We start from the raw sequence: 57,671 nt of genomic DNA on the forward strand, positions 1-57,671 counted from the left end.
CACCAACCGGTCCCAGAAGCCGAATCAACCATTCATGCTTGAAAATGCAGAACTGTTCCGTCAGGTGAAGCTGCGCACCTCTGAAGCAGCCATTAAGGCTATTCGTGCCCATATGAACGATGGGAATCGAGTCGTCGCACTGTCGGTCATTGCCAAGTATGAGCGAGTAATTGCCAAATTGCGCACCTGGAACCAGGGTAAAACGGAAGATCCGTTTAATCAGGAGAAATTGGAGTTGCAAATGGTGGCCATTCAGGAGCAGCGCAATACGGTTCAGCAACTCTATGAGAACGGCGAAATCACACGTGATGTGGCTGCCAAACTGCGCCGGTTTATTAACGACGTTGAAGCTACTGCGCTGAAAAATACCTAATCCGATAAATCCAATATTTTATATATGCTAAGCGGTTTGATATAATATGGACAAGAAAGACGTCACAACTAAATTGTACTTATTCGATCAGTGAAGGAGAGATGAGACATGGCAGAACAACAAATTCGGTTGGGCAAGACGGATCTGATCGTGAATCCCATTGGATTGGGTGCGAATGCAGTAGGCGGACATAATATCTATCCGGACATGCTGAATGATGAGACGGGAAAGGAAGTGGTTCGTACAGCTTTGAAACAAGGCATTAACTTTGTGGATACGGCATACATCTATGGACCTGAGCATTCCGAACGACTGATCGGTGAAGTATTGAAGGAAACCGGTCAGCGTCAGAATACCATCATTGCAACCAAGGCAGCTCATAAATTAGTGGATGGTAGGATTGTCATGGATAACTCACCTGCTTTTCTGAAAACATCCGTGGATGAGGCGTTGAAACGTCTGCAAACCGATTACATTGATCTGTTCTACATCCACTTTCCGGATGAACATACGCCTAAGGATGAAGCGGTTGATACGTTAAAACAATTGAAAGACGCTGGCAAAATTCGTGCCATTGGTGTATCCAACTTCTCCATCGATCAGTTGCGTGAAGCCAACAAGGACGGGCATGTAGACGTACTGCAATCTGAATATAATCTGTTCAAAAGAGATGCCGAGAAAGAGCTGTTGCCGTATACGGCTGAGCATGACATTTCTTTTGTGCCTTACTTCCCTCTGGCAGCGGGACTGCTGGGTGGTAAATATAATCGCAATACAACTTTTCAGGATGGACGGGCGAAGAACCCGTTGTTTACAGGTGAAGCTTTTATTGGAAATCTGGATAAAGTTGAGCAACTCCGCAGCATAGCACAATCCAAGGATGTTGAGGTCGCTCATCTGGTTCTGGCCTGGTACCTGACTCAGCCTTCCATTGATGCATTGATTCCGGGTGCCAAGCGACCAGAGCAGGTCATTAACAATCTGCAAACATTAAATGTGGAATTAACTGCTGAGGAAATTGCAGTCGTGGATCAGATCTTTCGTTAATGAGTTCGGGTGAATCGGGAAATGCTAACAGGGAGTTTACGTATGAAGACAAAGTGAGGACACCACATGAACCTGAAGGCAGCCCGAGTCATCGGAATGTTCACGCTAATTATTTTGCTGGGTAGCAGTTCTGCCTATGCAAAGCCTGTACAGAAGAACCGTCAGTATTATGAGGAACGAGGAGAGATTGTGTGGGAAGTTCCCACACAGGATAAACTCATCGCCCTTACCTTTGATGATGGACCAGATCCGATTCAGACTCCGCAGATCCTGGCTTTGTTACAGCAGTATCATGCCAAAGGAACTTTTTTTGTACTTGGCAAATGGGCAGATAAATTTCCTGAACTGATTAAGCAGGAACAGCTCGAAGGGCATGAAATCGCCAACCATACGTATGCGCACACGTATGCAGTTCGATCAACTAATGCGGACAAGTACATGAAGGATATGAACGAAGCAGAAAGTTCCATCATTCAAGCAGGCGCGGAGCGTCCCCTGTTGTTCAGGCCACCGGGCGGCTATTACAATGACATGGTCATCCAGGCTGCCAAACAAAAAGGGTATACCATTGTACTCTGGTCTTGGCATCAGGATACACGGGACTGGGCTTCTCCAGGTGTATCGGCCATTGTTAAAAAAGTACTGAATAACGCGCGTAATGGGGATATTGTACTCTTCCACGATAAAGTGGAAGGCAAGTCCCATACGGTAGCTGCGCTCAAAACAATCTTGCCGAAGTTACAGCAGCAGGGATATCGGTTCGTGACGGTGTCTGAGCTGCTTGCTGTGAAGGCACGCGAAGCTGCGAAGGATGGAACTTCGCCTTCGTCTATTCTGAAGCATGTGCAGCCCTGAACATGGCCAATCCAAATAGAAACCGTAGGTCTCAGATGAAGAGACCTGCGGTTTCTTTATCTTGGTCTTCAAATCAACCATGGAATCAGCCTTTAGGAGGTTATTGACGTGTCCCTTTTGTTTTGAAACCAAAACGTCTACAATAGATGGAGCTTTGTGTTTAAGGGTATATAGTATACACGGTATGGATCACGACATAGAGGAGAGAGAACATAATGAATGGACAACAACGTGTAAATATTAAACCAGGTCTGGAAGTGGACATTGTGCTGAAGCAGGACCAAGCTACAGGAAAGCTGACACGTGGCATTGTGAAGGATCTGTTAACCAAGTCACCTACGCATCCACACGGAATTAAAGTACGACTGACGAGCGGTCAAGTGGGACGTGTGAAACAGGTCATTACAGGAGGCACGAACTAACTGTGGCCCAAGGCGGGGAGATGAGTACTACCGCAGAAGTAATGGCACATCTGGCTTCGGGTAATGCACGTCAGCAGGACGCCTATCATGTGTTGCAGAGCAGTGGATTGCTCGATATATTAGCTGACTATCACCCATATCCAGCAGGAACGGTACCGATTGATATTGATCTTCCGGGCAGTGATCTGGATCTGCTGTGTTATGCAGAGGATCTGGATATGTTTGAAGCCGAGATATACGATCGAATCGGAGCCGTTGCTGAATTTCAATGTGTACGTGGTGGGGATCTTCCAGACCAACGTCCTTATGTGACTTGTAATTTGCAAGTGGGACATTGGCCTGTGGAGATTTTTGCCCAATCCGTGCCAGTTAACAGGCAGAATGCATACCTACATATGATCGTAGAGTGGAGATTGTTGCAACTGTGGGGAGACGCGGGACACCGTGAGATCCGCAGACTGAAACAGGCAGGGTGGAAGACGGAGCCTGCATTTGCTTCTGTTCTTGGATTACAGGGAGATCCATATGTGGACATGCTGCATCTGGCCGAGATGCAGCGAGAAGATCTCTGGAACTGGGCACGTTCACGCACGTCTTTTTAAACGGTTTAGCATAACTTTTGGTCAGATTAGAAAGATGGCTACAATTGTTGTTACCGTAAGTCCCAGCAGTACAGGCTTCAGGTTGCGTCTTGCAAGTTCAAAAGGATTGACGCCGCAGATTGCAGCAGCAGGAATCAATGCCCATGGAATCAAGGTTCCACCACCCACCCATATAGCTGCAACCTGACCTAATGCTGTCAGCACAGGTGCGGAATCTGCCGATCCTGCAAACATGGACGCAATCGAGCCAACCAGGGATATCCCCGAGAACCCCGAACCATCCATTCCAGTAACTGCTCCGGTCACCGTCATTGTAATGGCGCCCACCGTATCATTTAATGGCACCAGCCCAGCAAGTGCGACCCCCAGGTCATTCACGATCCCGTGTGAACCTTCAGGAAGAGGGGTGATGAACAACTCCGTAATCGCAGCATCTCCCAGATAAAAAAATGCAGCTATAGGAATAACCGGTCCAAACACCTTGAAACCAAACTGAAATCCTTCTATTAAATAATTGGTCGTTTCCTCTGGTCCGGCATGACGATGTGCGGCAAGGGTGACAGCGATCAATATAACCACAGCGGTTCCGCCAATCAGAGCTGTTGCGTCGCCGCCTTGCAACTTCAATACAAACATCAGAATCACATCAACTGCGAATAACAGAGGGATAAGCAGAGCGAATGCTTTTTGCAAACGGAGTGAAATTGCTTGACGTTCAACAGACAAATTGCCTGGTTGAGAAGTAGACACAGCCTCTGATGAGGAAGAAGGTTCCGTGCTCATGGTACCTGATATAACGTTTGGGGAATGAGCAGGTGAACCTGATTTCATCTCTTTGCGCAGCATCCAGAAGGCTGTAAGTGTAGATACCGTTCCCATGACGATGACCAGAGGTATGCTGGCCGTCATGACGGAAGTAACCGGTATACCCGCCGCATCAGCTGTAAGTTTGGGAGCCCCCTGAATAATGTAATCCCCCGACAGTGCAATCCCATGTCCGAACAGGTTCATGGCAATAGCAGCTCCAATCGGAGGAAGACCTACACGCACGGCTACAGGAAGCAGTACTGCACCGACGAGTGCTACGGCTGGGGATGGCCAGAAAAATAGTGATACTACCATCATGATCAATCCGATACCCCAATACGCGACCTGAGGAGAACGGATAAACCGGGTGACGGGTGTTACCATGACCTCATTAATGCCTGTTCTGATCAGAACACGGCTCATTGCCACAATAATCGAGATGATGAAGATCGTACTCAGCAATTCTTTTGTTGCATAGATAAAACTGCTGAAGATCCCAGCAACTGACCCGCTTAAGGTTTCGGTTGCCAGAAGTCCAATGGTCATAATACCCGCAACACAGATGATCGTGGTGTCCCTGCGCCGGATCATTACGGCGATGATCAAGACGATAAATGCCAGATAGACATAGTGTAACGCAGTGAGTTGAATATTCATCGAACAGGCCTCCCTACATCCTGGTGACTAACCCGAGGAGTGATATATCGTATGCATGTCAAGATCGGGCGTTCATGGAGTCCGGGGCTTGCCGCAGCATTTATTTTTAGGGAGAAGCTTCTGAGCTATAAATGAAGGATTTATTTTACAACTGGAGAATTTATTACAACATGGAGCGTGTTACTTTTGAAATTGGAGCGGATGAAAGTCACCAGAATTGATATGTGAAGGTCACGGGACCCCATAGACAATGGCAAGCAGGGGTGATTACAATAAACATGCCATCATAAGGAAGAAAATAGAAAAACTATGTTGAAATAAAGTGTGTGTTCAAAAAGTCTGGTTCAGTACAGCGGACTTTTTGAACTACCTCTAAGAGGGCGGGAATCCATAATCCATGAGTTTAATCCGTTCACTTCGTTTTAAATTTATAGTGGGTCTTACATTGATCATGCTGCCATTATTCATGCTGCTTTATTATAACAATGTCTACGCCATGAAAGTTGTACGTGACAAAGTATCCCTCACCAATATGAATCATCTCGCCAAGAGTGTGGAGCAGAATGAACGTGTGTTACAGGAGACGAATCGGTATTTATATAGTCTGGGCGAGCGGGACCCGGATATTATCTCTCTGTTTTTTCTGAAATACGGCAGCGGTGATTATATCATTGCAAAGCAACGGATTATGAACAAATTCATGACAGATATCGGTTTTTATAATCTAATCGATTCTTTTTTTCTATACGATGCCGTGAATGATGATCTTCTGCTCGCCACTTCAGGCAATTATGATGTCAAAAAGTCGGTTGTGCAGGAGAGTATGCCAGTCCAGATGCAGCAATTGGAAGGGGATATCCAGAAGCCGGAATGGAGCATCGTGCGTGGCGGGACGTGGAATGCGCTGGTGAAAACGGTGCGAATCAACCAACAGTTCTATGCAGGTGCACTTGTCGATATGAATGCACTGAATCATACACAACAATTCACTGAATCCGGAGATCGGGGAGGTGCAGTCATTGTTGGAACAGATGGTGGGGCACTATCGGATTCCACATTGAATACTGCACAGATTCAGCTGGCTGCAGCACATCTTCCCGGCTTGAAGAATCCGTATCAGGTGATCTCTGAAGTTGTGAATAAGGGAGAAGCACGTCAATATTTGATGTTGGGTACTGCCTCGGCCATGTCCCAGATGAATTATATCGTGCTGCTGCCTGAGGAAGACATGATGCGTAACCTCCCGTTTTTCCAGCAGATCATTCGTCTGCTCCCCATTGGTGCGGCAGTAATTCTGGTTACTGCACTGATCTTTTTGCGGCATCTGTTATTCCGCCCGATGAATGCGTTAATTCGAGGCATGAGAAGGGTGAGTCGTGGAGATCTCGATGTGAAGCTGGACCCGCCATCTTCCTCTGAGCTTGAATTTATGACACGAAGTTTCAATCAAATGACCAGTGAAATCAGGCATCTGAAGATTGATGTGTATGAGGAACAGCTGCGGACGCGGGAGGCCGAGTTCAAACAACTGCAGATGCAGATCAATCCTCACTTTTACCTGAATTCACTCAATATTATTCATAGTCTGGCTTCCTTGCAAAAGCATGAGTTGGTGCAGCAGATGGCGGGTCATCTGGCCGATTATTTTCGATTCAGTCTGCGTGCAGGCAAACGTATTATTCGTCTGGATGAAGAGCTGGAGCACATTCGTCATTACTTAGAAATTCAAAAGCTGAGGTTTCCAAGCAGATTCGATTTTGAACTGGATGTTGAGCCGAATCTGGGACATTATGTGATTCCGCCATTAACCATTCAGCCTTTTGTGGAGAATGCCATTATTCATGGATTTCAGCGCCGGACACAAGCCTTTGTCATTCGGATCGTGGCGCGCCTCGATGAGAAGTCGTCCGGTCAGGTCGATGGGACGGTGCTTCAACTGATGATTGTGGACAACGGCGTCGGATTTGATGAGGAATTGTTGGGGCGTCTGCAACATGGACAATACGCTGAAGACCCGAATGGACAGCATATCGGGATATGGAACGTGGCTCATCGGCTATTAGTGAAGTATGGTGATCAAGCCAGTTTGCAGTTTGGCAATGAGGTGGATCATGGCGCCAAAGTCATCATTGATTTACCCGCTCAGACCGAAGAGGAAGAAGGGGGAGCCTATGCGGAACCTGTTGATCGTGGATGATGAAGTGTATGCATTACAAGCAATGGTTGAAGGAGTCGATTGGCAAGCAGCAGGCATTGACCAGGTATACAGTGCTGGTGATGCCGAAGAGGCAAGAAAGATTTTAAGGGCAGATGCTATTGATATCATGATCTGTGATATCGAGATGCCTGGTGAAACAGGGCTTGACCTGCAAAGTTGGGTGTTGAAACATGATCCAGGTATACTGACCATTTTCCTGACAGGGCATGCTTTATTCGATTATGCTCAGACAGCAATTAAGCTAAACAGCTTTGATTATGTGTTGAAGCCGGCTCCAGCGGATCAATTGATTAAGGTAGTAACCCAGGCGGTGGAGAAGATCAAGGATGGAGAGCAGCGTACCCGTACCAACGAAGTTTATGAGACCGTATACAAACGCTGGAAAACCCATAAACCGCTGCTGACAGAACGCTTCTGGAAAGATGCCATCTCTCAGCGTATCACGTTAACCGAACAACGGCTACAAGAGCTCGCAGAATTGTATGGTGCCGAGATTGACCCGCAAGCTCGTGTGTTACCCATTGTGATCTCGGTAGAGGAATGGGTGCGTGACTTTGATTTGCGTGACGAAGAGGTATTGGAATATGCCCTTCGTAATGCAGCCAAGGAGATGCTGCTTGGCGACAAGCCCGGTGAGGTATTTCAGGATCAAAGTGGATTAAATATTGTCCTTGCTTACGAGCAAGACAGTATCATTCCGAGTGCGAGCGAAGTGGCACAACGTTGTCAGGGGTATATTCAGGAATGTGGTACGTATTTCTACTGCCGGTTGTCCTGTTATGTTGGAGCCCCGGTTGCTGTAACTGAGCTGCAAGGCATGTTAAATGAACTGATGGATATGGAGCGGCGCAATATTAAGGAGCTTGAAGAAGTGTTTGTCTATGATGAGCGGGGAAGAGATCAGGAAGATCGCTTTTTGCCTATTCCATGGTTTTCGGAATTATCTATTCTTTTTGAGACGGGTAAAGTAGGGGATTTGCGAGAACGTGTGGATGAGATTTTTGAGTTGCTTGCTGCCCAGGAGGGTTTGTCTCCTGAAATGCTGCATCTCTACTATCATGCCATGCTGCATGTGGTCTATCCGTTGCTTCATCAGAAAAACGTGTCCATACGCAGTCTGTATCCGGGTGAACGGGAGCCGGAAGAGGGTATGGTGACAAGGTCGTTGCCGCAGTTGAAGCAGTGGACGTCTGATCTGATTGATCGTGTTATCCCGGTGTTGTACCCGGACGATCATAGCCCCATGACCATTGTGGATCAGTTGTGCGTTTATATTGAAACTCATATTGGTGAAGAACTTATGCGAGAGGAGCTTGCAGCTTTTGCCGGATTCAATCCCGCTTATCTATCGCGTCTGTTTCGGAAAGAGAAGGGGATGTCCCTATCTGAGTTTATCCTGCAGGGCAGAGTAGCCAAAGCGAAGACATTGTTGTCCCAGTCCACCGTCAAAGTGACGGATATCGCTGGCAAGGTGGGGTACTATAATTACTCGCATTTCACCAAAATGTTCAAAAAGTGCACGGGTATAACGCCACAGGAGTTCCGAAAACAGTCACGTACCGTATAGTTCAGGGCGCAGCATGCTGCGCCTTTTGATTTGTTTATTTTGGCACTAAAGTCATAATTTGATAAGTCAACAGGTCACCACAGCAGATAGAGGTCTTACTCGCCCCGCCGTATACTTGAACCACAGGAGCCGCAACGGAGCTTCATCCTGAGGAAGAATTCAAGAGGAGTGAGGGAGAACAAGTTATGAAGACACAACCCCAGGCGGGTAAGGGAGTACGGATATCGGAAATACCGGGAGAAACAGTCCGAAAGCGCAAGTCGGTGTGGCACAATCTTGGCAAATTCAAGGTGCTGTATCTCATGTTCTTGCCAGGTGTCCTGTTTCTGCTGGTGAACAACTATATGCCGATGTTCGGCGTTCTGATCGCATTCAAAAATGTAAACTATGCTGATGGTATTTGGGGTAGCCCATGGAGTGGATGGGACAATTTTAAATATTTGTTCTCAACCAGTGATGCATGGGAAATTACCCGAAATACACTCGCGTATAACACGGTGTTTATTGCACTAAATCTCTTAGTAGGTGTCGGGCTTGCTATTCTGCTCAATGAAGTGAAGAACAAGGCAATGTCCAAGTTATATCAATCACTTATGTTATTGCCGTATTTCCTGTCCATGATTGTGGTCAGTTATCTGGTACTGGCTTTTCTGGGCAAGGATTCAGGCTTCATGAACTCAACGGTTCTGCAGATGTTTGGCGGTCAGCCGATCGATTGGTATTCAGAGCCGAAGTATTGGCCGTATATTTTGCCACTGGTGAACACATGGAAGAATATTGGATATTATGCTGTCATTTATCTGGCAGCTGTCGTGGGTATCGATGAAGAATATTATGAAGCAGCTGTGCTCGATGGAGCAACCAAATGGCATCAGATACGCTTCATTACCATTCCGTTTCTCGTGCCATTAATCGTCATTATGACGTTATTGCAAATTGGTCGTATATTCTATGCAGACTTCAGTCTGTTCTATCAGGTTCCATTGGAATCGGGAGCGCTGTTCCCTGTAACGAATGTACTGGATACCTACGTATATCGTACGTTCCTTATCGGTGGAGATATCGGGATGTCATCAGCAGCCGGTCTATATCAGGCAATCGTTGGATTTGTGCTGGTTCTTGTATCCAATACCATCGTAAGGCGAATTGATAAAGATAATGCATTATTTTGAGAGGAGGCAAGTCAGCTGTGAAATCACGTGATCCACTAGCCGTATCGAAGCGTTCCGCATCCGTTATTCATGCGATGTTTCTATTCTATGCCATTGCCTGTATCGTGCCGATCCTGCTTGTCTTCGCCATCTCATTTTCGGACGAGACAACAGTAATTGCCAATGGATATAAGCTTATTCCAGAAAAATTCAGCCTGACGGCTTATGAGTTTCTGTTCAGAGATATGGATCAGATCATTCACTCGTATGGTATATCCTTTATTGTTACCGTTGTAGGAACCATTACAAGTGTTGCGTTGACCGCATTATATGCGTATCCGCTCTCACGGAGAGATCTGCCTTACCGGGGCTGGTTCGCCTTTTTCATCTTCTTCACAATGTTGTTCAATGGGGGTCTGGTACCTTGGTACCTGGTCTATGTCAACGTATTGGATCTGAAAAACTCCCTACTGGCACTCATTATGCCGCTACTGCTATCCCCATTCTTTGTACTGGTCATGCGTACATTCTTCGCGAACTCCATTCCGGTGTCCATTCTGGAATCGGCTCGGATTGATGGTGCGGGAGAATTGAGAACGTTTGCACGTATCGTGCTTCCGCTCTCTCTTCCCGTAATGGCAACCGTCGCGTTGTTCAGTACATTGAATTACTGGAATGACTGGTACCTTAGCATGATTTTTATATCAGATAACCGGACGATCAGCCTTCAGTACCTTATGTACCGGACGCTGCTCGATATTCAATATTTAACAACCAACTCCAACGTCTCTTCACAGATTTCGTCGCAGGGTGGATTGCTGAATCTGCCTAACAAAACTCTGCAAATGGCGATGGCTGTGGTCGGTATTGGTCCAATTGTACTGGCATATCCGTTCTTCCAGCGTTATTTCATCAAAGGTCTTACGGTTGGCGCTGTGAAGGGATAACTCTGAACCGGTTAGCGGAGTGGGCAAGGTAAATGAAGATGGACTGAAAGGGCATATACAGAAGTAGTTATCGGTTTAATTGTGAATTGGGGAATTCGGTTGTATGGTTCAACACATGACAGGAGGGGTTTAATTGGTTAGATCATTAAAGGTATGGTCACGCATGATGGCAACGGTGATGACGCTGAGCCTGGTGCTGGCAGCTTGCTCATCAGACAAAGGTGGAACAACAACACCTGGCGCAGAAGGCGGAGGAGCAAGTGAAGGTGGGGGCAAACCCTATGAAGTGACACTGTTCTACCCAGGGACACCACAGAAGGATGTCGCTCTGGTGGAAGCTGAGATCAACAAAAAGATGGAACCAAAGATCGGGGCCACGCTTAAGATCAATGCGATTGACTGGGGACAGTGGGATAACAAGCTGAATCTCATGATTTCTTCAGGTGAAAAATCAGACATTATCTTCACAGCAGCTTGGCAGAACTACACGGTGAATGTAGCTAAAGGCGCATTCTTGCCGTTGAATGATCTGCTTGATGCACATGGTCAGGATATCAAGAAAAACCTGGACCCTGCCTTTCTGGAAGGTTCTCAGGTGGACGGCGTGAATTACGGCGTTCCTACGAATAAGGAACTCGCGGCCACACGTGGTGTGTTGGTACGTAAAGATCTGGCTGACAAGTATAAACTGGACCTGACAGCTGTTAAGACATGGGCTGATCTGGAGCCACTTCTCAAAACAATCAAGGAAAACGAGCCAGCCATTACACCGTTCTATATGTCCAATACCAATGGTAACGGGCTATTGGAGAATCTGGATTGGGATTATCTCGGTGATGCCTCCGTACCTGGAGTGATCTCCAAAACAGCAGGAGGAACAACCGTTCTGAATGAAGTGGAGACCCCTGAATTCAAAGAAGCGGCTGAACTCGCTCGCAAGTGGTATCAAGCGGGATATATCAACAGTGATGCTGCTACGTCCAATGTGTTCCCGAAAGACCAGGCGAAGGCTGGAAAAGCGTTTCTCTGGACGGATGGCATGAAGCCAGGCAAGGATAAAGAAGAAGAAGGGTATGTGGGTTTCCCGCTCACTCAGATTGAGATGACACAGCCAACAATCACGACGGGTGATGCATCTGGAGCGATGCTTGCAATCTCCCGTTCTTCCGAGCAACCGGAGAAAGCGATGCAGGTCATTAACCTGCTGCATTCCGACAAGGAAATTAACAACTTGCTGAACTTCGGAATTGAAGGTACACATTATGTGAAAAAAGACGGACAGGATAATATCATTGCTCTCCCTGATGGCGTAGATGCCAACAGTCGTACCTACAATCCAGGTGCACAATGGCAACTGGGTAACCAGTTCCTGAACTTCCTCTGGGATAATGAAGATCCCCAGAAATGGGAGAAGTTCAAAGAGTTTAACGCCAAAGGTGTGAAGTCGCCAGCACTGGGCTTTACGTTCAACAGCCAATCTGTCAAAAATGAAATTGCTGCGGTCAACAACGTGAACAAACAGTTCAAGCCGGGTATGACATCGGGCGCCGTTGATCCAAATGAGATGATTCCGAAATATCTGGAGAAATTGAAAGCAGCGGGAATTGATAAAATTATTGCAGCCAAACAGGAACAACTCGATACATTCTTGTCTAAGCAATAAATGATCGTCAGCCATGCCAGAGAGACCTGTGTTACTACAGCTCTTGTCAGCGGTGAAAATGGAGGACGTTTTCGGTGAACAACCGAAGACGTTCTTTTTATTGTTGTTTTTTGATTTGGATTGTTAATCATAAATAGGAAAAATATGATATAATAAGGTGGTTGATTAGGGGGTGTTCGTGTGTCGAGAACCAGACTTGTGTTCTCAGGGGCTTTATTGCTATTTGCTATCATCTTTACATTTAACCATCATCTTGGTTTTTCTATTGGGGATACCATGCTGTCAGCAATAGGTATATCACCGTATACTACGTCTTATTTAAGTGGTGTACATATCACACTTTTCCTCGGATTGGGGATTTTCGCCTGCGGCTTCTACCTTACACGCAAAGAAATCGGGAAATCATTCCCCGGTCTTGCAAAAGGGTTATGGATCGTAGTTATCGCTATTATTCTCAGTTATTCGTACATGACGGATAAATTCATGTATGTAGCCAAGTGGGGAGCTACAGGCATTGATGCGGTATCCTATGTACAGAATGCAAGCTCTTGTACCTTTAACGTGCTGAAAACGGGTGAGACCCGAGCCACCTGTGACCTGACACTCAAAAATTACGGCAGAGATTCCGTATCCGCCGTGTTATTGCCTGATCTCGCACGCAGTTATAAGTTTAAGGACGATCCACTGTTGGAAGCCTTGCAGTCTGTCCAGTTAAGGCCGGTACATGTTGAGATTGAACCCCATGGAACGTTTACAGGCAAGTTGGAGTTTTACGGGAAAGCGGAATCCCCTCTGTTCGTCAATGGGAAGCTTATGGATATTGTGCTGGATGTAGGCGTGGATGGAGCGAATACGGTATTTGATTATGATATTCCATAGTTGATATTTTTATAGTAAAAAAGAATAATTACATAAACAGAAGTGGAATAAGGTTTGAGTAGAATAGAAAGATCAAAGGCATATACTGAAATTAGAGAGAGCTGGCTAATCGCTGGCTCTTTTTGTGCGTGGAAGTTGCAATTAGTGCAGAAATGTTGGTTTTATCTCCTTCCCCCTTGAATTGGTAACGCTTACGCTAGATAATGAATCGGTTTGTCTCAAAAAAATAGTTTGTCTTTAGCGCTTACATCATTACAATTAATGTCACGACAAATTTAGACAAGGTGAGATGAAAAGATGTCATATCGGACAAACCTGTTTTCCAAAATGGTCATTCTTATTCTGATTATGCTGATTCCTGTAGTGCTTCTGTACTGGTACTCCAATCACAAAACAACAGCTGTTCTCAGAGACGAGTTGAATCGATCGAATAGTAACCAGCTTGAATTTTTCCAAAATCAAGTGAACACACACATCGAACTGTTATCCTCATGGCCAAATCTGCTCATACATGATCCTGATATTGCCAGCTTCCGCCGAATCTATGCGGACAGTAATTACTTTGACCTAGATGCGATCAACCTGGTCAAACGTATTCAGAATAAGCTGAGTATTCAGGAAAGCTCATCCAATTGGGCCACGAAATTATATCTGTACTCCCCTTCGCTAGGCAGGGTAGTTTCCGAAAGGGACGCACGTTCTTACGATAAACAAGCGTTAAGGGAGAATATCAGTTCCGGCTGGGATGTACGCAAAATTCAGGATGGGGAAGAAGATCGGTTCATGTTTAGCTGGATTACAGTATCTCCGTACGGCATTAAAGACCCAGCTAATAATGCGGAAACGATTATCAAACTGGAGTTTGATAGTGACAACATTCGGGATATGCTCGACAAATTCAAAGACGATGGCAGGCATGATCCCTTCTATTTCCGAGAAGAGTCGGGGGTTATCTATAATCGGACTTCAGACCATTCATTAACGAATCAATTGATGGAAGAACTGTCCGCCCATAAACTTCAGGACGTTGATAATCGTACAGTAGTGATCGGGAATGAACCTTACATGGTTAACACCGTGAAATCCAGTACAACAGGCTGGTATTTGGTGGACTACATGCCCCTGTCAGATATTCTGAAGCCCATTCATCAATCCAATATGTTGTTCTATTCTTCCATGATTTGTTTGTTGTTAATGAGTTTTGGTGTGGCGTACTTGTTCTATGTTCAGGTACAGGTACCAGTGAAACAACTCATTCGCGGGTTCCAGCGGTTGAAGCAGGAAGATTATTCAGTGAGGATTAAGCCAAAAGGCCGCAATGAATTCAGTTTTCTGTCCGAACGTTTCAACTTGATGGTGGAGCAGATCCAGCAGTTGTTTGAACACGTTTACCTGGAACAGATTCATGTGCGTGAAGCCCGGTTGAAGCAGCTGCAGTCGCAGATTAACCCGCACTTTTTCTACAATTGTTTCTCCTTCATCACAAGTATGGCGAAGCTGAAGCGTATGGACGCTGTTGTAGCGATGTCGCATAATCTATCGCGATATTATCGGTATACGACAAGACAGGAGCGGGACGTGGTACCGTTGACAGAAGAGATTGAATTTGTCAGCTGTTATCTGGAGATCCAACGGATGCGTATGGACCGCATTCATTACAAGATTGATCTGACTGATGAGATGTTAAGACAGGAGGTACCGCCACTCATCGTGCAACCACTAGTGGAGAATGCGGTGATTCACGGTATCGAGGCGGACGCGGAAGCCGGAGAAATAAGAGTATCCGGGGAAAAACAGGGCGGTGTCATGGTTCTTGTGGTAGAAGATGATGGGCAAGGCATGACGCAGGAGGCACGTGAGGCGCTTCTGAATAAGCTCAGGGGAACGATGGATCAGGAGATGGGCTGTGGCCTGTGGAATGTGAATCAGAGACTCCAGCTTCGATATGGGGAGCAGGCAGGGCTTGATATAACGGAATCGGAACTTGGTGGATTACGAGTTACGCTGTCATGGCCTGCCGAGCAGGAGTTTCTTCTGGAGAATGAAGGATAAGCACTTGGAATGTGCAGCGTATGATGAACGATGGAATCTATTGGCAGAATGAACGAAATAGGGAGTGAATCACTTGATTGATATATTACTGGTAGATGATGAGACATACGTAACAGAAAGTCTGGAACTTACGATCCCCTGGGGAGAACTTGGGGTAACGACCGTGCTGCGTGCCGCATCCGGTAAGGAAGCGCTGGAGATTATGGAGGAAAATGCAGTAGACATCGTAGTTACCGATATTCGAATGCCTGGTATGTCGGGATTGGATCTCATTGCAGAGGTAAGCAAACGCTGGTCTCATATCCGCTGTATCTTGCTGACCGGTCACAGTGATTTTACTTATGCGAAGAAAGCTATTCAATTGCAGGCAGCGGATTATATCCTGAAACCCGTAAACGATGATGAATTTATGAGTTCCGTGTCGGCAGCCATCACGTCTCTTCGCGATGAATGGGATGAATTCGATAAATATCACCGGCTCTTATACAGCCGGAAGTCTGACTATAAAATTTTACGGGAAAATCTCATGCATGATCTGCTGCTGGGACGTGAAATCACGGCGAGGGCACTTCGGGAACAACTGCAACAGTATGAGATTCATATTGATCCGGAACAATCGGCTGTGATGATGCTGATTCGCCTAACAGGACGTTTCTCATCAATGGACCAGCAGTCTCTGGATCTGATGGATTTTGCGGTAGGTAATATTGCTGAGGAAGTACTCGGAGAGCAATTTAACGTGTGGTTTGGTCGCGGACCCCATGAGTGTCTGGTTATGTTCTTGCAGAATCAAGATCAGATCGAATCTCCGCAGATGGACTTGGAGACGTTGAGAATCTCCGCTGAAACATTCCGTGAGCATGTCATTCGATATTTACAGGGAGATCTGTCCATGGTAGTTACCCCGTCATTTCCCTTTAATGAGTTGACAGCAGCTTATCGAAAAAGTCTGGGTTCGCTTGTCCTTTCTGGACCGGAAGAACACAAGATCATATATATGGACATGGATCAGGCACTCAGCAAAAGACCGGAGAATGATGCGACGCAGGCGCTCGAAGAGCTGTACAAACCGCCTGTACTTCCGCAATTGCTTGAGACCAAGCAATGGGAAGCGGCAGCCCGTAAGCTGAACATGGTCTTTGACGCGGCAGAACAGGTACGATTGTCCAGAGAACATGTGTATGAGATGTATCTGTCGGTAACCAATGCATTTATGTATATCGCCCATAAACAGGGGCATCTGGTGCATGAGATTGATCATGCGGGATTCGACCTGCTCCTTGCCCATCAGTTGATTCAATCACCCGAGAAGCTGCGGCGCTGGGCAACCGAGATGCTGGCGAAGCTTCAGGAAGAGTTGTCCGATCAGGAAGGTGTACAGAGCCGCAGACATGTGATCAAGCAAGTTCAGGAGCTGGTGACAAGAGATACAGGACAGGATCTGTCGGTGAAGATGATTGCGGACAAGGTATATTTACACCCCGTATATCTATCGAAAATTTACAAGGCAGAGACTGGGGAAGGTCTTGGGGACTACATGATTCGTATGCGCATGGAACGTGCCCTGTATCTGCTTAAGAATAGCAATAAAAAAATATACGAGATTACGAGTGAACTTGGCTATCAAAATCCGCAATATTTCAGCAAAATGTTCAAAAAGCATTATGGCATGACACCCAATGAATTTCGGGATCAGGCATAATTACAACAACATTCCAGAATATAGGTTGGCAAAGGTGCAGAAATCTTGATTTCGTATCATAGGCTCAAAGGCCTGGTCAGCCTATAATGAAAGGGTAACCAAAACGATTTAAGGGGGAACAACATGAGAGCGCAATCAACGAAAAAGAGATTCTTGTCGCTTCTCGCTACAACGCTGTGTCTGACTGTCGTTCTTGCAGGATGTTCAGGAGGCAGTGGAGGCGGAGATAATGCAGCTTCAAACACAACAGGAACTGAAAACGAATACAAAGAGAAATACGATCCGCCAGTTACGATTACAACAGCCTGGGGAATCGATCCAGAGCTGAAATTCAAAAATGGCGAATCCATGGAAAATAACGTGGCAACCAAGTGGGCCAAAGATCAATTCGGTATTGAAATCAAATCGTTGTGGTCAGTAACAGACACAAACGGAGCATTTGCAACCAAGCTTCGTCTTGCGATGTCATCAGGACAGGAAATGCCTGATATTGTAAACGTGGGTGATAATCTGCTTGCTCAGGATCTGATTGATTCTGGAATGTATCAAGAAGTAGGGCCACTGTTCGATAAGTATGCTTCGGATACATGGAAAAAAGCAATTGAACAAGATCCAAACGTATGGAACCAATATAGTCGTGATGGCAAAAGAATGGGTATCCCTGTTCTGGACTATGCCTACAACAATGATTATCTATTGTGGATTCGTCAGGATTGGCTGGACAAGCTAAATCTGAAAGCGCCAAAAACAATTGATGAATTAGAAGTTGTTATGGAAGCATTCAAAAATAATAACCCTGACGGCTTGGCTCCTGATAAAGTCACTCCGCTCAGCATTGGCTTCAAAACTTCCATGAATACATGGATGGGAGACCCATCATGGATCTTCGGAGCATATGGAACATTGCCGTTCCAATGGAATCTGGGGGAAGACGGCAAGCTGGAGTATGGCTCCATCAATCCGGGTATGAAACAAGGTCTGACCAAATTGAGCGAATGGCTCAAAAAAGGATATATCCCGCAGGAAGCAGCTCTATGGGATGAGAACAAAACAGCAGAGCCAGCAGTTGCAGGAACTGCCGGTATTATTCCAGGACCTTACTGGATGAGTGGATGGCCACTTCTCGATACAGTGAAAAATGTACCGAGTGCCGTGTGGAAACCGATTGAAATTCCGTCTGGTCCTGAAGGCAAAGCGATGCGTCACGGGACACAGTTCGTTAATGGTGTTACGTTGATCAAAAAAGACATGGCGCACCCAGAAGCATTCTTTACGTACCAGAACTACCTGTTCGACAATTATGCAGACCCGGCACCAGGTAGCCCTTATGACAATGGTCTGTTTGCAGGCTATGACTATCAATTAGATGCAAATGGAAAACAAATGCCGATTGACGAGATCGAAGGCGGATATGTTAACGTTGTACGTTATTTGCTTGTTCGTGACGGTGCTCGTATTCCAGATGCACAGATGAAAGCTCTGATGAATTTGGCCAATGGCAAAGAGCCTGAAACCAAGCTTGAGAAAGATGTTGCTGTCAACTACGGTAAAGAAACTCCAGCAGCAGCGAAAGTCTTGCTTAGCCAAGAAGAAATTTCCTTCAAAAACATGTTCACAGGTCCGACAACAAAGACGATGAAATCCAAGCTTGACTATCTGAACAAAATCGAGAATCAGGCATTTAACGAAATTATCTATGGCAAAAATCCGGTTGATGCGTTTGATACCTTTGTACAAACGTGGAAATCGGGTGGCGGCGACCAAATCACGCAAGAGGTTAACGAATGGTATGACAGTGTGAAAAAATAGTTACAAGCAGCGCCCAGACGACTAACGTCAGGGCGCTTTTTTTTGTTTATTCATGCTAAGGCAAAGTGGTTGAATTTGTGCCATTTATATTGCTTTTATGTGCTGTTTGGACCCCGTAAAAGGTTGATATAATCGCTTTATAAGCCACTCAGGGAGTACTTGAGTAGGAAGAAATACAGGGGGAGCAATCATGAGAACTTTGAAACGCACTTGGCCATTCCACGTTATGCTTTTGCCAGCCATTATCTTTCTGATTATCTTCAGTTATGTGCCTATGGGCGGGATTATTATGGCATTCCAGAACTACAAGCCATGGCTTGGGATTAGCGGTTCTGAATGGGTTGGGCTGGACAACTTTAGATATTTGTTTGAACGTGAAGACAGCTTACAGGTCATCTGGAACACATTGATTATTGCTGTACTTAAACTGATCTTTAATTTATTTGTTCCATTTGTTTTTGCCATTCTTTTGAATGAGGTTCGCAAGATGGCTGTACAGCGAACGATTCAAACACTTGTCTATTTACCTCACTTCTTGTCCTGGGTCATTCTGGGCGGGATTTTGATAGATCTGTTGTCAACAGGCGGCTTGGTTAACCGGGTTCTGGGAACCTTCGGACTCGGGCCATATTTCTTCCTGGGAGACAACAGTTGGTTCCGATCTACGGTCATTCTGACAGATGTGTGGAAAGAATTTGGCTATAACATGATCGTCTTTCTGGCTGCCCTTGCCGGAATTAATCCAGCATTGTACGAAGCAGCGGAAATTGACGGAGCAGGACGCTGGAAACAGACACTGCACATTACAATCCCTTCGCTTGTGCCGATGCTGATGGTTGTAGGAACACTGGCACTTGGTAACGTACTGAATGCCGGATTTGACCAGATATTCAACTTGTATAACCCGCTCGTATATCAAACGGGTGACATCATTGATACATTCGTATATCGTTCCGCAATGCAGAATGGTGAGATGGGCTTTGCAACCGCGATCGGATTATTCAAATCGGTCATTAGTATGATCTTGATTCTTGTATCGTACAGCTTAGCCAAAAAATACGCCGGATATCGCATATTCTAAACGAATGAACAGAGAAAGAAGGGACCACGATGTATCATAAATCATTGCCTTATCGCGTGTTTAATATAATCAATACCTGCTTTCTGATTTTGGTCGCCATTATGTGTATTGTACCAATGATTCATGTACTGGCAGTATCCTTTAGTACAAAGGCTGCTGCCGACGCCAATCTGGTCAATCTCTGGCCCGTAGGTTTTTCACTTGAGGCATACAAAAAGACGATGAACAATCCAATTTTCTTGAACTCGCTCTGGATTTCACTTCTACGTACAGTAATTGGTACAGCGATTACCTTGCTGATTACGTTCCTGGCGGCGTATCCGTTGTCCAAAGAGAATAGTGAATTCAAAGGCAGAACGATCTACTCCTGGATTTTTGTATTCAGTATGATTTTTAACGGGGGACTGGTGCCATTTTACATGGTTATCCAGAAGATCGGGTTGATGGATTCCTTCTGGGTACTGGTACTCCCAGGGGCAGTGAACACATTCCTTGTCATTTTGATGCTGAACTTCTTCCGCGGTATTCCAAAAGAGCTGGAGGAAGCGGCGCTGATGGATGGAGCTAACCATTTCAGAACATTATTCAGGATCTTCCTTCCCATTTCGATGCCGTCCATTGCAACCATTGCATTGTTCAGTATGGTGTTCCACTGGAATTCCTGGTTTGATGGATTACTCTACATGAATAACGCCAAGGATTATCCACTTGCTACATTTATGCAAACGGTCATTATTGGACGTGATATGAGTAGCATGAGCATGAATCCAAAAGAAATGGAAGCTCTCTCTCAAACCACGGTAAGGGCAGCTCAGATCTTCATCGGAAGTGCACCGATATTGATTGTGTATCCTTTCCTGCAACGTTTCTTTGTCAAAGGTATGACGTTGGGCTCAGTTAAAGGCTGAGCCTGTACCCCAAATTAATGGAGGTTGATACAGTGAGCAACTTGACGGAAAAGACATTCATTCTGGGAATGGATGTGTCCTTTATGGATGAAATCGAACAACATGGCGGGAGTTATAGTGATGTGGATGGCAAGGAACAAGACTTGCTGTCCATCCTGAAGATTAATGACACTAACGCGATACGACTTCGAATCTGGAATGATCCTGTTGGTGGATTCTGCAATCTGGAGCGGACGGTGGAGGTAGCCAAACGGATCAAGAAACAGGGATTGAAATTTTTGCTTGATTTCCATTATTCCGATCGCTGGGCTGATCCAGCCAATCAATGGAAGCCGAAAGCATGGGAGAATCTGTCCTATGAAGAGCTTCAACGTGCGGTATGCATGTATACGGCTGACGTTCTGAGAACGTTGAAGGAACACGATGCGCTTCCGGACATGGTGCAGGTGGGCAACGAGATTACACCAGGCATGTTATGGAATGAGGGACGTGTCGGTGGAGAAGAGCATGATACGGATGAACAGTGGGAGCGTTTTGCAGGCCTTGTGAAGTACGGAATTGCTGCGGTCAAATCCGTTGACGCGGATATTCAGATTATGATACATATTGATCGTGGTGGAGATAACGCCGAGAGCCGCAAGTTTTATGATCGCTTTGAAGCACTGGGTGTGGAGTTCGATATCATTGGTCTCTCGTATTACCCTTGGTGGCATGGCACACTCGAAGCGTTACGTGACAATCTTCATGATCTGGCTGAGCGTTATGGCAAACCGATCAATGTAGTTGAAACCGCTTATCCATGGACGCTGGAGCAGCCGGAAGGCATTGAATGGATTTTGAATCAGGAAGATATGTTGTTACCAGGATACCCTGCAAGTGTAGAGGGACAGACCAAATATCTGAAGGATCTATTGCAAATTATTCGCGAAGTTCCTGGTGGTTTGGGGCACGGATTCTATTATTGGGAACCTGCCTGGATACCAAGTAAAGAAGAATGGTCCGTCGGTCATCCGAATAACTGGGGCAACCTCACCATGTTTGATTTTAAAGGTCGCAAGTTGGAATCGTTTACAGCACTCACTACTGTTGAAGAATCAGATGTCGTGACATACGTGTAATCTAGCGTAATATGTATTGTCTGTGAAGTCGTTGTTATCGTATATAAATTTAAAAAAACAGCAATTAAAGCAAGGGAGTTGTCCTTATGACATACAAATTTCCACCTGTAAGTTCCAAAGCCCCGCACATGTTGCATGGCGCAGACTATAACCCGGAGCAATGGCTCCGCTATCCTGAAATCCTGGAAGAAGATATTCGCTTGATGAAGCTTGCCAAGTGTAACGTGATGTCTGTTGGTATCTTCTCATGGGTGTCCCTTGAGCCGGAAGAAGGCGTATATACATTCGAATGGCTGGATCAGGTGTTGGATCGTTTTGCAGCTAATGGCATCTATGCATTTTTGGCTACACCAAGTGGTGCGAGACCAGCCTGGATGTCCGCCAAGTACCCGGAAGTACTCCGTGTCTCTGAGAAACGTGTCCGTAATCTGCATGGTTTCCGTCACAACCATTGTTATACTTCCCCGGTATACCGTGAGAAGGTTACTGCAATCAACACAAAACTGGCAGAACGTTATTCGGATCATCCGGCTGTAATCGGCTGGCATATCTCGAACGAGTTCGGCGGAGACTGTCATTGTGATTATTGTCAGGAAGCGTTCCGTGGTTGGGTTCAGAAGAAGTATAAAACACTCGATGAACTGAATCATTCGTGGTGGACGACATTCTGGAGCCATACGGTTACAGACTGGAGTCAAGTGGAATCTCCGGCTCCACACGGTGAGACACAGGTACACGCAATGAATCTGGATTGGCGCCGTTTCGTTACGGATCAGACAGCTGATTTTATCGTGCATGAAACGAAACCATTGAAAGCTCAAAATCCCGATCTGCCAGTCACAACGAACCTGATGGAATTCTATGGTGGTCTGAACTATTGGAAGTTCGCCGATATTCTGGATTTCCTCTCTTGGGACAGCTATCCGACTTGGCATGATGCAGATGATGACGCGAAACAGGCATCCCGGATCGCCATGATGCATGATATCGTTCGTTCCATCAAAGGGGGTCAGCCGTTCTTGCTGATGGAGAGTACTCCAAGTTCGACGAATTGGCAAGATGTCAGCAAACTGAAAAAACCTGGCATGCATTTGCTATCTTCCCTCCAGGCTGTGGCACACGGTTCCGATAGTGTTCAGTACTTCCAGTGGAGAAAAAGCCGGGGGTCTAGTGAGAAACTTCATGGTGCGGTGGTAGACCACGTAGGAACGGAACACACTCGAGTGTTCCAAGATGTCACCGACGTAGGAACGGCTCTTGAAGGCATGGAAGCTATTGTAGGAACAGCGGTTCCGGCAGAAGTTGCAATCATATTTGATTGGGAAAACCGCTGGGCCGTTAATGATTCCCAGGGTCCGCGTAATATCGGTGTGAAGTATGAGCAGACGGTGGAAGAGCATTACGAAGCGTTTTGGAAAAAGGGAGTCGCTGTAGACGTTATTGATATGGATGCAGATCTGTCCAAGTATAAGCTGCTGATTGCGCCAATGCTCTATCTGGTACGTGAAGGTGTCGGGGAACGTATTGAGAAGTTTGTAGAACAAGGTGGTACGTTCGTAGCAACTTACTGGTCTGGTATTGTTAACGAAAACGATCTGTGCTTCCTGGGTGGATTCCCAGGCCCACTGCGTAAGACACTTGGTATCTGGTCTGAGGAAATTGACGGATTGCATGATCGTGATCTGAACGGAATCATCCCGGAGAAGGGCAATGAGCTTCAGCTCAATACAGCGTACGATGCAATTGAACTGTGTGATCTGATTCATCTGGAAGGCGCGAAGTCCCTGGCTACGTACCGTTCAGACTTTTATGCCGGACGTCCGGCATTGACCGTTAACCAGTTGGGTTCAGGGAAAGCATATTATGTAGCGACACGTCTGAAAGCACCATTCTATGATGATTTCTATGCGAAACTAATCGCTGACCTGAACATTGAGCGTGGACTTGAAACCGAGCTGCCTGCCGGAACAACGGCGCATACGCGTACAGATGGTACAGCTGATTATGTGTTTGTACAGAACTACACACCAGATGAGAAGCTGGTTGAATTAGATGGACAGTCCTATACCGATCTGCTCAGTGGTGATGCTGTGGAAGCAAGTCTCAGCTTGAAGCCATATGACATTTGTGTTCTGCGCAGACCAGTTGCACGGAAATAATATAGATTCTATATGGTACTAAATGAATGAAGTTAGTATTGAGAAAAGATGGCTTGAACGCCTGCATTGGTGTTCAAGCCATCTTTTTTATTTATGCATTTGGCTGTTGAACCACTTTTTCTGGACAAGATAAAGGATAAACGTGTCCGCGTAGCGAAGACAAACACGTAACATGTAACTCAAGACTTTCAGTCTGGGAGGAATGGAAATGAATCAAAGAAATCTGGATGGTAACAGCATTATTATTCGACTGGAAATGACAACTAAGGATATCAAGTTTGGCGAAGTGGCTTCGGTCATCTCGGAAGCTGGGGGAGACATCATTGCCATCGACGTGATTTCCACCAATCAGGATGTAAGCGTGCGCGACTTGACGGTCGCAGTTACAGATGCACAAGATAACAGTAAAATTATAGAAGGGGTGCGCCAGCTTAAAGGTGTATCCATTATTAATGTATCGGATCGGACGTTCCTGCTTCATCTGGGCGGTAAGATCGAAGTAACACCAAAGACCCCAATTCAAAACCGGGAAGATCTGTCACGTGTGTACACTCCGGATGTGGCTCGTGTATGTTCAGCCATTTCAGAAGAACCCGGCAAAGCCTTCTCATTGACAATTAAACGGAATACAGTGGCCGTCGTATCTGATGGCAGTGCGGTGCTTGGGCTTGGTAATATTGGGCCTCGTGCAGCGATGCCCGTCATGGAAGGTAAAGCAATGTTATTCAAACAGTTTGCAGGTGTGGATGCTTTCCCAATCTGCCTGGACACACAGGATACCGAGGAAATCATACGCACTGTGAAAGCGATATCACCTGGTTTTGGCGGCATTAATCTGGAGGATATCTCTTCACCGCGTTGTTTCGAAATTGAACGTCGTCTGAATGAGGAATTGGACATTCCTGTATTTCATGATGACCAGCATGGCACAGCGGTTGTGTTATATGCCGGTCTGATCAATGCGCTTAAACTGGTGGGCAAGTCCATTGAAGATGTGAAGATTGTGGTCTGTGGTATCGGTGCAGCAGGTGTAGCATGCAGTAACATCTTATTGTCCGCAGGAGCCAGTCGACTTATAGGTGTCGATCGTGAGGGTGCGATTGTACGGACACAAACCTATGAGAATGAAGTCTGGAGTGACTATGCAGCTCGTACTAACCCCGAACTGGAGACTGGCTCGCTGCGTGATGTCATTCGCGGAGCCGACGTGTTCATTGGCCTGTCCCGAGGGAATCTGTTAACTCGCGAAGATGTGCAGACCATGGCGGAAGATCCAATCGTGTTTGCAATGGCAAACCCGGTACCAGAGATTATGCCTGCCTTGGTGGAAGACATTGTGGCTGTAATGGCAACAGGCCGATCCGATTATCCGAATCAGATCAACAACGTGTTATGTTTCCCGGGCATGTTCAGGGCAGTTCTGGATTGCCGAGCCACCGAAATTAATGAAGAAATGAAGCTGGCAGCCGCGCAAGCGATCGCTTCGGCCATTACGGATGAAGAGCGTACACGCTATTACATTATTCCGAGTGTGTTCAATGATAAAGTGGTCAAATCGATGCGCAGTCGCGTGATTGAAGCAGCTGTTAAGACGGGTGTAGCTCGGCGTATTCCTCGTGAACAGGCCCGTGAAGGTGGGGAATCGTAAGATGCCAGAGAACCCTCTTCAACCTGGTGGGAATTTGCAAGAATCAGGGCACATGCATAATATAGATGGAATAACGGCAGGAGAGGCTGTTCTGCGCGCCGCGCGATCCTTTGTTCAAGGGGACTCATCCAAGCATAGTGATGGTCATGACTGGCCGCACATTGAACGGGTAACGGCACTTGCGGTTGAACTCGCTCACCGCATGGGTGCAGACCCATTTGTCTGTGAGCTGGCTGCATTATTACATGATGTACCGGATGAGAAGCTGAATGAGAGCTTGGAAGCCGGGATGGCCAAACTGAATGACTGGTTGGATACCCAGCCTCTTGACTCGGATATATGTAATAAGGTTGTGGGTATTATTAGCACCATCTCATATGCGGGAGGTCAGCGTCCTGCGGTCAGTTCGCTTGAAGCACAGGTTGTTCAGGATGCAGATCGACTGGATGCACTGGGTGCGATTGGGATCGCGCGAACCTTTGCCTTTTCAGGAGCCAGAGGGCGCGAGATGTACGATCCGTCCCTTCCCCCACGGGAGCAGATGACCCGTGAGGAATATCGCAATGGGCGCAGCACAACGATAAATCACTTTTACGAGAAGTTGTTCAAGCTCAAGGATCTGATGAATACCTCCTATGGCAGGGAGCTGGCGGAACAGCGTCATGATTATATGGTGCAGTTCGTGGACCAGTTCAAAAGGGAATGGGAGGGCACGGACCGTTAGGCAGGCATAATAAGCATGAGTATTCCACAGAGGTATAATTAGTAACCGAGGCGAATCTTTGAAGTGGCGAAAATCCATTTTGAAGATTTGCTTCTTTTTGGGTTAATAATGTGTATTAACATACATAAAGAAATTAATTTCACAATAGCTCTGACTTATGACATGGCAACGGAAGACCTTACATGGTACAATAAATCGTTCTCCTGAATGAATTCAGGCAAAAAAAGAAATATGGGGTAATAATGAACATGATTATCAAATGTAAAATTTCAGGTTCGGTAAAGAGGAGGGGTCACCACCATGTCGTTTGGTGCACGTGTACTTAAGACGGGGATCGCGGTTACGCTTGCCTTGTACCTTAGCAGCCTGTTCTTGAACCCGCAATCTCCCGTGCCTGCCGCAATCGCGGCTATATTCGCCATGCAGCCTTCCATCTATCGTTCCTGGAAATACTTCCTGGATCAATTGCAAACGACCACGCTGGGAGCTATTGTCGCCCTGGTGGGGGGCATGGTGTTGTCCAATGAGCCAATCGCTGTTGGATTAATTATTGTACTTGTCATCATGATCTGTCTTAAATTGAATATGGGTGAGACGGTTGGCCTGACACTGGTCACGGTTGTATCCATTATGGAAGCATCGGGTGACTGGCATTTTGCACTCAATCGTTTTCTGTTGACACTGGTTGGTATTGTATCGGCGTTTCTCATCAACATTACGGTATTTCCGCCGAAACCGAAGGTTCAGTTCGTGAAGCAGATCCATAGTGTATTCAGCGGTATGTCGTTGCTTCTGCGAACCTCGATCTCGGATGAGATCAAGGAAGTTGTATTCCGGGAGGAGAAAAGCAACCTGGGCGGTTCCATTAAGTCTTTGTCCGACAAGTATAACTTGTTCGAAGAGGAACAGAAAAAGATGAAACGTTCGAAATTCAGCGAAACTCGTCAGATGGTGGTCTACAAACAAATGCTGCTGAGTCTGCAAAAAGGGTATGAGGTGCTGGATTCGGTGGAACGCCACTATTTCCAGGCACCGCGGACAACGGCCATGGATCAGTTTTTTGACTCACATCTTGAACTGGTTATCAAATTCCATGAGCATGCACTGCTCAAGTTCGAGGATAAGCTGAAGCCTAATGGTGAAGAGGCCGCACAGTTTGTATTGGATAATGACCGTTTCATGGAGCAGGCGATCACCCAGTTTGATATCGACAAGGAAGGGATGTTACGATTGTCCATCGTGGCTGCTGCGATCTATGATTACGGATATCAGCTGGAACGTTTGAATCGACTTGCCGAACATGTGCATAGCGCTAGCGAAGACAAAGAATCACAGGATAAAATTTTGAATTGGCTTAAGTGGCCTTAATGCGAATTGCGCACCTGCTTGGCGATCATATACAATGTAGTTACAACATTGCCCGGACAATCGTGTCCGGGTTGTTTTGTCATACATACGGCTGAAGGGCATGAATGAATATTAACGAACTGAGGGATAGAGACATGATTATAGAGGAATTGGACGCTGGACTAATGGAATGGTTGAGTGGGACAAATCTGGCGCATAAACAGCATGAAGCCATGCAACTGCTGACCGTATCCGAGGATCAGTGGCCGCATCAGGCGATGATTAGTATGGGGGAAGTGATTGCGATAAATCCGCATCAGCTAAGACTGGCTTTATGGCAGGGTACACAGACCAGTATGAACATGAGCAAAACAGGCAAGGCTACCTTGATTGCGGTTCAAGGACATCGATTGCTGCATATTCGTACAGAAGTAGAACGGCTGCCTGAGATGAAGGGGGCTGTCCATCCGAGAGATCGTTTTGAAGCACAAGTGCTCCATGTACGTGTGGATTACGCGCCATATGCGGAGATCACTTCAGGAATAACCTTTCAATTAAAAGATGAACTTGGAGCAATTACACGCTGGAAAGAGACGATTGAAGAATTACGAAAGTAGGCAAGAGTAGCTAAGTCAGTTGAGGACCCGGTGATTGGGTAATAATGAAGAAGAAAACAACAAAAAACGCCTCCGCTTGCATCGGGACGTTGTCACTGGTACAATAAAAAATGGTTTTCAGAAAATTAGAACTAATTAACATATAATTAAAATGTTTACTTTCTAATAATTATACCATTGCCTTTTCGGGCTTGTCAAATGGGATTTTGAGGACACAATCCGGGGAAAGAGGGGCTATTAACATATGAGTACAGATCAGCAATGGAATGTGGAACAACAACGGGTCAACACCGTGACCGATCAGATTGAACGCAAGATCTCAACGCTGGAAGATGAAGTAGGTTCCTTCCGGGACGAAGTGGTTGGCATGAGAAAAGATTTCTGGGACGAAGTCACAATGAACTTTAGTGAAGCGGATGATGTCGGGGAAACTTCAACCAGTATGCGGCAGCAGTCACAGGTACTGTCTGATCGGGAGCGCAGTCATCTCAATACAGCGGCTGCATTGGACAAAATGAAACGACTGCATCATTCACCGTATTTTGGCCGCATTGATTTTAAGGAAGATGGGTATCCAAATGCAGAACGCATTTATCTGGGTATTGCCTCGTTACTGGATGAGAAGGAAGAATCCTTTCTGGTCTACGACTGGCGTGCACCAATCTCTAACCTGTATTATGACGGAGCGCCGGGTCCAATTACGTACCAGACTCCAAGCGGTGAGATCAGCGGTGATATAGAGATGAAGCGGCAGTTTGTCATTAGGGACGGACGTATCCGTTTTATGTTTGACACGGGGGTTACGATTGGTGATGAGTTGTTGCAGGCCGTGCTCAGTCGAACTTCGGATGCACAGATGAAGAGCATTGTGGCGACCATTCAGAAGGAGCAGAACCGGATTATCCGTAATGACCGGACACGTATGCTCATTGTGCAAGGCGCAGCCGGCAGTGGCAAAACATCCGCGGCGCTCCAGCGTGTGGCATATCTTCTCTATAAATACCGCGAGCATCTGCAAGCGGATCAGATGGTTCTTTTTTCACCAAATCCAATGTTCAACAGTTATGTCTCCACGGTACTGCCTGAGCTTGGGGAGGAAAACATGTTGCAAACGACCTTCCAGGAGTATCTGGAGCGCCGTTTGGGTCGTGAATATCAACTGGAAGATCCGTTTATTCAACTCGAATATGTACTTACGGGGACGGAAGATCCCGATTACGATGTTCGCATGTCCAGCATTCGCTTCAAGTCGTCCGAAACGTTCCTCAAGGTGATTACACGTTATAAGGAAAGTATGTTGTCAGGTGGCATGAAATTCAAGCCGGTTCGCTTTCAGGGCCGAGCGATTGTCACGTCAGAGGCTATGGCTGAGAAATTCTACAGTTTCGAGTCATCCGTTAAGCTGGTGAGTCGACTGGAGATGTTACGGGACTGGATGCTGAAAGAACTGTCTGCCTTTGGTAAAGGTGAACTGGATGCGCCTTGGGTTGATCAGCAGCTTGATCTGATGGAGCCGGAGGATCTGCAACGTGCGTACCAACGGTTGAAGCGCAAGCAAAAAGGAAAGACCCATACGTTTAATGACTTCGAGCAGGAAAGAGGGATTCTGGCACGTATGGTGGTCAGTGACCGACTCAAACCGTTGCGAAAATGGATTAAGTCCTTACGATTCGTTGATATAAGACAATTATATGCACATCTATTCAACGATCAGGCTCAGATGGAGCGATTGCTGGGTGACGAATCGCTGCCTGCTCAATGGGATGAAATCTGTAAGATGACGTTACGCAGATTGAAGCTTCAGGAGTTGGCATATGAAGATATTACGCCATACTTGTACTTGCGTGAGCTTATGCTTGGATTCCATATTAACTCGAATATTCGTCATGTCATTATTGATGAAGCCCAGGATTATTCCGCGTTTCAGTTGGCATTTATGAAGAGATTGTTCCCACGGGCGAAAATAACAGCACTTGGTGATTTTAATCAGGCAATCTATGCCCACTCTTCAGTACTTAGTGGAACAGGACCCTTGACTAACCTGTACGGACCAGACAACACGGAAGTCATTGAGCTTACCAGAAGTTATCGATCTACCCGGGAGATCGTGGAGTTTACACGTGGCATGGTGCCTGGTGGGGAAGAGATTATTCCATTTAACCGTAGCGGTGAGAAACCTAAAGTGATCGTTTCTTCTGATTCAGAGCGTCATATGAATGTCATCACGACAGACTTGAAGCATTTGATTAAGGAAGGGTACGAATCGGTTGCAGTTATCTGCAAAACCGCCGAAGAGAGCAGAGACGTACATGCTGCATTGAGTAAGGCGCTACCCATAGCACCGAAGTTAATCAAAAAAACGACGCTGGCTTTTGAGCAGGGTGTTCATGTGATCCCGGCGTATCTGGCTAAAGGTGTGGAATTCGATGCTGTCCTGATCTATGATGGCTCTGCGGAGCAGTATGCTCAGGAGCATGAACGCAAGTTGTTCTATACGGCTTGCACACGAGCGATGCATCTGCTGCACGTTTACTGTGTGGGCACACCGAGTCCGTTCATTACCGCCCAGTCGGAAGAACAGTATGATCTTGGCAAGGTGTCTGCTACGCAAGTGGACTGACATAACACTTCATATGCATGAAGAAGGCTTCCGTTCAATGGAACGGGAGTTTTTCTGTATATGATACATATATCGGGAAGAAGCTAGCTTAGCGAGGGAATTATACGTGATGAGGTTACAGCCATATAGGTGATCGTATTGATAAAAATACCTAACGTGAATTCGTAAGGATTGGGTCCCGTGGATAAATACGTCTGCATAATTTGTATTTAAGCACAATCGATGTGATTTTTCTTTACACATGAAGTCCGGACTCATATAATCGTAACAATATATTTTTTTTGGATCGTTTATTAAAGGAGGCAACAAAATGAACAAACCATCTTTTGAACGGCCACTTATGGCCGATTGTGTACCGGATCTGGTCGCTACAGCACGGGGAGATTTGCCAGCGACTTTGGTCATTCGGGGAGGTACGCTGGTAAACGTGATATCGGGCGAGATTTTGCCTGAGATGTCCATAGCTGTACAGGGAGCTCGAATCGCTTATGTCGGTAAAGATGTAAGCCACACTATCGGAGAACATACGCGGATTATTGAAGCAAACGGTAAGTATATCGCTCCTGGTCTGCTGGATGGACACTGCCATATTGAAAGTACACAGATGAAAGTAACCGAGTTTGCGAGAGCGGTGTTGCCTTCAGGCACGACCGGAGGTTTCTTTGACCCACATGAGATCTCCAACGTGCTTGGTCTGAAAGGTCTGAGACTGATGCTAGATGAAGCACGGACCACACCGATGGCAGCTTATATGCAGGTGGCTTCCTGTGTGCCTTCCACGCATCCAGGATTGGAGACAACAGGTGCTTATATCGGGCCTGAAGAGGTAGCTGAGGCTCTTTCCTGGGGTCCGGACATGATTGGTCTTGGTGAAGTGATGAACTTCCCTGGAGTGGTCTATGGGGATGAGACGATGATTGGTGAGATACAGGCAACGCTCCGGGCAGGTAAAGTGGCAGACGGTCATTTCACCTGGGCTGCAGATGACTGGCGTCTGCCAGCGTATGCAGCGAGTGGAGTTACAGGGGATCATGAATGTGTGACCAAGGAAGATGTGGTTGAACGTCTGCGACTCGGGATGTACGCGAAGATGCGCCAAGGTTCAGCATGGCATGATGTGGCTGAGACAATCAAAGCCTGCACTGAGCTTGGACTGGATACACGCCGGATGATGCTGGTGACCGATGACCGAAGCTCTGAATCCTTGCTCAAAGAAGGACATATGGATTTTGTTGTTCGTCTCGCAATCTCCCAAGGGGTGAAGCCGGTTACGGCTTTCCAGATGGCAACCATTAACACGGCTGAGCGCTTTGGTGTTGCGCGCGACATTGGTGCGATTATTCCGGGCAATATAGCCGATATTATTCTGCTGGACGGTCGGTTGGCGGATGTACGTGTAGGCATGACGATTGCTGCCGGGCAAGTTGTAGCGGAGAATGGGAAAATGACGGCGGTCTGGGACAGCTTCACGTACCCGGAGGAAGCGCTGAACACGGTGAAGTTAGAAGCTAATATTCAGCCGGAAGATCTGGAGTTGGCTGCACCGATTCAAGAGGGGACGATTGGTGCCAAAATCATTCATGTGACAGAGAACCATGTGGATACTAAGGAGAAACACCTGCCAGTCTCCGTAGAGAACGGCAAGGTTGTGGTTTCAACTTCAGGGGAAGTATGTAAAATTGCGGTCATGGAGCGTCACAAACAAACCGGGAATCGAGCGGTAGCGCTTGTTGGAGGCATCGGCTTCACATCACCTGCAGCGATTGCGATGACGGTTGCTCATGATAGTCACAATCTGTTGATTATCGGTAATGATGATGAGCTAATGGCTGAAGCCGGTAATCGCGTCATTCGTATGCAGGGCGGGGTTGCCGTGGTAACGGCAGCAGGTGTAACCGAATTCCCGCTGCGGATTGCAGGTTTGATGTCAACCGAGCCATTCGAAGTCGTTGCAGCCCAATCGGCAGCAGTCAGTGAAGCTTTACAGTCCGCAGGATGTACGTTGAATAATGCGTTCATGACGCTTTCGTTGCTCGCGTTGGTTGTTATTCCGGAATTACGTTTGTCCGACAAGGGGCTTGTGCGGATCTCGGCAGAAGGTATTGAACTGGTGTCCCTTTTCGATGAAGTGGTTGACAATACACCCGTAGCTCCATCGGGTAATGAATGAAAGGAAATGTCGACTAGAACATCATTAAATAGGGTTCCATATAAAGCCGCCTTAGGGCGGTTTTTTGGTGCATTTTGGGAGAAAACGCTTTCTAGGTCTTCTGGAGCTTGGTGTACATATGGCAATAATGACTGAAGTCATGCTGAAATAAGGATTGAATTTAAAAAAAATGAATAATTGCGACTTTTGAACTATACATACAGAACTACGAATTCCCGAAATATAGTTATATGATTCTTTCGTCGTAAGTCTTAAAGATGATATTGCATATAAAAGCAATCCAAATTCGTCGTACCTAATAAGTATCCATTAAATGAATATGAAACGACACAATTTCATCCAGATTTGCACGTCAGAGCTGATAACTTCAGAGGGAGTGTACAAATATGAAAAGCAAAAGGGGTTACCGTTTTATCTTATTACTGAGTTGTTTGATCCTGTGTGTGAGTACAGCCTGTTCTTCCAAAGCCATTGCGGATGGTTCAGTTGACAGTTATGCAACGATTCATGGAGAACTTGATGTGCCGGTGAGAGCGACTTGGGTGTGGGATACCACCCAGATCCGAAGTAATCCTCAAGAGGTGTTAAACTACGCTACAGCGAACAAGATCAATACGATCTATCTGCAGATGAACCGGGATATAAAGGTTCCTGAGTATAAAAGTTTTATCCGCCAGGCGAGAATCAAGAATATTGCGGTGGATGTCATGGACGGAAGATCAGCCTGGGGTTTGACGGAAAGCCGGGAGCAGATTGCTTCTTTCCTGGACTGGATCGAGGCATATCAGGCGCAGGCGTTGCCTAATGAGAAGTTTGCTGGTATCCATCTGGATATTGAGCCACATGTGCACCCGCAGTGGAAAATCAATCAGGCTAGTGTAATTACCCAGTGGCAAGGCAATGTGGAGTACATTGTTGAGCGAGCATCACGGATGAAGATGCCGGTAGCGGCTGATCTGCCTTTCTGGCTCGATAACTACAAAATCCCGGGTTCCACGATGGCCGTAAGCAGTTGGATGATTCGCAAATTTGATTCCATCACCATTATGGCTTACCGCGATACAGCTGCTGCAATCTATAGTGTAGCGAAGGATGAACTTGCAGAAGCAGCTCTGCTTGGCAAGACGATCTCAATCGCCGTGGAAACTAAGCAAAGTAAGGAAGGCGACTTCATTACTTTTTATGAGGAGGGATCTGCTTATATGGAAACACAATTAAAGTTGGTCGAAAAAATGGCTTCAGTTCATACGTCTTTTAACGGTTTCTCCGTACATGAGTACACTTCATGGAAGACCCTGAAAAAGTGAGACACCAGTAAGCTCCTTAGCGCAATGCTTGAAGTAATATATGAAAGAGTTCTAACTGAAACAACGTGCCTCAAAGCGTGTTACTTTGTTAGTTCTTGGGAATTGGAAGTTGATAAAAGAAGGTCTTTGCAGCTGAATAGCTGCGAGCACCTTCTTCTTTTACACCTGAACCAGGGCAGAATCCATGGCCACGTTCTCATAGAACATTTTGCGATACTGTGAAGGTGTGGTGGCTTTATGCTTTTTAAATGTAGTGATGAAGTAGCTTAGATGCTCGAAACCCACATCCATGGCGATATCTACAATTTTGTGATCCGTATTCTCAAGCTGAACGCAGGCCTGTTGAACACGGTAATAGTTAATGTAATCAACAGGTGTTTTCTGCACCATCTGTTTGAAAAAACGGCAGAAGTGCCCTTCGCTCATATTGGCTTCATCGGCCAGTTCTTTCAGCTTTAATGGTTCAGGATAACGTTTGTGAATATAACCGAGCACGGATTTCAGGCGCTCTACCTTGTCATGACTCCCTGTAGCCACGGTGCCTTTGAGCGGAGCAGGTCTCATATGTTCGAACATTCGGGAAAATATGAGGTACAGGTACGCTTTTGTTGACATTTCACACGTTTCGGTTCGGGTAGCATGGTCTGCAAATATACGTTTCAGGAGATCCAGAATTTCTTGTCCCCAATCCTCATCTGCCTTGATATGACTGGGGGGAATTACCGTTTTGCGTACCAGTGGACCGATGAATTTCTCTTGAACTGTATCGAAGGTACGGCTGCCAAGCAGCTCTGGATTAAATACAATGGAAGAGAATACACAGGGAACATCGCCCTTCAGATACCCCGCATGAATCTCGCCTCGATTGATGAAAATCGCTTCTCCAGCTTGGACCTCAACAGTGTTCATATCGATCTGAAAGACAGCGCAGCCCTTGGTCACCATAGTGAACTCCATCTCATCATGCCAGTGGCAATCGAGAATGCTATCCCCGTTCAGTTGTTGAATATCCGGGTACACACTGACGGGATACATGGCATTGCCGTGAATCCGGTCTTCCCGTAATCGTTCACGTTCCATATCAGATTCTCCTTTTTGTATCATTATTAATGTAATCGTTTCCATAGTTTGGTGATGATGTTCAAGAATCGGATGTTTATTATCAAAATCGTGATATATTTGGTCAAAATAAGAGAAGAAATTCATTATTAATATCAATATTATTATAATATAACCAAAGGGGGAAAGAAAACATGAAATTTACTGATGGATTCTGGATGACTCGTGAAGGGTACCAGATTCAAAACCCGACTGACATTCGTGATATTGTGCAAAAAGACAATTCTGTGACCGTATATGCGGCAACTAAATATATTCGTAGCAAAGGCGACACTCTGAACGGTACATTGCTGAAAGCAACGTACAGCTCACCAATGCCTAACGTTATTCGTGTAACTCTGAATCACCATAAAGGCGGCGTGAAAAAAGGGCCTGTATTTGAGCTTAACACACAAGAAGCCAACGTTGAGATCGCAAAAAATGAACAAGGTGCTGTTTTGAAAAGCGGCAATCTGGAAGTTCAAATCGACAAAACAAATGGTTGGGACATTAGCTTCCTGTATGGAGGAAAACGGATTACAGGTAGCGGTCAAAGAGCTGCTGGTTATATTACAGGTCCAAGCAAGGAAGCATACTTCCGCGAGCAGCTTGATCTCGGTATTGGTGAATACGTTTACGGACTCGGTGAGCGCTTCACGCCGTTTGTTAAGAATGGTCAAATCGTAGATACCTGGAATGAGGACGGCGGTACAAGCAGTGAGCAGTCTTATAAGAACATTCCGTTCTATTTGTCCAATAAAGGATATGGCGTATTTGTAAACCATCCTGAACGCGTATCATACGAGATTGCATCCGAGAATGTATCCAAAGTTCAGTTCAGCGTTGAGGGCGAGACGTTGGAGTACTTCATTATTGGCGGTGACAATCCTAAGGATGTACTTGATAATTATACGAAATTAACAGGTAAACCAGCGCTTCCACCGGCATGGACATTTGGTCTGTGGCTGACAACATCATTCACAACGGATTATGACGAAGCAACGGTTAACCATTTCGTAGATGGCATGGCTGAACGTGATCTTCCGCTGTCTGTATTCCATTTTGACTGCTTCTGGATGAAGGAATACCAATGGTCTGATTTTGTATGGGATGAAGCGATGTTCCCGGATCCGGAAGGCATGCTTGCACGTCTGAAAGAAAAGGGACTTAAAATCTGTGCTTGGATCAATCCATATATTGCAGAAAAATCCTACTTGTTCGATGAAGGTATGGAGAATGGTTATCTGGTTAAAACAGCCGATGGCAGCGTATGGCAATGGGATATGTGGCAAGCAGGTATGGCTCTGGTTGATTTCACGAATCCGGATGCTGTGAATTGGTATAAGAGTAAGCTTGAAGTCCTTCTGGATCAAGGTGTAGATTCCTTCAAGACCGACTTTGGTGAAAGAATTCCGACTGATGTTGTGTACTTCGATGGCTCTGATCCGGTTAAAATGCACAACTATTATACACAGCTCTATAACAAAGCTGTATTTGAATTGCTCGAAGAGAAGATTGGCAAAAACGAAGCTGCCCTGTTTGCACGCTCTGCAACAGCAGGTGGGCAACAATTCCCGGTTCACTGGGGCGGTGACTGCTCTTCCACGTATGAATCCATGGCTGAATCACTTCGCGGTGGCCTTTCACTGGGACTTTCCGGTTTCGGATTCTGGAGCCATGATATCAGTGGTTTTGAAAGCACGGCGAGCCCTGACGTATACAAACGCTGGGTACAATTCGGACTTTTATCTTCTCACAGCCGCCTGCACGGAAGCACTTCGTATCGTGTGCCTTGGTTGTTTGACGAGGAATCCGTGGACGTTGTTCGTGACTTTACCAAACTCAAAATCAGCCTGATGCCGTATCTGTACAATTCTGCGGTGGAGTCAACGGTAAAAGGGATTCCGATGATGCGCGCTATGCTGCTGGACTTCCCAGAGGACCCAACAACATACAGCCTGGATACGCAATATATGTTTGGTGATTCGATTCTGGTAGCTCCAATCTTCAACAAGGAAGGCGATGTTCGTTACTACCTGCCTGAAGGAACTTGGACGAACTATCTGACAGGAGCGAAAGTACAAGGTGGACGCTGGATCAGTGAAAACCATGACTTCAAAACACTGCCAATGATGATTAAACCAAACAGCTTGATCGCTGTAGGTGCGGTGGATAGCAAACCGGATTATGACTTTGCGAATGATGTGTCCTTGCACTTGTTCGAACTGGCTGATGGTCAAACGGCTCAAGCTGTCGTTGTGAACCAAGCGGCTGAACAGGAGCTGACAGTGAACGTTACACGTAATGGATCAGTGCTGGATGTTCGTGCAGAAGGTGCGGGCAAACCATGGAGCTTGGTGCTTCGCGGCATTGAGAGTGTATCCAGCGTTGAAGGCGGTTCCCAAGTGTCTGGTGCAAATGGTGTTGTTGTTACGGCAGCAACAGGCTCAAACGCGCTTACAATCCAACTGTAACATGATATAGTAGAAGAAAAGGACGGTGCCGAATGGTGCCGTCTGTTTGTCTACGATGATAGGAGATTGAATGAAATGAGCACAATGAATTCGGGTTTGCACTGTACGATATCAGCAGAGATGCTGCATCAACTGGTAGAAATTCATTTTGGAAGCGATACCAAAGTGAAGGGGTTTGGTCTCCTGCAAGGTGGACTTTTTAATACAACCTATCGGATTCACCTTGAACATACATCCTATACGGATGTGATTTTACGTTTGGCTCCAGAGCGGGGAGAGATGGCCGCTGGTTCTGCGGGGGATCCACTATTTTCGTTCGAACGCACGATGATGGCGGCTGAACCGATTGTATATGAATATTACCGCAAGGGAGGCATTCCTGCTCCCAACATTATCGCCTGTGATGACAGCGGGTCCATCATTCCGAGAACGTACATGTTTATGGCGTTTATCCCGAGTAAGCAGCTGGATCACGTATCAATTTCAGACATAGACAAAGAGCGATTGTATCATCAGCTTGGTGTATATACCGCCATCATGCATCAGATCGAGGGTACATCGTTTGGCTGGCCGCAGGGTGATGGGACGATTAAAGGCTCGGATCAATGGTCCGAGGTGCTGCACTCTTTTGCAGAAGAAACTGCTCTTAAAGCGGCCCAAGCCGATTATATGCTAGGTGTAGGGGAAGAGATCGCCGCTATTTTCATCAAAAATAAAGACTTATTTGATCAAGTGACCCGCCCGGTACTCGTTCATAATGACCTCTGGGAAGCAAATGTACTTGTTCATCAGGAAAAGGGTGAGCTGAACATTGCGGCAATCATTGACGGGGATCGATCCATGTTTGCCGACAGGGAGTTTGAAGCCATATTGTCGACAGAGTCGGTGGCTTTCCATGAAGGATATGATCGTCCTCTGGACTCATCTATTGAAGGACAGGCACGCAGGCTTGCCTACCGAATACTGTCTTCGTATTTCAATGCCTACGTTCATGAACATCAGGTTAATCAACCTGAAGATGGTCAGAAGTATCGCCAGCGTACGCTGGATTTATTGGAGCAATGGAAGCGACTGGAATACAACTAACTCGTAGGAGGAATGAAGGATGAAGGAGTATCATCAATACCCGATGTGGGACGCGTCACGTTCACTTGAGGAACGTTTGGATGACCTGATTGCACGATTGACAACGGAGGAAAAGATCAGACTAATTCCTACACGCGAAGCAGCTGTACCAAGACTGGGCATTCCCGCCTACAACGTTGGGGGCGAAGCTGCCCACGGGGTTGCATGGAAAGGGGAGGCAACGGTATTTCCGCAACCTCTCGGTCTATCAAGTACCTGGAATACGAGACTTATGCGGGAGATTGGTTCAGTCATTGGCGATGAAGCGAGGGCATATCATCACCGTGATCCTGAAGTTCATGGGTTAACACTGTGGGCACCAACAGTTGACTTGGAACGTGATCCACGCTGGGGCAGAACGGAAGAGGGATATGGCGAAGACCCGGTCCTCACGGGAGAAATGTCGGCAGCACTCGTTAAAGGCATGCAGGGAAATGATCCTTTTTATCTGAAAATGGTCGCGACATTAAAACACTTTTTTGCCAATAATAATGAGAAAGATCGTCTGAATTGTTCATCCAGCATCGACCCTCGCAATCTGCGGGAATATTATTTAAAAGCATTTGAAACGCCATTTGTGGAAGGCGGAGCCTTGTCCATGATGACAGCTTACAATTCCATCAATGGTACACCTGCTATTGAAAGTCCATATGTGAATGATGTGGTTAAGGGTGAGTGGGCGATGCCAGGTTTCATTGTATGTGATGGTGGAGACCTGTCACAGACGGTGAATTATCATGGTTATCATACCAGCCATGCCGAGTCAGCAGCAGGTGCGTTGAAGGCAGGAGTGGATTGTCTTACAGATGAAGTTGATCTTGTTGTGTCTGCTCTGGAGGAGGCTCTTGACCGGAATCTGTTGGATGTCACTGATATGGACCGAGCGATTCGTAACATCTTTGGTGTGCGGATGCGACTTGGACAACTGGATCAGTCGGGGCAAAATCCATATGCGTCTATTCCCGAGTCGGTATTATGTGCACCGGAGCACGCCAAACTCAGTTATCGTGCCGCTGCCGAATCCATTGTTTTGCTCCAAAATGATGGATTGCTTCCATTGCAGCCAGAAGCGTTGCAGAAAATCAGTGTGATTGGACCCCTTGCGGATGTTGTCTATACCGATTGGTACAGTGGCACACTGCCTTATCGTGTATCCGTCCTCGATGGACTGCGTAATCGACTACCTCAATCAGACATAACGTATGCAGATGGGAATGACCGTATTCAGCTGAAGACAACAGACGGACAAGTTGTAACTCTTGGTGCGCAAGGTACACTCGTCGCTGTACCGGAAGCCAGTGCACCTACAGCCGCCGAATTTGTACATCAGGATTGGGGTTGGGGAAGTCATACGCTGAGAAGTGTGAACAATAATCGATACGTTAGCTTAACCGAGCAAGGTATCTATCAGGCAAATGCACCGGAGATTGGTGGCTGGTTCGTGAAGGAAGTTGTTCGCATAGATCCTCTAACGGATGGAAGTAACACCTTGCGGGCGTGGAACGGTATTCCTGTTGGGCTGAGCGAATATCAGGGACAGTCTGCTGTATCTCCACTCCGGCCACAAGGAGAACAGACTACAGCTACAGGTACAAATCCGAATGATATTGGTGACTCTGGACACGCAAGTCAATCACCTGGCAATACACAGATACCTTCTGCATTCAATATTGATATTGTGACAAATGGAATACAACAAGCTGTAGAAGCTGCACGTAGCAGCCAGGCATCTGTCGTTGTTGTTGGCAACAGCCCATACATCAACGGCAAAGAAGAAATTGACCGCCCAAGTCTGCTGCTTCCGCCGAGTCAGGTCGAACTTGTCAAAGCTGTGTGTGAAGCCAATCCCAATACAGTGGTTGTCATTATGGGCAGTTATCCATTTGCCTTGCAGGAGTTGAAAGGTATTGCCCGCGCAATCGTTTATATGACACATGCAGGTCAGGAATTGGGGAACGCGCTTGCAGATGTGCTGTTAGGTCATTATGCGCCAGCAGGCAGATTGAACATGACATGGTATGAAGATGAATCACAGCTTCCTGACATGATGGATTATGACATCATTCAGAATGGCATGACCTATATGTATCATGAAGGACCGGTTCAATATGCATTTGGTCATGGCCTGACGTATTCTGAATTCGAATACGAAGCGATTCGTGTAAGTCGCAGTGCTACAGAGGAATCCACCAATACAGATCAATTGAAAATTGAAGTGGAGGTACACAATACAGGTGAACGTGACAGTGATGAAGTCGTACAGATCTATGGATCTTCGCATACCTCCCGAGTGAAACGTGCTCAGAAGCAACTCCTTGCTTTCCGCCGTGTTCATGTCAAAGCAGGGACACGTGTTACGATAAGTCTAGAAGTCCCTGTTCAGAAGCTGGCGCTATGGGATGTTACCCGAGATCGATACTGCCTGGAGACAGCAACATGGGCCATCCTGGCAGGGCGTTCTTCCGCAGATATACGTCAGTCGGCTGATATTGAAATTGAAGGTGAGACGATTCCTGATCGTCCGCTGCACTTGCTTACCTTTGCCGAGAATTACGATGCTTGTGCAGGTGTTCTACTGGATGAATGTCTGGAAGGGCGTTCGGCAGTTCGGGCAATCATTCGGGAAGAACCCTTATATCAAGAGACGCAGTTGTCCTGGATCGCTTTCAACCATAATGCTGTTCAAGAAGTGCAAGGATTTGAAGCCAGAGTGGCAGCTTTTGGGGAAGAGGGCAGTCTGGAGATTCGTTCTGGAGGACTGGAGGGCGAACTGCTCGGTGTATGTGAAGTTTCTGGACCTGGAGGCAGTGTGAATGGGAAAGATATCAAGTGGACAACAGTCCAGTGTTCGCTTGAGGCGCCACATAAGGTGAATGAGCTGTATATTATTTTCAAAGGCGGAGCAGCGTTACGGCACTTTAGATTGTTGTAGTTGTAGCATGTCCTGAATAATCAACCTCCGAAACAAGCACAATAATGCTGTTGTGTGTAGAATCTGTAAAGGTGGTTGTGGTATGAATGATAAAAAGTGGGACCTCGTCGCACTTGCTTCCATCCCTTTAATTATGACCTTGGGTAACTCCATGCTTATACCGATCTTGCCACAGATTGAACGTGAATTGAAGGTATCTGCATTCAAGGTCAGTATGCTTATTACAGTCTACGCTGTAGTTGCCATCCTGCTTATTCCAATAGCAGGGTATTTGTCTGATCGTTTTGGCAGAAAAGCAGTCATTATTCCCAGCCTCATCATTGCAGCCGTCGGGGGTGCTGTAGCTGGTGTAGGTGCATGGATGCTGGATGGAAATGTAGCTTACTGGACCATTTTGGGTGGCAGGTTATTACAGGGGGTTGGAGCAGCCGGCGCATTCCCTATTGTCATTCCATTGGTTGGGGACATGTTTAATGATGAAGATCAGGTTAGCAAAAGCCTGGGAATCATTGAAACCTCGAATACATTTGGTAAAGTGTTAAGTCCGATTTTGGGTGCAGCACTGGCTGTTTGGCTATGGTTTTTACCATTTATGGCTATTCCTGTATTGTGTTTAATCTCGGTGATTCTGGTTATTTTCCTGGTGAAGTCTCCCAAGAAAAAAGAAAAGCCACCCACCTTTACGGAATTTGTGGCTTCCATTCGGGACGTATTGAAAGAAAAAGGTCGATGGTTATATGCTTTGTTTGCAATCGGTGGAATTTGCATGTTTATTCTTTTTGGTGTGCTTTATTATCTATCCGAGACGTTGGAGAGTGAGTTCGGCATGAAAGGGGTCGTAAAAGGTCTTGTACTTGCGATTCCGTTGGCAGCCTTATGTCTTTTTTCCTTTTTCGGAGGAAAGTGGATTGGAAAGAGTAAGCCTCGCATGAAATGGCTCGGATTCGCAGGACTAGTTCTTGTAACCGTTTCGCTGGGTGTTATTGGGATTTTTGATAATATCTACGTTGTGTTGGGACTGTTCACATTAGGAAGTGCCGGAGTAGGAGCAACCTTACCATGTCTGGATGCTCTTATTACTGAAGGTGTGGATAAGAAACAGCGTGGTACAATTACAGGTTTGTTCAGCAGCATGCGATTCATCGGTGTATCGCTTGGTCCTCCTGTTGTGTCCCTGTTGATTGGCACACAACATTTTTGGCTTTTTGGTGTGCTCGCCGCATCTGGAGCTGTAGGGGCATTGCTCACCTTATTTGCGGTCAAACCCGATAAGGGAGACCAACCTACTTCAGGAAGCGGACATAAACAGGATGAACGACATATCGATCGGATTGAGACGAGTCGAGGTTATGCTCCTATACGGCGCAAGAAAAGTCCACTCTAGATGGATGGTATTAGCCGACAATTCATTCTTATCTTTAATTGAATACCATGAACCATAAAAAACGCGTTTACGCCTGAGAAAGTTTGCATCCTCGGTGTAAACGCGTTTTCTTGATCATGAGAATAAACCACGTAATCGTGTCACTCCCATTGACGGGTTTATTTTTTATTTTTGGTATCTTGCGTATTATGTTCCGAATCCTTGGGCTGACCTGTATTTGTTGCAGGTATATGCGTATGAGCGAGCAGAGCATGAGGTTCAATGGAGAAGCTGCCGCTTCGTTTTCCCTGAATCAGATAGATAAGCAAGAACAGAATCATAAACATCACGGAATATCGATACATATCGGTATAACTGGTTATGGCTGCAATGGCGCCAAGAAGAAGGGCACCGGTTGCGATACCCAGATCCAGCGAGTTCAAAAACATACCATTAGCCATACCCCGCTGAGATGGAGATACAACTTGAATCATCCAGGTCTGCAGAGATGACTGCATGGAACCATAGCCGATCCCGTAGATAAAGGCAGCAATGAACAAGATGGACATGGAGGTTGCATACGAGAGCAGAATGAGGCCAACAGCAATAAATATAGCCCCTGGAATGAGCAGTGCTTTTGGACCCTTAGTGTCATAGATCCGTCCTGCAAAGGGTCTAACCAATAACACGGCGAGTGCATTGAACAAAAAGAACAGCGCAGGATTGGCCAGATTGGCTTCCTTGCCATACAGAACGATGAATCCAACAAGCCCACCATAGGTGATGGATAACAGGCAATTCAGCACACTGGGCAGAATCAGCTTGCGGTTGAAAGGTGTCTTCTGTTTTGGGTTGGACCCTGAAGCACTTGTTGTGGCTTGTGGCATGATGGTTGTACTGTTATCGGTTCTGACTGCTTTTTTGCGTGTCAGCGAATAACTCAGTGGATAGATCACAGCGAGGACACCCGCAGTACATAACATGAGGGTTACAAATCCAGCACCCTGTAGCAGAGTGACCCCAATAATTGGCCCCATAGACATAGCCAGGCTAGTCGATAGACCAAAGTAACCCATACCTTCACCCATTCGTTTGACAGGCACAATGTCCGAGGCCATCGTTGGAAAAGCGGTACTGCTCATACCAAACCCGATACCAAACAACATTCTCAGCAACAAGAGCACAGCTATACCGGCAGCAAAATAATAGCCGAGCGTTGCCAGCAGGGCTACGGACAGGCCTATATAGATCATGGCGTTACGAAGGCCCTTCTCCAGTGCTTTCGCGGAATAAAGACGGGCTGCAATGGCACTTAGTGCAAACAGACAGGTGAATAAACTTACTTCAAATGCATTGGCGTGAAATCGCTCCTGAACGTAGGACGGAAGCGGAGAGACGATCATGTGCAGTTGCAAGAACAACAAGAAGTTGCACAGCATCAGCAGAATAAAATCGGTGGTCCATAGTCTAACTTGTGTAGATTGTTCTTTCATGATGATGTATTCCCCCTGAGTTGTGATTCATTACAAGTTGCGGTTAATGAGGGAAAGAGTATGTTTAAATGCTTCCATCTGGTCTTCGGGTATACCTTCAGCAAGTTCTTTATTCATTTCTCTTTCAATCGGAACGAGGATATCAATTAACGCTTTGCCTTCTGTGGTGAGATATAACAGATAGGCTCTGCGATCCTGTTCACTGGTCCGGCGTTCTACCCAGCCTTTTTTCTCAAGCAGATCAATAATCCGCGCAGTGGTGGGTTGGTCTTTGAAGACACGTGCAGCGAGCTCCTTCTGATTCACACCTTCACCGCGGTCAACATTAAAGAGAACAGAAAATTGCTCTGTCGTAATATCATAAGGTTTGAATCGTGTTGCAAGTAAAGCTACAGCTTTACGATGTGTGAAACCCAGCATGAATCCAACAGATTGTTCCAGTGTATAGTCCATGTGATTGCTAGACCTCGCTTCCCTAATAAAATGTCCCAATCAATTAGTTGTTATAACAACTATATGTTAAACAAGTATTTTTGTCAAAATGAAATATTCTCATATTGAACGTACGGGTACGCTGTGCAATGATCTGAAAATACTGTTAGAATAGTAATGAAACCGCTTTTATGGAATCGATGTCTAGAGTGCTTGAAAAATGTAGAAAACCAATTTGCTCTAACAAATGTTGGAGATGACCAAGGAGAGCTGTGCATGCTAAAGAATATACCCGCAATATTACCTCCAGAGTTACTCAAAATCATGTCCGAAATGGGCCATGGAGACGAGTTGGTTCTGGCGGATGGCAATTTCCCCGCAGCCAGTCATGCCAAGCGACTGGTACGCTGTGATGCACTGGGAGTCGTTGAACTGCTGGATGCCATCCTGCAATTATATCCACTGGACACCTATGCTAAGCGTCCCGCTGCTGTCATGCAGGTTGTGGAAGGGGACCAGGTGATCCCGATCATATGGGAAGACTATCGCCGGTTGATTGAAGAATATGAAGGAATAACGGATGCTTTTGATCATGAAGAGCGATTTGATTTTTATAAACGTGCTTCGAATGCCTATGTGATTGTTGCAACTGGTGAGCGAGCGCAATATGCCAATCTGATTTTGAAGAAAGGTGTCATTTTCCCCGATGCTGATCCTGGTCAGGAACAGCAGAATGCTGAATCGAACTGAATAATTACGGCGACGGAGCAGTGGATGCTCTGGTCGCCTTTTTATTTTTGCCATTGCGGAGCCAGTATACCAGAACGTACAGAATGGGCATGGATTCGATAAGTACCGTGTACAAAGGTACAGCGTAAGAGCGGATAGCCAACTCGTAAGAGGCGGCATCTCTGGCATATTGAAGGACAATGGCAGCAGCCGTTCCCCCAATTAGATACACAACAGATTTTTGCTGCCTGATCCCGCTGAGTTTGGAGAGACAGACGGAAGCGACATACAACAGAAATGAGCTGCGAGTGAACATCGTTGTTGACCAAATTGCGATCAGAACAGGGTCCAGATTATCCAGAAAATCTCCGTATCGCGCAAAGCGTACCATCTCAAGTAAAGGATAGCGAAGCCCGGCGGCAACATACGGACCAAAATTCATCAAGATGAATATCCAGAATACAACGATGAATATAACAACGGTGATGCCGGCAAATAACATGCTTTTCAGCATAGGACGCCTGAAAGCAACGACCGGTGCGAGGAAGAGGAAAAACATCCATTCGGAGAACCATGGCATGGTGGACAAAGAACCCATCATGATCTCACCCAGATCATGATGGGTTGCCATCGCAAGCAGTATGCCAGGATTGCCCCCACCCCCAACCGCCGGAATAAGTAAGCCGGAAGTGAGAAGCTGTACCAGAAAAATACCTTCCGACATAAATACAATGGTAACCAATCCTGAACGCGCAGTCAGGCAGATGCACAGCAAAGTGAGGGTTGATGTTAACCATATCGGAGTCTGTGGCAGATACATCGATTGCAGGAAGATAATGAAATTCTCCACATCAATGGACAACAAGTAGATACACAACATTACAATTAACCCGATATAAAAGCGATGCACAACCTTGCCCACGATATCTTCTCCATAGGAAATCCAGGGTTTGTCGGGGTTAATGGAACCCAAACGGTATGTAAAGAACAGAAAAATCAGACTGATTAAAAATCCGCCGATCGTGGATAACCATCCCTGATAGCCACTCATTTTGAATAAACGTTGCAGAAGAAAGGCAATGGGTTCGGAATACAGGTAAACAAACATGAAGCGGTAACCCTGCCCCGCAGTCAGATGGTTCATGGTTAATCTCCTTTCTTAATCATGTGATCAGCCCAGCCAAAGACCAACTGGATTACATCATTGGGATTAGGCCATGCTGACCAGCTTACAGCGAGCGTGTTCCATACGAGAAATAGGCCGAGCAGTATGAAATAGGCACGTCTGATTGTTTTTTTGCTTGTTTTTACAGATGACCAATCCAGTAAATACAGTCCCGCAAATACTAAAACGGCTAACACGTATGTAACCTCCTTAAAAATCCATTCCCGTGCAAGCTAGAAGCTTGACTCCGAGCCAACAAACTGAATGTTGATATTTGTGTTGACAGTAAACTGAAGATCATTCTTTACATAGTCGATCCATGTAGGCCGCAGCTTCTTCCATACCTTCGGATATCTCCATTCGAGCCGATATCCAAGCATGAGTATGTCGGAGCCTTGGTGTTTCGCGGTTTGAATGGCCTTAGTAAGATGAGCACTCACTTTTTCATTAGCAGCTTGTTCAATGTCCTTAATCCCAACAATATCTTCGGCCTTTAGTACAGGAATGACCGAATTCAACTCCGCTTTGCCCGACAAATTGATTACAAAATGTGGTTCACCATTCTGGAGCTTTACATGTATATCCGAATGCATGCGGTATAACTTCATGCTTGCTTTTTGTTTTTTGGTTCTAACCGAAATGGTCATCGAATCCAGGTTTTGTCCTGCCCAGGCAACAGCGCGTGCTTCATCCGGTGAGAGTGTTCCAACCATCCGCATCTGACTGAATATGGAGCCACCGATTTGACTGACCCACTTTTTGGATTCTCCCTCTTCACTGACCATGTTGGTTTGTTTGCTGCCTAACATCGATGAGGCAAATCCCTGATTCATTTTATCGGATGTAAATATGCTTAACACCTGGGTTTTTAGCAGGTTTTCCTCGGTGGAGAATTCCCGAAGCACGTCACTCGGCGTTTCTTCGAACACCGGAGTCAGATCAGAAACGTCCTTGGCTCTGCCATTCGCAACCATTACGTAGCTGCTCAGGTGGAAAAGGGGCTGACGTGCAATCCATTCCATCGTGTCTTCAATCCCCTCACGTGCATAAGCTTGGCCAAAGACAATCACTCGCGTATGTCCCCAGGATATTTTACGTGTCAAGTCTGTCTGGATACGCTCTATCGCATCGGCAATTGTCGGTGCAGTTGCCGAAACCGCTGCATAGGGATCTTTGCCTGTACCCCCACCTTCGGGAGAAAGACGATTGGGGAGCGGCATGCTAAGGGTGACCTCGATCTCTCCAGGAGTATCTGCTTTGTCCACGTACATGGCCGTAATAAAGGTGCGCTCATTAATCTCGACTTTCGACCAGCATCCGGTACATAACAGACAACAAATAATGACGACCATAAGTGGAAGGGGAGACTTTCGAAATATTATGATGTATCCTGCCTCCTTTCATTATCGGTCGCATAGGCTTTGGTTCGTTTTTTCATCAAGAACCAAGGTACCCGAATAAACGTATCCTTAAAATCACGCAGGACGAGTGGGGCAAAAGGCTGCATGTACGGAACACCAAATGAACGCATGCTGACCATATACCAGTACAACAGATAGATAGAAATGACTACACCGAATAGGCCCAGTGTTCCACCCATCAACAGGACAGGAAAGCGGAGCAGTCGGAAGGCCAGACCTAACTCGAAATGCGGAATAATAAAGGCTGCAATGCCTGTAATGGACACCACAATAACCAAAGGGGCAGAGACTATACCTGCCTGTACAGCAGCTTGTCCAATGACAATACCGCCAATAATAGAAACCGTCTGTCCAAGCGGCTTGGGAATACGTATTCCGGCTTCACGTAATCCTTCGAAGGTAATCTCCATAATGAAGGCTTCAATTAATGCCGGAAAAGGAATGTTCTCTCTCGCGGAGGCAATTGTAATGAGCAGATTGGTTGGAATGATCTCGGGATGAAATGTAGTAACTGCTACATATACGGAGGGCAGCAGGAAAGCAATGACGGCAAACAGCAAACGGATAATTCGGATAAATGAAGCCGAATGGAACCGCTGATAATAGTCCTCGGACGACTGCATCAAAGAGAAAAATGTGACTGGAATAAGCAGGGAGAAGGGTGTTCCATCCTGCATGACCCCGATTCGTCCTTCTACGAGAGCAGCTGCAACGGTATCTGGTCTTTCGGTATATTGATACTGTGGAAATGGAGAAAGCGGATGGTCTTCCAGAAACTCTGATAGATAGCTGACCCCGAGACTGCTGTCCATATCAATCTCACCCAGACTGGTTAATACATTTTCCAAAATCTCAGGTTTGCATAATCCTTGAATGTAAATAACAAAAACTTCGGTTTTGGTATATTTGCCGATGGTAAATTTGATCATTTTAAAATCGGAATGTTTGATTTTGTGTCGCAGCAGAGACATATTTACATTAATATCTTCGATAAATGCTTCCTGGGGGCCAACGACGACGACTTCATTTGTTGATTCAGGTACGGAGCGCTTCTGATAATATTGAATTGAAAAAATGATCATGCCAGACATGCCTTCGATATAGAGTGCTGCGTTACCGGTTACGATATCATCTACCAACGTTTCCGCTGAATCCCTGTGCTCGTTTTCAAGAGAAAAAAAGGTTCCGCTCACGACTTGCGTAATGAAATCGGGACCGACCTCGTTCCGTGCAGCCTCCTCAAGCAAAGGCTTGACAATAGCTTCACGCATGATCTGTGTATCGACAATAGATTGAATATAGAGCAAAGTGCAATGGAGCGGACCGATCTGAAGAGGCTGATAGATCATATCTGCCACGCCGATTAGACGTGATTGCACCTGTATCAGAATGCTTTCTTTCATAGATCCCTTCCTCCTAAATCAATGAATGGCTCGGTTGCCTGTCCGCTATGAGCGATACTATAGTGTGCAACGCTTCGACTGAAATATACTCCGAACGATGAATGTTCGGTATCTCTAGAGAAAAGTTCTGGATACTACAAACATTGATACAGATGATGAATGGGGAAAGGGAGGGGACTGTTTTACAATTGAAGAAATACAAACGATGAGACGATGGTCTCCATCCCAGAGGAGTTGAGTGAAATGCAGCATCGAATCAGACAAGCGGGTCTTTCAGATTGTAACGAAGTGGGACAAATGTTCAATGAGTACAGGATGTTCTACAACCAAAATGCTGACATTCAGGCAGCACGTCAGTATATTGGAGAACGAATGGAACGCCATGAATCGGTGATTTTGGTAGCAGAAAAGCCACTCACGAATGGCTTAATTTGTACTGGATTTGTTCAGCTATATCCCAGTTTCAGTTCGGTATCGATGGGGCCTGTCTGGGTGCTAAATGATCTATATGTGCATCCGAATTATCGTCAGCAAGGCATTGCGAGGAAGCTCTTGCAAGCAGCCAAGCAATTGGCATCTGAACGTGGAGTTCTTCGTATATCACTGTCAACTGAGTTAAATAACAAGCAAGCCCAAGCTTTATATGAATCCGAAGGATATGCACAGGATACCAAATTCATGTATTATGAACTTAATGTATAAGAGGTTGCTCAAAAAGACGCACTATATAAATGAATGGCAGACTCGTGTCGTCGGGAACAAGGGAGGGGAGTCGCAAAATGATGCAGTGGATTGCCATGATCACGATGTTAATTGATCATATAGGGGCTGTCTTTTTTCCACATATTATAGAGTTGAGGATCATAGGTCGTATCGCTTTTCCAATCTATGCATTTGCAGTATATATCGGTTATAAACATACACGAGACGTGCAAAAATACATATGGCGGCTGTTCTGGATCGCGATCATATCACAGGTGCCGTTCATGGCTGCGTTTAATCATTATTCTCTGAACGTGGTATGGACATTATGGTCAGCCCTGTTGGTATTATTCGTTATTGATAAATTGCCATCCAAACTATTGGGGATTCCGATTGTAATTGGAGCAGGTTGGTTCATGGAAATTAGCCAAATGGATTACGGGATGTACGGGTTGTTATTGGTTCTGTTATTCCGCTATTTCCAGGGTCCTGTACTTGTCGTGGCACATGTCTTGTTAAATGCACTATATCTTCTGCTGCATAACAGCTCTGTGCAAATGTATAGTGTGCTCGCAACCGCCGGCATTGCTATTGCTCAGTATTACCAAGCGGGATTCCGTATGAAAGGTCCACGTTGGGTGTGGCGCTATTTCTATCCTGCGCATCTCGCCATTATTGCAATTATCCGATGGGTCTAAAAGAATGATCCAAAAATGCGAAGTAAAGAAGCCATCTTATCGTCAGTGAATGACGATAGATGGCTTCTCTTCGTATGACCTTATTTATTAATTAATGCTAATGATTAAGTGAAACTTACTCCATCGCTGTAGAAGTGCCGTTATGGTGCCGGATTGCAGACGGGAAATATCCAATCTGAACGGCGTAGTCCAACATGGCGGAGATGAAGCGATCATCTGTTCTCGCACATGAGATTCCGGCAGGCTCCACATAAGCCGTTGTGACAGGGCAAGCATAGACATATGCTGAATCCTTCGCACCGTCGCCTTCAAGCTGTGCAATAGCCAACTGAAGAGCTTCCGGCTCCTTGCTGATGCTCGCATCGAACAACCAGCGTGTGTAATCCGCGAATGGTAGCGTCTCGACTTCGTAACCAGCCCGATTCACAGAACGGATCAGCTCATCATAGCGGATAGGCTCCGGATTACAGATGTGGAATACACGACCGGCGGTATCCTGACGTAAGGCCAGATGAACGATCGCTTCACTTGCATAGTTAATCGGTGTAAAATCAACCATCCAGTCAGCTGCAGGAGCCTTACCGAGCAATAACATCGCTTTGATCATACGATAGAAGGCGTTGCTATCAATATTGGACTGGAAGCGTCCAGTCTCAGAGTGGCAAGTGAGGTTACCTGCACGATAGATGCTGACAGGTACACCTTGCTCAGCGGCAATCATGAGCACTTTCTCGGCTTCAAGCTTGCTGTCCGAATACAGGTTGTCCACATGCAAGTCAGCCGGGAACCGATCATATTGCAGGGAAGATTCCCATTGTCCGCTGAGTGCCAGATCTTCCGGAATACCCATCGTGGATACATGGTGGAAGGAAGCACCTGGTTTGCTGCGAATCAAGTCTAACAATGCGACCGTTCCTTCCACGTTTGTTTTGGCGAACTGGTCGGCATCTCCGAAATGACGTACGTCTGCAGCGCAGTGGATGACACGGTCAATTCGATCCTGTACATAAGCCGTTTGTTCAGCGGACAGACCAAGATTAGGTTGTTCGAGATCCCCTTCAATAATCTCCACACGAGTGGAGAGCTGGTCAGTCAGTTGTTTGCCGAAATAACCTTCCAGTACGTTAGTCAAACGTTCCATTGCAGTTATTCCATTGGATGGTCGACGAACAAGGGTGTAGATTCGTGTACTGGAATTCAGAATTAACTGTTGCAGCACATGAGAGCCCAGATAACCAGTTGCTCCGGTCAGTAACACATGCTCAGGTTCACGAATGAGCGGATACCCCAACTGGGATGTTAGCTCCACAGGGTGTTCGGATAATTGTGTAATCATACCATCGGTCACCACTGAATCCGTAACTTCTGCTGCACTGAGAGACAATACTTCCACACGACGAGCGAGAGCGCGGACTGTTTTCTCGGCAAAGAAATCGGCAATTTTCAGTTGCGGATAATGTGGCTTCAGAATGACCAGTACATGAATGACCCGGAGTGAATCCCCACCAATATTGAAGAAGCTGTCTTCGACACCGAAGTCATCATGCTGAAGGATTTCTTTCCATGCGTCCAGGATAATGGATTCCGTCTCCGTCTCAGGCATGACTCGGTCAGGACGATCTTCATGTCGTTCCACATGAGGCAGGGATACCATCGCTTTGCGATTGATTTTTCCAGTCGGTGCAATCGGCATTTCATCCAGCTGACAGATCCACTTCGGTACAAAATAAGAAGGAAGTTTCTCCGTCAGTTCTGCCTTGATGTCCGAAACAGAGAGCGTACTGCCATCTTTCGATGTAAAGTAACCAACCAGCATATTTTGTCCGTCGGATTCTTTCTTCGGAATGACGGCAACGTTCTGGATCTGATCAAGCCGTGCAAAGTGATCTTCAATCTCCCCAATCTCAATCCGGTGACCACGAATTTTTAGCTGTGAGTCACTGCGACCAACATATTCAAGCAACCCGGAATCCAGCAATTTGGCAATATCGCCAGATTTGTAGATTTTCTCACCTATGGCAAACGGGTTCTCAATGAATGCTTGCTCTGTACGTTCTGGCTGATTCAGATAACCTTTGGCCAGTGCAGGGGTAGAAATATATACCTCACCAGGTACACCTGCGGGACAGAGCTGTTGTTCTTCATTTACAATGTATACTTTATAGTTATGAATCGGTTTACCGATAGGGATGTTCACCACATGTTCGGGAACCTGCTCACTGATGCGGTGAGTAGTTGTGGCTACTGTACATTCGGTAGGTCCGTACACATTAACAATATCAATCTGGTTTCCAAATTTACGCTGGAAGGCACGAACTTGTTCACCATATAACGCTTCTCCGGCTACAGTAATGATTCTGACTTTGGCCAGCTTGTGGAAACCTTCATCGGATAAGTAGGAAGCAAGCTGATTGAAGAAAATCGTAGGCAGTATCGTAATGATGGTTGTTCCTGTCCGTTCAATTGCACTTGCGAACTCTTCAACGGATACACGTTCTTCCGCAGACAATAGATATAATTCTGCTCCATAGAACAAGGCGCCAATGGTATCCCACACGGATGCATCAAAGCTGTATGTGGCAAACTGGGTTAATACATCACCTGGTTGAATGTCACAATCACGCTGAACCACACTGCCAAGATTGGTTACACCCCGGTGGGCAATCAGTGCACCTTTGGGTTTACCGGTCGACCCTGACGTATAGATAATATACGCAAGATCATCTGGCTGAATATCCAGATTGGGATTACTTGCAGCAAATCCGGCTAAACGACCATCCACAGCGAGAATCTGACGGACCGTAGCTATACTGGAGAACAAGCTGGAAGCTTGGGCATAAGAAGCCTCCGTTGTCAGCACGAATGAGGACGCCGTATCTTCCACGATATAACTGTTACGTTCTTGTGGATGCTCAGGGTCGATCGGAACATATGCACCACCTGCTTTCAGAATACCAAGCAGAGAGATGATGGTCTCCAGACTTCGATCCATAAAGATACTGACGAATTCACCTTTCTGCAATCCATTGGATAACAGAACACGTGCAACCTGATTAGCTCGTTCATTCAATTCCCTGTACGTATAACTTTTGGATGGCGATGTTATCGCCGGTGAATCCGGATATGCCGCTGCCGTTGCTTCGAACCAGCCATGAACCGTTTGGTTCTCTGGTTCGAGAACAGAAGTATCGTTCATTTCACGGTAAAGCAATCGATCTGAGGCGGAAAGAATATCTACCGTACCGATTGCTTTTTCACCGTCACGCACTAGGGCGAGTAGAAGAGTCTGATAATATTCTGCATATCTCAGCACGGTAGACTCTTTCAACAGTGAACTATCATAGAACAGATCGAGAATGAGCATGTTCTGATCATCTCGAACGTTCCAGTTTAATATTTGAGGAGCTTGAGGCAACTGCACACTATTCAGCATAAAAAACGTTTCAGGGTATCCACCGTTTTGCAACGTGTATTCAATCTTGAGCTGCTCTGACACCTCATGACATAGTTGGCTGAAGGTCAATTTTCCCTGAATCTGTAATGAAAGATAGGAAGCTGCCTGATCTGGGGAAAGTATACCTATGGCAAGTTCCTGTTCAGCTGACAATCGGAATAACAAGGCTGCATAAGCTGAGAGGAGTACCGGGTACACCATCTGTTCTCCATACTTCTGTTTAAGTTCACGGCTCAGAGAAGCATGTAATGTGATTTGAGCAGACTGATAAGAGAATGATTGTTGACGTCGCCCAAAATCCAGTGGAATCTGCAGAACTGGCAAGCTAGATTCCGTGGAATGGGAAGAAGATGCTTGGTTTTCAATCACTTCAGTTATTCCTCCTTGGTTCAAACCGAATGTTTTTGGATTTGAATTATTGTTTGCTTACATTGAAATGAGAGATCAATTCTTGGAGTTCCTCAGACATGCTGTTAAGACGTGTGGAGGAGTCTACCAGTGTAATCAAAGATGCTTTTTGCTCATCAACAGATGAGGAAATCTGTTCACTGCTGTTTGCTGTCTTACTTACGCTTGAAGACAAGTCGTCTGCTGTAGCGGTCATTTCCTCCGTACTCGCAGAGATTTCTTCCGTCGCGCTTGATACTTCCTGAATCTGATTAGATACCTTTTTCGCTGCTTCTAAAATATCTTCGAACAGTTGTCCTGTTTGATCGGCTACGCTGAGCCCTGTATCTACTTCTGAAGTACCTTGTTCCATAGCACGTACAGCCTGTTTAATTCCAGCTTGAATCTCTTGGATCAACACGCCAACCTGGCTGGTTGCTTGTTCAGACTGCTCGGCAAGTTTGCGTACTTCACCTGCAACAACTGCAAATCCTCTTCCTTCTTCACCAACACGAGCTGCTTCAATGGATGCATTAAGAGCAAGCAAGTTGGTCTGGCTGGAGATTCCCGAGATAATATTGAGAATATCGCCGATTTCCTGTGAACGACTCTCCAGAACCTCAATGGCAGAAGCGGTATTCTTAACCGATTCCGTAATCAGATTCATCTGTTCAGATACCTGACGGACAACGCTGTTACCTTGTTGCGAACGACGTTCCATCTCATAGGCTTCATCCGCTACACTTGCCGAGCTGCTGGCAATCGTCTGGATTACGGTAGCCATCTCGGACATGGCACGTGCACTATCCCGGGTTGCCTGTTCCTGTGAACGAATGTTGGAAGTAATTTGAGTCACATTATTATTAATAGAATCTGCATTCTCACTGTTGCGCTCGGAAACTTCATATAGCTCTTTGGCAGACTGATTTACTTCTTGAGATGTGATTTGCACTTTTACGATCGTATCGTTGATTTTGCGAACCATGGTGTTGAACTTCTCGTTAACGAGTCCCAGATCGTCTTTGCCTGTCGGAATGTTGACATTCAAATTACCCCGACTGACGTCATCAATTCCTTTGATCAAGTGACGGATAGGGGAAAGTGTGTTTTTAACTACAAGGTATTGGATAATCAGGAATAACAGCAAGAAGGCCACAAGGATGATAATTCCGTTTTTGAGCAAGGAGTTCAGTCCCGCGGGTACGGCTGATGCATCTGCATCAACGGCAAAATATGAGAAAATCTTACCGTTGCTGTCTTTGATAGGATATGCAATGGTTGTCCATGTACCGAAATCATCAGAATAAAATGTTGTGAATGTTGGGCGATCCGTATTAAGCATTTCTTTCAGTGCATTGGCTACAACGACTGGCTGCTCATACATGTCACCAATATTTACGTTCTCACTTTGAAAAGCCTCTCTTAGGTTGGTCGGCATCGCTACAAGGGAAGTTAATCTCTTGTTATCGCCACCGAGCTCAACACCGAAGATGTAGGCTTGTGCAATGTTAGGATAATATTCTTGCATTTCATCGAAATACGCTCGTAATTTCGTTTGTGTTGCTCCATCATAGCTACCTTCCGTAATAGCAGCTTGTACCTCGGCAGGATTGATATCTTCAGCCCACTTCTTGGTAATTTGCTCCACCTGTCCATGCAGTTGATCAACAAGAACTGTTTTTTGAAAATAGTAACTGCTTGCGATAAGTGCTACCCCGATGATAACGATATTAGTAAATGAGAGTAACAAATTTTTGGAGAAAAACGACATGCTTTTCCAACTTAATGATTTCACTAAATTCCACTCCTGATCTTCTTTAAATTAAGAAACTTTAGGTTTGCATTGGTACAGTGAACTAGATCATTCCGTGATCCCCTCCAAAGGAAATTTATGCGACCATGGTCTTGGTTTATCAGTCGCTTTCGTAGAGACTTATGTACCGTATGAACCATAGGTGTCTAATTATTAAAACACATCTATAATTAATATGTCGTATAAAATGTCGTTAAATTGAATAGTATCGTTAAAATTTTTTTAATATTTTACGTATTTATGGACATATCAGATGGTTTATAGGTATTTAGAACTGTTTATTTTAAAATTTCCCATTTTTTAGCTTCATTCTGTATTCTATAACATGGTGGGTAAAAATACATCCTTCAACCAAACAAAAATATGTTGGCAAAGATGCAACAGAAGGCACGGATATACATCGGAAGCGGTTTTATCTATAATAACTACATATGCATTTCTCAAATTATGAGCAGCGGGGGTTTATAGATGAATCTTAAACAGATAGCAGCAGAGCGTGCGGCAGAATATGTTGAGGATGGAATGAAGGTTG

General features: G+C 45.9%; 43 protein-coding genes (2 of these 43 cut by a window edge). 33 read left to right on the forward strand and 10 right to left on the reverse strand.

The window, feature by feature from the left end:
* The 5 genes from NST33_RS10305 to NST33_RS10325 form a co-directional block, all read left to right on the forward strand.
* On the forward strand, positions 1-373 hold the end of the coding sequence (locus tag NST33_RS10305) for a Na+/H+ antiporter (RefSeq protein ID WP_339307816.1). 1,652 nt of this gene lie to the left of the window's left edge; the window shows 373 of its 2,025 coding nt (coding positions 1,653-2,025); its start codon lies beyond the left edge, outside the window; its stop codon occupies positions 371-373.
* A gap of 108 nt (positions 374-481) precedes the next feature.
* Positions 482-1,420 (forward strand): aldo/keto reductase, encoded by a 939-nt coding sequence (locus NST33_RS10310; protein ID WP_339307818.1) that lies wholly within the window; start codon positions 482-484, stop codon positions 1,418-1,420.
* A gap of 66 nt (positions 1,421-1,486) precedes the next feature.
* A complete protein-coding gene (locus NST33_RS10315; RefSeq protein WP_339307820.1) occupies positions 1,487-2,275 on the forward strand; it encodes a polysaccharide deacetylase family protein in 789 nt (262 codons plus the stop codon).
* Positions 2,276-2,490: 215 nt separating this feature from the next.
* The gene (locus NST33_RS10320; RefSeq protein WP_221823438.1) at positions 2,491-2,697 is read left to right on the forward strand and encodes a YwbE family protein; all 207 of its coding nucleotides are present in this window, start codon (positions 2,491-2,493) and stop codon (positions 2,695-2,697) included.
* Positions 2,698-2,717: 20 nt separating this feature from the next.
* The gene (locus NST33_RS10325; protein WP_339307822.1) at positions 2,718-3,299 is read left to right on the forward strand and encodes a DUF4269 domain-containing protein; all 582 of its coding nucleotides are present in this window, start codon (positions 2,718-2,720) and stop codon (positions 3,297-3,299) included.
* A gap of 21 nt (positions 3,300-3,320) precedes the next feature.
* On the opposite strand, the gene NST33_RS10330 is transcribed toward NST33_RS10325, so the two are convergent.
* Entirely contained in the window at positions 3,321-4,763 is a 1,443-nt protein-coding gene (locus NST33_RS10330) for a hypothetical protein (RefSeq protein ID WP_339307824.1), read from the reverse strand.
* Positions 4,764-5,160: 397 nt separating this feature from the next.
* Between NST33_RS10330 and NST33_RS10335 the strand changes: the two genes are divergently transcribed.
* From NST33_RS10335 to NST33_RS10430, 20 genes are all read left to right on the forward strand, one after another.
* Positions 5,161-6,960 (forward strand): sensor histidine kinase, encoded by a 1,800-nt coding sequence (locus tag NST33_RS10335; RefSeq protein ID WP_221823444.1) that lies wholly within the window; start codon positions 5,161-5,163, stop codon positions 6,958-6,960.
* The gene (locus tag NST33_RS10340) at positions 6,935-8,548 is read left to right on the forward strand and encodes a helix-turn-helix domain-containing protein (RefSeq protein WP_221823446.1); all 1,614 of its coding nucleotides are present in this window, start codon (positions 6,935-6,937) and stop codon (positions 8,546-8,548) included. The genes NST33_RS10335 and NST33_RS10340 overlap by 26 nt, the downstream gene beginning before the upstream one ends.
* A 185-nt stretch (positions 8,549-8,733) precedes the next feature.
* Positions 8,734-9,720 carry an ABC transporter permease subunit gene (locus NST33_RS10345; protein ID WP_036670214.1) on the forward strand — a complete coding sequence of 329 codons (987 nt, stop codon included), beginning with the start codon at positions 8,734-8,736 and terminating at the stop codon, positions 9,718-9,720.
* 17 nt (positions 9,721-9,737) lie between these two features.
* Positions 9,738-10,646 carry a carbohydrate ABC transporter permease gene (locus tag NST33_RS10350; protein ID WP_017689303.1) on the forward strand — a complete coding sequence of 303 codons (909 nt, stop codon included), beginning with the start codon at positions 9,738-9,740 and terminating at the stop codon, positions 10,644-10,646.
* Positions 10,647-10,779: 133 nt separating this feature from the next.
* Entirely contained in the window at positions 10,780-12,309 is a 1,530-nt protein-coding gene (locus tag NST33_RS10355; protein ID WP_221823450.1) for an ABC transporter substrate-binding protein, read from the forward strand.
* Positions 12,310-12,489: 180 nt separating this feature from the next.
* A complete protein-coding gene (locus tag NST33_RS10360; protein ID WP_221823452.1) occupies positions 12,490-13,188 on the forward strand; it encodes a hypothetical protein in 699 nt (232 codons plus the stop codon).
* Between the two features lie 297 nt (positions 13,189-13,485).
* Positions 13,486-15,240, forward strand: a complete 1,755-nt coding sequence (locus tag NST33_RS10365; protein ID WP_339307827.1) for a sensor histidine kinase — start codon at positions 13,486-13,488, stop codon at positions 15,238-15,240.
* A 73-nt stretch (positions 15,241-15,313) separates the two neighbouring features.
* Positions 15,314-16,942, forward strand: coding sequence for a response regulator (locus NST33_RS10370; protein ID WP_339307830.1), 1,629 nt, complete (start codon positions 15,314-15,316; stop codon positions 16,940-16,942).
* A 123-nt stretch (positions 16,943-17,065) separates the two neighbouring features.
* Positions 17,066-18,751: an extracellular solute-binding protein gene (locus NST33_RS10375; protein WP_221823458.1), complete on the forward strand. Its 1,686-nt coding sequence runs from the start codon at positions 17,066-17,068 to the stop codon at positions 18,749-18,751.
* Positions 18,752-18,941: 190 nt separating this feature from the next.
* Complete coding sequence (locus tag NST33_RS10380; protein WP_017689297.1) at positions 18,942-19,832, forward strand: ABC transporter permease subunit; 891 nt, start codon at positions 18,942-18,944, stop codon at positions 19,830-19,832.
* A 29-nt stretch (positions 19,833-19,861) separates the two neighbouring features.
* On the forward strand, positions 19,862-20,740 hold the full coding sequence (locus tag NST33_RS10385; protein ID WP_339307833.1) for a carbohydrate ABC transporter permease: 879 nt from the start codon (positions 19,862-19,864) through the stop codon (positions 20,738-20,740).
* A 32-nt stretch (positions 20,741-20,772) separates the two neighbouring features.
* Complete coding sequence (locus NST33_RS10390; protein WP_339307835.1) at positions 20,773-21,858, forward strand: arabinogalactan endo-1,4-beta-galactosidase; 1,086 nt, start codon at positions 20,773-20,775, stop codon at positions 21,856-21,858.
* A gap of 86 nt (positions 21,859-21,944) precedes the next feature.
* Entirely contained in the window at positions 21,945-24,017 is a 2,073-nt protein-coding gene (locus tag NST33_RS10395) for a beta-galactosidase (protein WP_339307837.1), read from the forward strand.
* Between the two features lie 208 nt (positions 24,018-24,225).
* Positions 24,226-25,665, forward strand: coding sequence for an NAD-dependent malic enzyme (locus tag NST33_RS10400; protein ID WP_036670229.1), 1,440 nt, complete (start codon positions 24,226-24,228; stop codon positions 25,663-25,665).
* Position 25,666: 1 nt separating this feature from the next.
* Positions 25,667-26,389 (forward strand): HD domain-containing protein, encoded by a 723-nt coding sequence (locus NST33_RS10405; RefSeq protein ID WP_339307839.1) that lies wholly within the window; start codon positions 25,667-25,669, stop codon positions 26,387-26,389.
* 300 nt (positions 26,390-26,689) lie between these two features.
* Positions 26,690-27,757: an aromatic acid exporter family protein gene (locus NST33_RS10410; protein ID WP_017689291.1), complete on the forward strand. Its 1,068-nt coding sequence runs from the start codon at positions 26,690-26,692 to the stop codon at positions 27,755-27,757.
* A 104-nt stretch (positions 27,758-27,861) separates the two neighbouring features.
* Positions 27,862-28,353, forward strand: a complete 492-nt coding sequence (locus NST33_RS10415; protein WP_339307841.1) for a pyridoxamine 5'-phosphate oxidase family protein — start codon at positions 27,862-27,864, stop codon at positions 28,351-28,353.
* A gap of 244 nt (positions 28,354-28,597) precedes the next feature.
* Entirely contained in the window at positions 28,598-30,973 is a 2,376-nt protein-coding gene (helD, locus tag NST33_RS10420; protein WP_339307843.1) for an RNA polymerase recycling motor HelD, read from the forward strand.
* 310 nt (positions 30,974-31,283) lie between these two features.
* A complete protein-coding gene (locus NST33_RS10425) occupies positions 31,284-33,143 on the forward strand; it encodes an adenine deaminase C-terminal domain-containing protein (protein ID WP_339307845.1) in 1,860 nt (619 codons plus the stop codon).
* A 386-nt stretch (positions 33,144-33,529) separates the two neighbouring features.
* Positions 33,530-34,450, forward strand: a complete 921-nt coding sequence (locus NST33_RS10430) for a hypothetical protein (protein WP_221823473.1) — start codon at positions 33,530-33,532, stop codon at positions 34,448-34,450.
* A 159-nt stretch (positions 34,451-34,609) separates the two neighbouring features.
* Here NST33_RS10430 and NST33_RS10435 read toward each other — a convergent pair whose 3' ends face one another.
* The gene (locus NST33_RS10435; protein WP_221823475.1) at positions 34,610-35,530 is read right to left on the reverse strand and encodes a helix-turn-helix domain-containing protein; all 921 of its coding nucleotides are present in this window, start codon (positions 35,528-35,530) and stop codon (positions 34,610-34,612) included.
* Positions 35,531-35,703: 173 nt separating this feature from the next.
* Here NST33_RS10435 and yicI point away from each other — a divergent pair, with 173 nt between their 5' ends.
* From yicI to NST33_RS10455, 4 genes are all read left to right on the forward strand, one after another.
* Positions 35,704-38,022: an alpha-xylosidase gene (gene yicI / locus NST33_RS10440; RefSeq protein WP_221823477.1), complete on the forward strand. Its 2,319-nt coding sequence runs from the start codon at positions 35,704-35,706 to the stop codon at positions 38,020-38,022.
* A 75-nt stretch (positions 38,023-38,097) separates the two neighbouring features.
* Positions 38,098-39,108, forward strand: coding sequence for an aminoglycoside phosphotransferase family protein (locus NST33_RS10445; RefSeq protein ID WP_339307848.1), 1,011 nt, complete (start codon positions 38,098-38,100; stop codon positions 39,106-39,108).
* Positions 39,109-39,127: 19 nt separating this feature from the next.
* On the forward strand, positions 39,128-42,079 hold the full coding sequence (locus NST33_RS10450) for a glycoside hydrolase family 3 C-terminal domain-containing protein (protein WP_260632898.1): 2,952 nt from the start codon (positions 39,128-39,130) through the stop codon (positions 42,077-42,079).
* An 82-nt stretch (positions 42,080-42,161) separates the two neighbouring features.
* The gene (locus NST33_RS10455; RefSeq protein WP_339183940.1) at positions 42,162-43,463 is read left to right on the forward strand and encodes an MFS transporter; all 1,302 of its coding nucleotides are present in this window, start codon (positions 42,162-42,164) and stop codon (positions 43,461-43,463) included.
* A gap of 158 nt (positions 43,464-43,621) precedes the next feature.
* Here NST33_RS10455 and NST33_RS10460 read toward each other — a convergent pair whose 3' ends face one another.
* Together NST33_RS10460 and NST33_RS10465 are read right to left on the reverse strand one after the other, a co-directional pair.
* Positions 43,622-44,935 (reverse strand): MFS transporter, encoded by a 1,314-nt coding sequence (locus NST33_RS10460; RefSeq protein WP_221824278.1) that lies wholly within the window; start codon positions 44,933-44,935, stop codon positions 43,622-43,624.
* 30 nt (positions 44,936-44,965) lie between these two features.
* Positions 44,966-45,388 carry a MarR family transcriptional regulator gene (locus NST33_RS10465; RefSeq protein WP_076208963.1) on the reverse strand — a complete coding sequence of 141 codons (423 nt, stop codon included), beginning with the start codon at positions 45,386-45,388 and terminating at the stop codon, positions 44,966-44,968.
* A 255-nt stretch (positions 45,389-45,643) separates the two neighbouring features.
* Between NST33_RS10465 and NST33_RS10470 the strand changes: the two genes are divergently transcribed.
* Positions 45,644-46,117, forward strand: a complete 474-nt coding sequence (locus NST33_RS10470; protein WP_221824276.1) for an RbsD/FucU domain-containing protein — start codon at positions 45,644-45,646, stop codon at positions 46,115-46,117.
* A 4-nt stretch (positions 46,118-46,121) separates the two neighbouring features.
* Here NST33_RS10470 and NST33_RS10475 read toward each other — a convergent pair whose 3' ends face one another.
* From NST33_RS10475 to NST33_RS10490, 4 genes are read right to left on the reverse strand one after another with little or no spacing between them, the layout of a single operon-like run.
* A complete protein-coding gene (locus NST33_RS10475; protein WP_339183945.1) occupies positions 46,122-47,240 on the reverse strand; it encodes a GerAB/ArcD/ProY family transporter in 1,119 nt (372 codons plus the stop codon).
* Positions 47,241-47,242: 2 nt separating this feature from the next.
* The gene (locus tag NST33_RS10480) at positions 47,243-47,458 is read right to left on the reverse strand and encodes a hypothetical protein (RefSeq protein WP_221824272.1); all 216 of its coding nucleotides are present in this window, start codon (positions 47,456-47,458) and stop codon (positions 47,243-47,245) included.
* 36 nt (positions 47,459-47,494) lie between these two features.
* Positions 47,495-48,613 carry a Ger(x)C family spore germination protein gene (locus NST33_RS10485; RefSeq protein ID WP_221824270.1) on the reverse strand — a complete coding sequence of 373 codons (1,119 nt, stop codon included), beginning with the start codon at positions 48,611-48,613 and terminating at the stop codon, positions 47,495-47,497.
* Positions 48,614-48,639: 26 nt separating this feature from the next.
* Positions 48,640-50,085: a spore germination protein gene (locus NST33_RS10490; RefSeq protein WP_221824268.1), complete on the reverse strand. Its 1,446-nt coding sequence runs from the start codon at positions 50,083-50,085 to the stop codon at positions 48,640-48,642.
* 243 nt (positions 50,086-50,328) lie between these two features.
* Between NST33_RS10490 and NST33_RS10495 the strand changes: the two genes are divergently transcribed.
* Together NST33_RS10495 and NST33_RS10500 are read left to right on the forward strand one after the other, a co-directional pair.
* Positions 50,329-50,787 carry a GNAT family N-acetyltransferase gene (locus tag NST33_RS10495; protein WP_260632960.1) on the forward strand — a complete coding sequence of 153 codons (459 nt, stop codon included), beginning with the start codon at positions 50,329-50,331 and terminating at the stop codon, positions 50,785-50,787.
* 77 nt (positions 50,788-50,864) lie between these two features.
* Entirely contained in the window at positions 50,865-51,485 is a 621-nt protein-coding gene (locus NST33_RS10500) for a TraX family protein (RefSeq protein WP_237176010.1), read from the forward strand.
* A 115-nt stretch (positions 51,486-51,600) separates the two neighbouring features.
* Here NST33_RS10500 and NST33_RS10505 read toward each other — a convergent pair whose 3' ends face one another.
* A complete protein-coding gene (locus NST33_RS10505; protein WP_339307851.1) occupies positions 51,601-55,308 on the reverse strand; it encodes an amino acid adenylation domain-containing protein in 3,708 nt (1,235 codons plus the stop codon).
* 46 nt (positions 55,309-55,354) lie between these two features.
* Positions 55,355-57,097 (reverse strand): methyl-accepting chemotaxis protein, encoded by a 1,743-nt coding sequence (locus NST33_RS10510; RefSeq protein WP_339301755.1) that lies wholly within the window; start codon positions 57,095-57,097, stop codon positions 55,355-55,357.
* Between the two features lie 510 nt (positions 57,098-57,607).
* Here NST33_RS10510 and rpiA point away from each other — a divergent pair.
* Positions 57,608-57,671, forward strand: the beginning of a protein-coding gene (gene rpiA / locus NST33_RS10515; protein ID WP_047842431.1) for a ribose-5-phosphate isomerase RpiA. 608 nt of this gene lie beyond the right edge of the window; only the first 64 of its 672 coding nucleotides appear in the window; it begins with the start codon at positions 57,608-57,610; the stop codon falls past the right edge of the window.

The organism is Paenibacillus sp. FSL L8-0435 (assembly GCF_037965655.1).
Taxonomy (GTDB): Bacteria; Bacillota; Bacilli; order Paenibacillales; family Paenibacillaceae; genus Paenibacillus.

Coding starts and splice junctions, on each gene's coding strand:
- NST33_RS10310 (WP_339307818.1), top strand. CDS start 482: ATGGCAGAACAACAAATTCGGTTGGGCAAGACGGATCTGATCGTGAAT.
- NST33_RS10315 (WP_339307820.1), top strand. CDS start 1,487: ATGAACCTGAAGGCAGCCCGAGTCATCGGAATGTTCACGCTAATTATT.
- NST33_RS10320 (WP_221823438.1), top strand. CDS start 2,491: ATGAATGGACAACAACGTGTAAATATTAAACCAGGTCTGGAAGTGGAC.
- NST33_RS10325 (WP_339307822.1), top strand. CDS start 2,718: ATGAGTACTACCGCAGAAGTAATGGCACATCTGGCTTCGGGTAATGCA.
- NST33_RS10330 (WP_339307824.1), bottom strand. CDS start 4,763: ATGAATATTCAACTCACTGCGTTACACTATGTCTATCTGGCATTTATC.
- NST33_RS10335 (WP_221823444.1), top strand. CDS start 5,161: ATGAGTTTAATCCGTTCACTTCGTTTTAAATTTATAGTGGGTCTTACA.
- NST33_RS10340 (WP_221823446.1), top strand. CDS start 6,935: ATGCGGAACCTGTTGATCGTGGATGATGAAGTGTATGCATTACAAGCA.
- NST33_RS10345 (WP_036670214.1), top strand. CDS start 8,734: ATGAAGACACAACCCCAGGCGGGTAAGGGAGTACGGATATCGGAAATA.
- NST33_RS10365 (WP_339307827.1), top strand. CDS start 13,486: ATGTCATATCGGACAAACCTGTTTTCCAAAATGGTCATTCTTATTCTG.
- NST33_RS10375 (WP_221823458.1), top strand. CDS start 17,066: ATGAGAGCGCAATCAACGAAAAAGAGATTCTTGTCGCTTCTCGCTACA.
- NST33_RS10380 (WP_017689297.1), top strand. CDS start 18,942: ATGAGAACTTTGAAACGCACTTGGCCATTCCACGTTATGCTTTTGCCA.
- NST33_RS10385 (WP_339307833.1), top strand. CDS start 19,862: ATGTATCATAAATCATTGCCTTATCGCGTGTTTAATATAATCAATACC.
- NST33_RS10395 (WP_339307837.1), top strand. CDS start 21,945: ATGACATACAAATTTCCACCTGTAAGTTCCAAAGCCCCGCACATGTTG.
- NST33_RS10400 (WP_036670229.1), top strand. CDS start 24,226: ATGAATCAAAGAAATCTGGATGGTAACAGCATTATTATTCGACTGGAA.
- NST33_RS10405 (WP_339307839.1), top strand. CDS start 25,667: ATGCCAGAGAACCCTCTTCAACCTGGTGGGAATTTGCAAGAATCAGGG.
- NST33_RS10410 (WP_017689291.1), top strand. CDS start 26,690: ATGTCGTTTGGTGCACGTGTACTTAAGACGGGGATCGCGGTTACGCTT.
- NST33_RS10415 (WP_339307841.1), top strand. CDS start 27,862: ATGAATATTAACGAACTGAGGGATAGAGACATGATTATAGAGGAATTG.
- helD (WP_339307843.1), top strand. CDS start 28,598: ATGAGTACAGATCAGCAATGGAATGTGGAACAACAACGGGTCAACACC.
- NST33_RS10425 (WP_339307845.1), top strand. CDS start 31,284: ATGAACAAACCATCTTTTGAACGGCCACTTATGGCCGATTGTGTACCG.
- NST33_RS10430 (WP_221823473.1), top strand. CDS start 33,530: ATGAAAAGCAAAAGGGGTTACCGTTTTATCTTATTACTGAGTTGTTTG.
- NST33_RS10435 (WP_221823475.1), bottom strand. CDS start 35,530: ATGGAACGTGAACGATTACGGGAAGACCGGATTCACGGCAATGCCATG.
- yicI (WP_221823477.1), top strand. CDS start 35,704: ATGAAATTTACTGATGGATTCTGGATGACTCGTGAAGGGTACCAGATT.
- NST33_RS10445 (WP_339307848.1), top strand. CDS start 38,098: ATGAGCACAATGAATTCGGGTTTGCACTGTACGATATCAGCAGAGATG.
- NST33_RS10450 (WP_260632898.1), top strand. CDS start 39,128: ATGAAGGAGTATCATCAATACCCGATGTGGGACGCGTCACGTTCACTT.
- NST33_RS10455 (WP_339183940.1), top strand. CDS start 42,162: ATGAATGATAAAAAGTGGGACCTCGTCGCACTTGCTTCCATCCCTTTA.
- NST33_RS10460 (WP_221824278.1), bottom strand. CDS start 44,935: ATGAAAGAACAATCTACACAAGTTAGACTATGGACCACCGATTTTATT.
- NST33_RS10465 (WP_076208963.1), bottom strand. CDS start 45,388: ATGGACTATACACTGGAACAATCTGTTGGATTCATGCTGGGTTTCACA.
- NST33_RS10470 (WP_221824276.1), top strand. CDS start 45,644: ATGCTAAAGAATATACCCGCAATATTACCTCCAGAGTTACTCAAAATC.
- NST33_RS10475 (WP_339183945.1), bottom strand. CDS start 47,240: ATGAACCATCTGACTGCGGGGCAGGGTTACCGCTTCATGTTTGTTTAC.
- NST33_RS10485 (WP_221824270.1), bottom strand. CDS start 48,613: ATGGTCGTCATTATTTGTTGTCTGTTATGTACCGGATGCTGGTCGAAA.
- NST33_RS10490 (WP_221824268.1), bottom strand. CDS start 50,085: ATGAAAGAAAGCATTCTGATACAGGTGCAATCACGTCTAATCGGCGTG.
- NST33_RS10495 (WP_260632960.1), top strand. CDS start 50,329: ATGCAGCATCGAATCAGACAAGCGGGTCTTTCAGATTGTAACGAAGTG.
- NST33_RS10500 (WP_237176010.1), top strand. CDS start 50,865: ATGATGCAGTGGATTGCCATGATCACGATGTTAATTGATCATATAGGG.
- NST33_RS10510 (WP_339301755.1), bottom strand. CDS start 57,097: ATGTCGTTTTTCTCCAAAAATTTGTTACTCTCATTTACTAATATCGTT.